This is a genomic window from Aeromonas sp. D3 (genome assembly GCF_027705025.1).
GTDB lineage: Bacteria > Pseudomonadota > Gammaproteobacteria > Enterobacterales > Aeromonadaceae > Aeromonas > Aeromonas salmonicida.
Genome location: NZ_JAPDBE010000039.1, coordinates 1 through 46,079, shown reverse-complemented (window position 1 = coordinate 46,079; position 46,079 = coordinate 1). Strand labels below are relative to the sequence as shown.

Below are 46,079 nucleotides of genomic sequence, written 5' to 3'. Positions count from 1 at the left end.
GAAACCAAATCAACAGGTTTCGGATTTTTACACATCAGCAGGATCGGTCAATGGATCCTTAACTGATCGGCATTAGCCCCGCGGGCCCGTTTTTATTATTCGTTTTCCAGCAACCAGCGTTTGAGCAGGGCAGCCAACTGAGCCTGTTCAGCCTCGGTCAGTGGCGCCAGCAAACGCCGCTCGTTCGCCACATGCCGCTCGACGGCCCGATCGACCAGTTCGCGCCCAGACGCAGTCAGGCAGACCAGCAGGCTGCGCCTGTCGCTCGGCGCCGCCTGTCGCTCGATCAGGCCACGCTCTGCCAGCTTGTCGAGCCGTGCCGTCATGGCCCCGGAGCTCAACATGGCAGCCTGATAGAGCGCGGTCGGCGTCAGCGGTTCACCGGCCCGGCGCAGGGTCGCCAGAATATCGAAGTCGCTGCCCAGCAGGCCGCACGTCTTGAGCTCTTCGCTCACCTCGCGGCCGGCGATCGCCGCCATCCGCGCCACCCGACCCAGCACCCCCATGGGAGAGCAGTCGAGATCCGGTCTTTGCCGGGCCCACTGGGCCAGCAGCATATCTACATGATCGCTGTCCATCTTGGTCACTTATCTTTTTATCGAGATACTTGATAGTAAACCAATTTGAGACTAAGTTATCTTCACAAAAAGATACTTTATAAAGAGATAAGCCATGCCACTGCTGATTGCCTTGCTGGCCCCCCTGCTATGGGGCAGTACCTATGCCGTCGTCAGCCTCTACCTGACTGACTACTCCCCCTACTGGGTGGCCGTGTGGCGGGCGCTGCCGGCCGGGCTGCTCCTGTTGTTGCTGCATCCGCGTCTACCGCCCCTGCCCTGGGGCAAGCAGTTCCTGCTGGCGTTTTGCAACATAGCCGCCTTCTTTGCCCTGCTGTTTGTAGCCGCCTTCCGGCTACCGGGGGCAGTGGCAGGCACGCTCGGGGCCACACTGCCGCTGGTTCTCATGCTGCTGGCCTGGTTGCAGGATGGCACGCGGCCAACCCTGAAGTGGTTGCTGCTGGGGCTGATGGGGCTCGCCGGTGTCTTGCTGCTGCTCAATCCCTCCGCCAATCTGGATCCCATAGGCGTGACATGCGCCCTGCTGGCAACCCTGCTGATCGGCCAATCCAGCCGCTGGATGCAGCGCTGGCCGGTGAGCGATCTGCTGGCCCTCACCGCCTGGCAACTGCTGCTCGGCGGCCTGATGCTGATCCCGCTCGCCTGGTGGCTGGCCGGTCCCATACCACTGCCCCAATCAGCTGCAGCACCCGGGCTTGTCTGGCTCATTTTGCTCAACACGGCACTGGCCTACTGGGCCTGGTTGTGGGGGCTCAAGCGTCATGGCCCCGAGGTAATGGGCATGCTGGCCCTCACAAACCCCATGGTGGCGGTCTCCCTGGGTGTGCTGATGGTCGGTGAAACCCTGGATGGCCGGCAGTGGCTCGGCATAGGGGTGATCCTGCTCTCCCTGTTTCTGATGAAGCTGCCGGCGCGCTCCTTCTTCAAGCGCTGGCAAGCCCGCAGGGCGGCGATCACAGATGACAAGGCCTGAGTCCGAGCAGGGAAACCCTGAACCGAGAAAAAGAACCATAAAAAAGAGGAGCCGCTGTGGCTCCTCTTGCTATCTATCCGATGTTCAATTCAGCCCGCCAACGGTATGGGTCAGACGCCTGCCTTGGCCAGCGCAGCAGAGACAATCTGCTGGGCTTCTTGCTGGATCAGATCCAGGTGTGCCTCGCCCTTGAAGCTCTCCATGTAGATCTTGTAGATGGACTCGGTACCGGAGGGACGCGCCGCGAACCAGCCGTTCTCGGTCACCACCTTGAGGCCACCGATGGCGGCATCGTTGCCCGGCGCGCGGGTCAGCTTGGCAATGATGGGCTCACCGGCCAGGGTAGAGGCTTCGACCAGTGCAGGATCCAGCTTGGAGAGCACCGCTTTCTGGGCGCTGTTGGCAGGGGCGTCGATACGGCGGTAGCTGGAGCGGCCAAACTTGGCTTCCAGCGCATCATAGTGGGCCTGAGGATCCTTGCCGGTGACAGCCAGAATTTCGGCCGCCAGCAGCGCCAGAATGAAGCCATCCTTGTCGGTGGTCCAGACGGTGCCGTCTTTACGCAGGAAGGAGGCGCCTGCGCTCTCCTCACCACCAAAACCAAACTCGCCGCTGTAGAGGCCATCCACGAACCACTTGAAGCCGACCGGCACCTCTTTCAGGGTACGGCCAATCTCGCCGGCAACCCGGTCGATCATCGAAGAGGAGACGAGCGTCTTGCCGACGGCAGCCGCTTTGGGCCAGCCGGTGCGATGGGTAAACAGATACTGGATCGCCACCGCCAGATAGTGGTTCGGGTTCATCAGACCCACCTTGGTGACGATGCCGTGACGGTCGTAGTCAGGGTCGTTGCCAAGGGCGATGTCGAACTTGTCCTTGAGGGCAATCAGGCCCGCCATGGCAAACGGGCTGGAGCAATCCATCCGGATCTTGCCGTCTTTATCCAGGGTCATGAAGGAGAAGGTTGGGTCGACACGATAGTTGACCACCTCGATGTTCAGACCATAGGTCTTGGCGATGACGTCCCAGTAGGCGACGCCTGAGCCGCCCAGCGGATCCACACCAATCTTGATACCGGCCTCTCTGATGGCATCCAGATCCAGCACGTTTTTCAGGTCGTCCACATAGGGGGCGACATAGTCGTGCTCAACCACGAAGGGGCTCTTGAGGGCATCGCTAAACGGCATCCGTTTCACGCCGGCCAGACCCGCTTCCAGAATGGCGTTGGCCCTGTCTTCCACCCACTTGGTGATCTCCCCTTCGGCGGGGCCACCGTGGGGCGGGTTGTACTTGAAGCCGCCATCTTCCGGCGGATTGTGGGACGGGGTGATCACCACACCGTCAGCGCGCGCAGCGGGTTTACAAGCGTTGTGGCGCAGGATGGCGTGAGAGATGACCGGCGTCGGCGTGAAGCCCATACCAGCCTGAATGCGAGTCTCGACGCCGTTGGCCGCCAGCACTTCGACTGCGCTGGCAAAGGCGGATTCAGACAGGGCATGGGTATCTATGCCGACAAACAGCGGGCCCGTGATGCCGGCCTGCTGGCGATACTCCACCAGCGCCTGGGTTACCGCCAGGATGTGAGATTCGGTAAAGGCATTGTGCAAGGCACTGCCACGGTGGCCAGAGGTGCCGAAGGCCACCCGCTGCTCGGGGCGGCTCATGTCAGGCTTGTTGAGGTAGTAGGCACTGACTAGACGGGGAATGTTGGTCAGGTCACTTAAACGAGCCGGCTGACCGGCGTGGGAATGCTGAGCCATGGCGTTATCCTTGCTTGATGGCGGCCTTGCCGGGCAAGGCCTGAACTTGATGAACCGTTAAATCGCGCTGCTTACCTGGGCAATCAGCGCCTCGTCGTAGCCCATGCTGGCCATCATCTGGGCCACCATGTTCTGCTTGCGACTGGTATTGGTATTGCTGATCACCCAGAACGGGGTATCCGGCACAGGCTTGGGCTTGGTGGTGCTGCCGCTGGCACGCAGTGCCTCGGGATCCCGCGAGAAATAGACGCGCTTGCGCCCCTTGATTTCGGTGGCCTGGGTAAACCCGACCGGATTATCCCGATAGAGGGTACTGAGCACCTGCATGAAGCGGTTGATGGACTTCTCTTCTTTTTGCAGCTCGCCAGAGTCGAGCAGGGCCTGCAGCCCCATGGCATCGGTGGCGACGCTCGGCTGGGGGAGGTCCACAGGCTCGGCAACCGGCACTGTTATGTCCGTGGGCTGTTCCAGCAGACGGCGCAGGATATCGGAGGCACTCTCACCAATGTGCCGGGTCTGGCTGGCGATATAGAAGTAGAGATCGTCATCAAGCTCGATGGTTTTCATAGGGATGCGCTGGACTCGTCGAAATTCGGATGCGGCGATTATACATAGGCAAACCCGGCAGCCCAAGCCAAGGGCTGGCAGATGTGCATGAATCTCATCGAGAATACGGCATAATACGGGGCCAAGTGTGTGATCCTCCGCACTGATAGCGCATCCGGCGTCATTTTTTTGAAAAAAAACCACAAAAAAATGACCCTCAAGGAATGAAATCCTTTTCTTTCAGTGTGTTAAAAATCAGGCAAAAAAGCCCACGACCGACAAGGTGTCATTTTGCAACAAAACCCATTATTGAACTTCAAGGAACAGGGCCAGGGCCCGGCCGTTGTGCTGATCCACGGCCTGTTCGGCAGCCTGGACAACCTGGGGCTGCTGGCACGCGCCCTGAGCGAACACTATCGCGTCATCAGCGTGGATCTGCGCAACCACGGCGCCTCGTTCCACAGCGACGAGATGAGCTATCCCCAGCAGGCTGCCGACGTGCTCGCCCTGCTCGATGCCCTGGCACTGGATCAGGTATCTCTGGTCGGTCACTCCATGGGCGGCAAGGTCGCCATGCAACTGGCCAAGCAGGCTCCCGCCCGGGTTGCCAGGCTGGTGGTGGCCGACATAGCCCCTGTCGCCTATCCCCACTCCCGCCATCAGAATGTGTTCGCCGGTCTCAACGCCACCCTGAACCAGCCAGTGCAGAGCCGCAGCGAGGCAGAGGCCATTTTGGCCGAGCACATCGAGATCGCCGGCGTACGCCAGTTCCTGCTCAAATCCTTCGCCAAGGGAGAGTCCGGTTGGGGCTGGCGCTTCAACGTACCGGCCCTTGAGCACAATTACGCCAACATCATGGGCTGGCCCGACAACCAGCATCGATTCGAAGGGCCGACACTCTTTATCAAGGGCGGCGATTCGGACTATATGCAGCCCCAATATACCGACACTGTGATGGCACAATTTCCGGCAGCAAAGGCGCGCGTCATCGCCGGAACAGGCCACTGGCTGCACGCCGAAAAGCCGGTTTTGTTCAACAAATTGGTTGTGGATTTCCTGTCGACAGGCGGTTAACAGTTTCAAATCCTTTGTGATATAGTGCGCCCGTCATAAGGAGTGTGCGCAATCCATGCTAAGTGAACATATCGATCTGATTGAGAGTCTGGGCCTGAAGTTATTCTTGCTGGCCATTTTCATATTGATTGGCCTGGCCATTCACGACGTACTCAAACGCGGCAACGTGCCCCGTTTTGGTCGAGTCATCGTCTGGTTGGTACTCTGTCTGGGTTGCGCGGGTTTTGTCGCCAAGGGGCTGATCGAATTGGGCTGGGAAGGCTCAGGGATCGGCTAACTTATTTTCATCTGTGATGTATGGCCAAACAGCAAACTGATCGAACAACACTGGATCTGTTCGCAAATGAGAAGCGCCCCGGCAGGCCAAAGACCAATCCACTCCCCCGTGAGACCCAACTCAAGATCAACAAGCGCAACCAGCTTAAGCGCGATCGCGAGAACGGCCTGAAACGGGTCGAGTTAAAGGTGGAGGCCGAGTTGCTGGAGCGCCTGAACCAACTTGCGTTACAACAGAACGTCAGCCGAGCCGAGCTGATCCAATCTATCCTGAAGCAACAGATTGAGTCTGCTTTCGCAGCAGGCATCGCAATCTGACCGTTAAGCATTAACACCAGATACGGGTAACTAAACACTATGGCTAGTGTAGGTCTGTTTTTCGGCAGCGATACCGGTAATACCGAAGCTGTCGCCAAGATGATCCAGAAAGAACTGGGCAAACAACTGATTGAAGTCCGTGACATTGCCAAGAGCAGCAAGGCCGACATCGACAGCTTCGATCTGCTGATGTTCGGTATCCCGACTTGGTATTACGGCGAAGCCCAAGCCGATTGGGATGACTTCTTCCCCGAGCTGGAAGAGATCGACTTCACCAACAAGCTGGTTGCCATCTTCGGATGCGGCGATCAGGAAGACTATGCCGAGTACTTCCTCGACGCCATGGGCACACTGCGTGACATCGTCGAAGCCAAAGGCGCCATCATCATCGGCAACTGGCCAACCGCCGGTTACGAGTTTGAAGCCTCCAAGGCTGTGGTGGATGACAAGCACTTCGTGGGTCTGGGTATCGACGAAGATCGCCAGCCGGAACTGACCGCCGAGCGCGTCAAGGGCTGGTGCAAGCAGCTGCATGAAGAGATGTGCCTGGCCGAGCTGGAGTGATCCGGCAAGCCAGCTACCTCTGACAACAAGGGCCCCGACGGGGCCCTTGTTGTTTTTGCGATCCGATCTTTTCAGCCACCTCTGTGCTCGGGTTTGGCACGCACATAGAGGGTGCGTTTGACCTGTGCCACCAGCTCGCCACTCTTGTCCTGCACCGTGACCTCGAACTCGGGGAAGTGCTTGTTGCCCCCCTCGGTCGCGGCCACTATGGACGCCAGCTTGCCGTCGGTCAGGTTGAACTCGGCCACCAGCTTACCTTTGCCCGGCTTGATGTAGTTGATGCTGCCCGCCTTGTCCCAGACGTAATAGCGGTTCTTGAAGTACCCCATCAGCATCAGCGGATAGATGGGATCCGTCATCGCAAACATGCTGCCGCCAAACTGGGTCCGGTTGGCGTTCTTGTTCCACCAGCGTGACTTCAACGTCACCCGGCAAAAACGGAAGTCATCACTCAGGGTTTCTATCTTGATGCCGGCGCCCCAGAAGGGAGGCCAGGCGTTGAGGGCGCGCCGCACCCAGGCCGCGTTGTCAAAAAGCCAATCCATGGATCTCATCCGACCAGACAATGAAGAAGGTTACATCTTATCAACATTCGTCCGCTGAGCAAGCCGGCGACAGGATTTGATCAATTCGGCCAGATGGCGGACTTTGCGCTAAAGCCCTTGAATTACTGGGTTTATTTTTAGGTTGGCTACGACCTATAATGACAGGCCAAGCGAGTTCGTGGTTGCCATTCCAGCGGCAGTCAATCAGAATAACCACACCTTCGAGAATGCGAATAAGTAGAATATGGCAGACAACAACCAAGCGTTAAAAAAGGCCGGGCTCAAGATCACCTTGCCCCGCGTCAAAATTCTGGAAATCCTGCAACAGCCGGATTGCCAGCACACCAGTGCGGAAGATCTGTACAAACGACTGATCGACCAGGGTGAAGAGATTGGTCTCGCTACCGTATATCGCGTTCTCAACCAGTTTGATGATGCCGGTATTGTTACCCGTCACCACTTCGAAGGTGGCAAGTCGGTATTCGAGCTGGCCACCCAGGAACACCACGACCACCTGGTCTGCCTCGATTGTGGCAAGGTGATCGAGTTTTCCGATGAGGTGATCGAGCAGCGCCAACGCGATATCGCCAAGCATCACAACATTCGCCTGACCAATCACAGCCTCTATCTGTACGGCCACTGCGCCAATGGCGACTGCAAGCACGAAGATTCATAGACGCTTGCACCGGTCAATAAAAAAGCCAGCATAACGCTGGCTTTTTTGCATCCGTAATCTGGACAAGAGCGGCAGGGTCTCCCCTGCCCTCTGCTTGTCAGACTTTGGTCATCAGGCCTCGGCCTTGCCCCAGACGTCGCGCAGGGCCACGGTGCGGTTGAACACCAGGTGCTCGGCGCTGGAGAGCTTGTTGTCGGCGCAGAAGTAGCCTTCGCGCTCGAACTGGTAGGCAAACTCCGGCTTGGCGTCCTTGAGGGAAGCCTCGACGCGGGCGCCTTCGATGATCACCAGCGAATCCGGATTGAGTGCCCCTTCGAAGTCATCCTCGGCACCCGGGTTCGGCATCTTGAACAGACGATCGTAGAGACGGATCTCGGCCGGCAGGGAGTGAGTGGCGCTGACCCAGTGGATCACCCCCTTCACCTTGCGACCATCCGCCGGATCCTTGCCCAGGGTCTCGGGATCGTAGGAGCAGTAGATGCAGGTCACCTTGCCATCCGCATCCTTCTCGACCCGCTCGGCCTTGATCACATAGGCGTTGCGCAGGCGCACTTCCTTGCCCAGCACCAGTCGCTTGAACTGCTTGTTCGCTTCTTCTTTGAAGTCCGCTTCGTCGATGAAGATCTCGCGGGTAAAGTTCAGTTCACGGGTACCCATCTCGGTGTTGTTCGGGTGCGCCGGTGCGGTCAACACCTCGTCGGCAGCCAGGTTCTCGATGACCACCTTCACCGGATGCAGCACGGCCATGGCGCGCGGTGCGTTCTCGTTGAGATCGTCACGGATGCAGGCTTCCAGCATGCTCATCTCGACTATGTTGTCCTGCTTGGTCACGCCAATGCGTTTGCAGAACTCGCGGATGGAGGCAGAGGTGTAGCCACGACGACGCAGACCGGAGACGGTCAGCATGCGCGGATCGTCCCAGCCATCCACGTGCTTCTCGGTCACCAGCAGGTTCAGCTTGCGCTTGGACATGACGGTGTATTCGAGGTTCAGACGAGAGAACTCGTACTGACGCGGGTGGCAGTCGATGGTGATGTTGTCCAGCACCCAGTCATACAGACGACGGTTGTCCTGGAACTCCAAGGTACAGATGGAGTGGGTGATCCCTTCCAGCGCGTCCGAGATGCAGTGGGTGAAGTCATACATCGGATAGATGCACCACTTGTCACCTGTCTGGTGATGGTGGGCAAACTTGATGCGATAGATAACCGGATCGCGCATCACCATGAAGGGGGACGCCATGTCGATCTTGGCACGCAGGCAAGCGGTGCCTTCGGCAAACTCGCCGTTCTTCATCTTGGCAAACAGCGCCAGGTTCTCGGCCACTGGACGATCGCGGAACGGGCTGTTCTTGCCGGCCTCGGTCAGGGTGCCACGGTACTCGCGCATCTGCTCCGCAGAAAGCTCGTCCACATAGGCCAGACCTTTTTCGATAAGCTCGATGGCGTAGCCGTGCAGCTTGTCGAAATAGTCGGAGGAGTAGCAGATCTCGCCGCTCCACTGGAAGCCGAGCCACTGCACGTCCTGCTTGATGGACTCCACGTACTCGATGTCTTCTTTCACCGGGTTGGTGTCATCGAAACGCAGGTTGCACTGGCCCTGGTAGTCACGGGCGATGCCAAAGTTCAGACAGATTGACTTGGCGTGGCCGATATGGAGATAACCGTTCGGCTCGGGCGGAAAACGGGTATGCACGTGGTTGTGCTTACCGCTGGCCAGATCTTCATCAATGATCTGACGAATAAAGTTAGTTGGGCTGTTCGCCTGACTCATGGCTCACCTCAAAAATGCGTCACTGGCGGAAGTTGTGCCGGCTGGCACCCTCATCCCCCCGCCATCAAGCCGGTTATGATCCCTCATTACGCGCCTTGCCTCAACCTGAATTTGGCCAATCCGGCCCCTTGGCACGCCAAAACGAAGTGATCCAGCCGCCATCATCTGCTCGCGGATAAAAAAAGACCCCGCACTAGGCGGGGTTCAAGGTGATGAAAAACAAAAACAGACAATACACACACACAACAAAGGCTCACACGCACAGTCAACCTTTCCCAAACCCGATGCAGTCTCGGCCTTGGGAAAGGCGGGTCTTGCGACCCACCTTGCGTTATGGATTGAGGACTATCAGTTCAGCTCGGTGACGCGACTGGTGCGCTGGCCATCGAAACTGGTGGTACGCAGGTAGACCTTGCCGGTCACGCTTGGCTTGGCCGCGGCGTCATAGGCAGTCCAGGTGGTGCCGTCCAGGCTGTACTGGATGGGCAAGCCCGGCAGATCCACGTTCGCTTCCAGTTTGCCATTGATGACCTTGGCGCCCGGTACTGAGAGGCGGTATTCAACACCGGCCTGATCCAGCTTCGGCAGCACGCGCTGACCCAGCAGGTTGGCGAACTGGTTCCACTCTTTATTGAGGGTGGCCTTGTTGACATGCTTGGTCTCACCGGAGAACTCGCGGCCCTTCACATAGTTCAGCTCGAAGCCACCTTTGTGCCAGGCACGCTCGGCCACGGAGAAGATACGCGGATAGACCATGTATTCGTACTGGGCATCGGTCCGCACGGTTTCACTCCACTGCTGACCGGAGATACCGCGGAACTTGACCGGATCCTGGTCACCCTTGGCCACGAAGGCGTTGCCGTCGCGGTCAACCGAGGTCTCGGCGTTCTGCGGCAGGTTTTCCGGAGCAAAGGCAAACACCTTGCGGGTGTCATTGAAACGGGTTGCCCAGTAGTAGCCACGCTCGGCCGGGTGTACCTCGTTCGGGAAGTCGAAGTAGAGGTAATCCGGGTTCGAGAGCACAACGTCATAACCCTTGTGCGCCCACTTCATCGCTTCGTTGAAGCCACCCCAGTAGAGGGTTTCCCAGAAGTTGACCACTGTCTTGTCGGTGGCGAAATCCTTGGCGCTATTGGCGTACTTGAGGCCATCTTCCCATGCCTGCAGGGTGGAGAAGCCACGCTCTTTCGCCAGCTCGCTCACTTCCTTGGCGAAGTAAACCGGCAGCTCGGCCACGTCCTTGATCTTGCCATCATCGATCATCTTCTGGCAGACCGGCGATTTGCCGAACGGCTTGTCCTGCTTGCTGGAATCGACATTGCCTTTCCAGGCGACCAGATCGGCTTTCTGGGTGACGGCCGGATCCTGATAGCCGCCGCCCTGCATGATGTTCTTCGCCTCGTCACCACCGTAGTGCCAGGCGGTCAACGGCTGACCGGCGGCCTGGTGCATCTGGGCCACTTCATCCATCACCTTGCTCACGAAGGTGGCAGCACCCGGCTGGCAAGGGTTGATGAAGGACATCTTGTCGTAGAACTGCACCGAGGTGACGTTGGATGTATCCGCCGGGTCAGTCAGACGGAACTGGTTGGCTTCGGCCTCTTTGCCCTCGTTCATCAGACGCTGGTAACGCGCTTCCATGGAGACCACTGCAGCACGGGCGTGGGCCGGCATGTTGATCTCGGGGATGACGGTGACACCACGGGCCTTGGCATAACGCACCAAATCGATGTAGTCGGACTTGCTGTAGAAACCGGAACCCTGGTTGTCGCTGGTAGGGCCGGAACCCAGCTGCGGCATCAGGCACTTGGTTTCAGACAGATCGTGGCAACGCTGGCTGCCTACGTCCGTCAGCTCCGGCAAACCCGGGATCTCCAGACGCCAGCCTTCATCGTTGGTCAAACCCAGATGCAACTTGTTGAGCTTCATGGCTGACATCTGGTCAACCAGCTTCTTCATGGTTTCGAGGCTACGGAAGTGACGGGCCACGTCGGTCTGCATGCCGCGGTATTCAAAACGCGGCGCATCCTCGACGCTCATCTGGCTCACCAGCTTGTCGTTCACCCCCAGCAGGGAGAGCAGGGATTGCGCGCCCCAGAAGGCACCCTCGATGTCGTGCCCCTGGATCACAGTGCCCTGCTTGCCTATGGTCATATCATAACCTTCGGCCTGCTTGAGCTTGCTGCCGAGCTTGACGGTCACTGGATAGCCGGTGTCGGAGAGGGTAACACCCAGCTTGGTCAGTTGAGCCTTCAGGGCTTCGGCGCGATCGCTTGGTAAATCCAGCGCGTTGAGCTTGATGGTGGAGAAGTCCACTTGCGGACCCGATTTGATCACTTGCTTGAGCGGGGTCGGCAGTATCTGATCATCAATCTTGCTGGCTGGCAGCAGGCTGCTGGTCAGGTTGGCATCGAAGCGGGTCTCGCTGTTCATCAGGATGTTGTTGTCATCCTTGGTACGCTTCCAGCCATCGGCCGGCATCGGCTTCTCGTAGGTGCTGGCGTCGTCGATGTTGCTCATGCTGGCAATCACCTTGGGCTCGGCGCCGTCGGCAGCCACATACCAGCTAGGCATGATGTCAGATTCGAACAATACCCAGTATTCCACCACCAGCGGCACTTCGACCGTGGCATCCTTGGCAAATCCCTTAAACTGCTCGGTTGGCGTCAAACGATAGAGGTCGCCGGTCAGATGGGTGATGGTGAACTGGTCGTTGTCGACCCGCTGGATGCGACGGATGGAGGAGACATAAATACCCCAATCCTTGGAGGTCACGTCAGCACCGGTATTGGTCAGGTGCAGCTTGGCCACGCCACAGCTCGCCCACTCGGAACCCAGCGCCTGGCAATCGAGGCCGGCACCGGCACCGTCGTTGGTGACGACTTCGTACTTGACCACCAGGTTGCTGGCGAGGGAGTCGACCACGGCTTGCTTGGCGGCATCGGCTGCCTGTACCTGGCTGACAAAAATAGTAGACATGGCAATGGCTAACAGAGAATGTTTCAAGTTCATAACTGCTGCTCTCATTTGAAGTAAAGGTTGGATTTTCTTGGCGTTTTTTATATTGGGCCCCGTGGCGGGGCCCTAGTTATGTCAACAATGGACTTAGACTTGAGGCGAGCTTGGCGCCCGATTAACGCAGGGCCTTCATCTCACCGGCAATGATCTCGGCCAAGGGGCCCAGAATCACCTGCAGGTTCTGTTCACCGAGCTTGACCACACCGGCTGCGCCCAGGGCTTTCAGCTTGCGCTCATCCACTATGCTGCGGTCTTTCAGGGTCAGACGCAGACGGGTGATGCAGGCATCGATGGTAACCAGGTTGTCTTGGCCACCCAGCACTTCCAGATACTGACGAGCCAGTTCGGTGCGGTCAGTGGTCTGAGCCTGTGCCGGTACGGCTTCATCATCTTCACGACCCGGAGTTTTCAGGTTGAACTTGACGATGACGGCACGGAATACCAGGTAGTAGAGACCGAAGAACACCAGACCCTGTACCAGCAACATGTACCACTGGGTCGCCAGCGGGTTGCGGCTGGAGAGCACCATATCCACCAGACCGGCACTGAAACCGAAACCGGCCATCCACTGCATGGAGGCAGCGATGAACACGGAGATACCGGTCAGTACGGCGTGGATGACATACAGTACCGGCGCCACGAACATGAAGGAGAACTCGAGCGGCTCGGTCACACCGGTGAAGAAAGAAGCGAAGGCGGCGGCGATCATGATGGATGCAACCTTGTCCTTGTTCTCTTTCTTGGCGGAGTGATAGATGGCCAAGGCTGCGCCCGGCAGACCGAACATCATGATGGGGAAGAAGCCAGCCTGATACATACCGACAACGCCTTTCACCTGATCCAGGCTCTTGCCGGCAGCCAGTGCGGCATCAATGGTACCCTGACCACCCAGGAAGTTCGGGATGTCGTTGATACCGGCCACGTTGAACCAGAACACTGAGTTCAGGGCGTGGTGCAGACCAATCGGGATCAGCAGACGGTTGAAGAAGGCGTAGATGCCGGCACCGGTAGAGCCCAGGCTGACGATGGATTCACCAAAGCCCACCAGACCACCGTAAATGACAGGCCAAACGGCCATCAGGATGAAGGAGACGATGATCATCACCACTGAGGTCACGATCGGCACCAGACGACGGCCGGAGAAGAAAGCCAGCGCCTTGTGCAGTTCGACACTGCTGAAGCGGTTATAGAGCTCGGCGGCAATCACACCGGTCAAGATGCCGATAAACTGGTTGTTGATCTTGCCAAAAGCCGCGGGTACATCTTCAATCGCGATACTCTTGATCTGGGCAACGGCACCCGGGCTCAACAGAGTGGTCACGACCAGGAAACCGACCAGACCGGCCAGTGCGGCAGAGCCGTCTTTGTCTTTGGACATGCCGTAGGCAACACCGACAGCAAACAGCACTGACATGTTGTCAATGATGGCGGCACCGGCCTTGATCAGGAAGGCAGCCAGCGCGCTGTCACCACCCCAACCGTTAGGGTCAATCCAGTAGCCAACCCCCATCAGGATCGCGGCGGCAGGCAATACCGCTACCGGCACCATCAGGGCACGGCCGATCTTTTGCAAATAACCGAGAATGTTCACGGTTCCTCTCCTTAGTTAATGTTTTTCTAGAAATTAAGTGCTTATCACGTTTGACGCATAAGCCATCAAGGCTTGATTGGCAGTCTAGGGCTTTTATTTCGCTGCGCAAATTAATAAACCTGTAATCGTGATCATTATCACCCAAACGAGATAAAGGTAGCGGATACATGTGGCTTAGTTCGCAATCTTTATTTACGCTATAAAACAACTTGAATCCGTCCTAGCATATTTGCCGCCGACACCCCGGCAGCAACCCGTACAGAGGTATCTACAATGCGCCTGATCCCGTTGAAATCTGCCAGCCAAGTGGGTCTGTGGTCTGCCCGTTACATCGTTGACCGTATCAATGGGTTCAAACCCACGGCCGATCGCCCCTTCGTACTGGGCCTGCCCACCGGCGGCACCCCGCTCAACACCTACAAGCGCCTGATCGAGCTGCATAAAGCCGGTGAAGTAAGTTTCGAGCACGTGGTCACCTTCAACATGGACGAATATGTCGGCCTGCCGGAAGATCACCCGGAGAGCTACCACAGCTTCATGCACAACAACTTCTTCTGTCACATCGACATCCGCCCGGAAAACATCAACATCCTCAACGGCAACGCCGAGGATCTGGTGGCCGAGTGCAAGCGCTATGAGGACAAGATCAAGTCCTATGGCAAGATCAACCTCTTCATGGGTGGCGTCGGCAATGACGGTCACATCGCCTTCAACGAACCGGCCTCCTCCCTCTCCTCCCGCACCCGGGTCAAGACCCTGACCGAGGACACCCGCATCGCCAACTCCCGCTTCTTCGGCGGTGACATGGAGCAGGTGCCCAAGCTGGCGCTGACCGTGGGTGTCGGCACCCTGATGGACGCCGAAGAGATCATGATCCTGGTCACTGGCCACGGCAAGGCCCAGGCCCTGCAAGCAGCAGTGGAAGGCAGCGTCAACCACATGTGGACCATCTCCACCCTGCAACTGCATCCGAAGGGAATGATGGTGTGCGACGAGCCCTCCACCATGGAGCTCAAGGTCAAGACGGTGCGTTACTTCCAGCAGCTCGAAGCCGCCAACATCGGCCGTCTGTAAGGAGCCACCATGTACGCATTGACCAATTGCACCCTCTACACCGGCAGCTGTGTGCTGACTGGTTACGGGGTCGTGATCGAGGGCGACAAGATTGTCGCCATCCAGCGTCAGGCCGAACTGCCTGCCGGCATAGAGCGACATGATCTGCACGGCGCCAACCTGAGCGCCGGTTTTATCGACGTGCAGCTCAACGGCTGTGGCGGCGTCATGTTCAACACCGACATCTCCATAGAGACACTGGCGATCATGCAGGCCGCCAACCTCAAATCCGGTACCACCAGCTTCCTGCCGACCCTGATCACCAGCCCGGATGCGGACATGAAGCGGGCCGTCGCCGTGACCCGCGATTACATGGCCGCGCACCCGAATGAAGTGCTGGGCGTGCATCTGGAAGGCCCCTACACCAACCTCAAGCGCAAAGGCATACACCCGGCCGCCCAGATCCGCCAGCCCGCCGACGAGATGATCGACTTCTTCTGCGCCAACAGCGATGCCATCGCCAAGATCACCCTGGCACCGGAGCGCAACAAGCCCGAGCACATCCGTCAGCTGGTGGAGGCAGGCATACTGGTCTCCGCTGGCCATACCGCCGCCAACTACGATCAGGCCATGGCCGGCTTTGATGACGGCATCCGCTTTGCCACCCACCTCTACAACGCCATGACCCCGACCGTGAACGGCCGCGAGCCGGGCGTGGTGGGTGCCATCTATGATCGCAAGGATGTCTATGCCGGCGTCATTGTCGATGGGCATCACGTGCACTGGGCCAACGTACGACTGGCCCACAAGATGCTGGGGGAGAGACTGGTGCTGGTCACCGACGCGACCGCCCCCGCCGGTGCGCCGGAAGGCTTTGAGAAGTTTGATTTTTGTGGCGCAACCGTCTATTTCCGCGATGGTCAGTGCGTCGACGAGAATGGTACACTCGGCGGCTCTGCCCTCACCATGATTGAGGGGGTGGAGAATCTGGTCAAACAGGTCGGATTACCGCTCGATGAAGCACTGAGAATGGCCACTCTTTATCCCGCTCGCGCCATTGGATGGGACTCACGTCTCGGTAGTATCCAGGTCGGAAAAATAGCCAACCTGACTGTCTTTGATCAGACCTTCACGGTCTGCGGGACCGTGGTTAACGGACACTACACAACACAGTGACACTATGACTGGCGGACAAATAGCAAACGTAGATCTTATCAAGCAGGTCAACAGTGCAGCCGTATATCGGCTCATCGACCTGCAAGGCCCCATCTCGCGGGTCAAAATTGCCGAGTTGAGTCAGCTGGCCCCGGCCAGCGTGACCAAAATAACCCGGCAACTGATCGAGCATGGCCTGATCAAGGAGACCTCACCGCAAGCCTCTACCGGCGGGCGGCGCGCCATCTCCCTGACCACCATCAAGCATCGCTTTCAGTTTGTGTCCGCCAAGCTCGGCCGCGGCTATCTGCAGCTGAGCCTGTACGATCTCGATGGCAAGGAGCTCGATCAACACGTCACCCAGGTGACCGAGATCGATCAACAGCCCGTGGTCGACATGCTGCTGCGGGAAATTGGTGCCTTCATGGACTCCCAGCAGGAGCGCAACCGCAACCTGATCAGCATAGCGCTGACCATGCCGGGTCTGGTCAATCCGGAATCGGGTATGGTCATCTATACCCCCAAGTACCAGATCCGCAATCTGGCCCTGGCCAAGCTGCTGGAAAACCACTTCAACCTCCCCTGCTACGTGGGCAATGACACCCGCTCGCTGGCGCTGGCCGAGCACTTCTTCGGTGAATCCCGCGACTGCATGGACTCCATTCTGGTGAGCGTGCACCAGGGTGCCGGCTCCGGCATCATCACCAAGGGCAAGGTGTTCCTCGGTCAGAACCGCAACGTTGGCGAGATCGGCCACATCCAGGTCGAACCGCTGGGCAAGCGCTGCCACTGCGGCAACTTTGGCTGCCTGGAGACAATCGCCTCCAACGAGGCCATTGTCGACAAGGTAAAAGAGCTGATCAGTCGCGGTCACCTGAGCTCGCTGCAGGAGAAGCACATCACCATACAGGAGGTGTGCAAGGCGGCCATGGCAGGGGATGAGCTGGCACGCAGCGTGATCGAGAACGTGGGTGAACACCTGGGGCGGGCGGTGGCCATCACGGTCAACCTGTTCAACCCGCAGAAGGTGCTGATCGCAGGCGAAATCACCGCCGCCGAAGAGATCCTCTTCCCGGCCATCCGCCGCTGTGTCGAACACCAGTCACTGCCGAGCTTCCACCGTGGCCTGCCCATAGTGAAGGCCCGCTTCCAGAACCAGCCTACCATAGGCGGCTTCGCCCTGGTGAAACGGGCCCTGCTGGAGGGTGATCTGTTGCAGATCATCATGGAGCAGAAGTAAGGCGCTGGCCTTGCGAGACAAAAAACGGCAGCCACTGGCTGCCGTTTTTTATTGTGCGCTTTTCGCCGGTTTATCCCGCCCGGCAGGGCTTGAACAAGTCCAACGCACCGTCATAAACGCTGGTCTGCACATCCATGATCCCCAGCATGGTGCGGGGCAACAAGTTGTCGCATTCGCTCAGCCTGGCTCACCCCGCCCTACACGGTTTGAACAAGTCCAGCGCACCGTCATAGACGCTGGTCTGCACATCCATGATCCCCAGCATGGTGTGGGGCAACAAGTTGTCGCGTTCGCTCAGTCTGGCTCACCCCGCCCTGCAGGGCTTGAACAGATCCAGCGCACCGTCATAGACGCTGGTCTGCACATCCATGATCCCCAGCATGGAGTGGAACAAGTTGTCATGGGAGAAGCGCTTGCTGCTCGCCTCCTGTTGCAGACACCCCATGTTCAGCTGGCGATCCGCCTGCAACTGCGGAGAAAACCAGGTCAGCAGCGGCACCCGGGTCTGATCATCCGGCGCAAACTGGTAGGGAGTGCCGTGCAGATAGAGCCCCATGGCACCGAGGGATTCGCCATGGTCGGAGAGATAGACCAACCCCACGTTGTAATCCGTTTGCAGTGACTTGAGCTTCTCTATCAGTTGCGCCACCACCTTGTCGGTATAGCGAATGGTGTTGTCATAGGTATTGACCAGCTCTTCGTTGCTGCAATTCTCGATGTCACTGCGCGGGCAGTCCGGCACGAAGAAACGCTCGGACGCAGGATAACGGCGATAGTAGGTCGGACCATGGCTGCCCATCAGATGAAAAGCCACCAGCTTGTTGCCCTGCGTGCCCTTCATGTCGGCAATCTGTCGATCCAGCCCTTCCAGCATCACCTCGTCGTAGCATGAACCCTGCTGGCAATACTGCGGGAAGGCCTTGGCCTCGATATCTATGGTGGGCACGTTCTTGCACACCCCCTTGCAGCCGCCATCGTTCTCCTTCCAGAGCACAGAGACACCTGCGTGTTGCAGCACATCCAGCATGCCGTCCCGGGACTGGGCCAGGGTGTCGTCATACCCGCGCCGGGTGAGATTGGAGAACATGCAGGGCACGGAGACAGCCGTGGCCGTACCGCAGGAGCGCACGTCCTTGAAGGATATGACTCCCGCTTCCTGCTCGGTGAAACTGTTGGTCTGCTTGCGATAGCCGTTGAGGGAGTAATTCTGGCTACGCGCCGTCTCCCCCACCACCAGGAACATCAGGGTCGGCTTGTTCCCCTGCCCCACCACCCTGGCGTCCGTCCCCAGCGGCTGATAAGGAATGGGGGTGGCAAACAGTATATCTCTGGCATAGCGATAGAAGCCGTGTACATAGTTGGCTGGCACTATCTCCTTGCCAAGAGACTTGTTGTTGCGCCCGACCGAGGCGTAATCCTGATAATAGAGCGCAGCCACCCCCACCAGAAACAGCAGTGACAGGGCGATGGAGCCAAGTCGCAGGCCAAGGCCTCTATACCAGGAGCTGGGATATTCAATCTTCACCCACAACAAGGCCAGCGCCGGCAGCACGCCGGTCAGCAGGAACCAGAGCGCGACCGACCCATTGAGGTAGGCGCTCACCTCCCCCGTATTGGTCGCAACCATGTTCTGTACCATGTCCCTGTCGAAGATGACGCCATATTTGAGCATGGCGTAGCTGACCACAGAGCCCAGCAGGATCAGCAGCACGAAGAAGGGCTTGAGCAGATAGCGGAAGGTAAAGGGCAGAAACACCGCATTGAGTGCAGCCAGCAATACCAGGGGGATAGAGAGGACAAAGCCCGCCTTGACGTGATCCAGCTGAGTGAGAATGGTGTAAAAGTGCAGGAAGATGGGCCAGTTGAACACCAGTGCAAACAGCAGCACCAGCAACAGATTCACCTTCATCACGCCCAGGGTGATGCGCATAACGATACTCCGACAAATCAGGCAGGACTGGGGGCCCGGCATGGGCACTCCCGTTGTTGGCATCTCGCTTACCGCGCGACGCTGTTTGAAGGCGATAGCGATAATGGGCTGGGGGCCCGGATACTGCAGGCAGCTTAAAAAGCCAAACTTAAGGGAGAGTTAAGGGGAGCAACTACCTTGGCGGGAAGAGAACAAGAGACAAAAACGGCAGCCTGAAGGCTGCCGTTTTTAATATGTGCTCAGCGTACGATCCAAAGCTTCGTCGGAGGAATATGGCGCCGTTGTGATGCCATCTCCTCGAGTGTGCACTCTGGCGATCAGAGGGTCGCGGCGACTTCGTCGGAGGAAGATGGCGCCGTTGTGATGCCATCTCCTCGCGTGTGCACTCTGGCGATCAGAGGGTAGCGGCGACTTCGTCAGAGATGGAACCGTTGTGGTACACCTCCTGCACGTCGTCCAGATCTTCCAGCATGTCGATGAGACGCATCAGCTTGGGGGCGGTTTCCGCATCCAGCTCGGCTTCGGTGGAAGGGATCATGGTTACTTCGGCGTTTTGGGCCTTGAAGCCGGCGGCTTCCAGCGCATCCAGCACGGTACCGAAGTCGTTCGGGGTGGTGTACACCTCGATGGAACCATCTTCCTCGGTCACAACGTCATCGGCGCCCGCTTCCAGTGCCGCATCCATCAGGGCATCTTCATCGACACCGACGAAGGTCAGCAGCCCTTTCTTGCTGAACAGGTAGGCAACCGAGCCATCGGTCCCCAGGTTGCCGCCGCTCTTGCTGAAGGCATGACGCACTTCGGCAACGGTACGGTTACGGTTGTCGGTCAGACACTCCACCATGACGGCGGAGCCTGCCGGGCCGTAGCCTTCATACACTATGGTCTCGAGCTGCTCGCCGTCGCCACCACCGGCCCCACGCGCGATGGCGCGGTTGATGGTTTCGCGGGTCATGTTGCTGGTCAGGGCTGCCGTCACAGCCGCACGCAGGCGCGGGTTATTGGCAGGATCCGGATCGCCGATACGAGCCGAGGTAGTGATTTCACGGATCAGCTTGGTGAAGATCTTGCCGCGCTTGGCATCCTGAGCTGCCTTGCGGTGTTTGATGTTGGCCCATTTACTGTGACCTGCCATAGAGACTCTCCGTTATATTTTTTAGATTTCAATAACACAAAGTGACCGGGTAGGCCGCGCCGGGCGCGGCCGGGACTGTGCCGGATGCCGGCTTATTCATCACCCTTGACGGTCGTCGCAATCGCCAGTTCGCTCATCTGCGCCTGGTTGGCAAAGCTGGGGGCGTCTGTCATCAGACAAGCGGCCGCCGTGGTTTTCGGGAAGGCAATCACGTCCCGGATGTTGTCGGTGCCGGTCAGCAGCATGCTCAGACGATCCAGACCGAAGGCCAGACCGGCGTGCGGCGGGGTACCGTATTTCAACGCATCCAGCAGGAAGCCGAACTTCAGACGCTGCTCGGCAGGGGTGATGCCGAGGATGTCGAATACAGTGGACTGCATTTCGCTGTTGTGGATACGCACAGAACCGCCACCCACTTCGTAGCCGTTGATGACCATGTCGTAGGCGTTGGCATAAGCGCTGAGCGGGTTGGCTTTCAGCTCGCTCGGGCCCAGGTTGCTCGGGGCGGTGAAGGGATGGTGCATGGCCGCCAGGCCGCCTTCGCTGTCTTCCTCGAACATGGGGAAGTCGATGACCCACAGCGGCTTCCAGCTGTTTTCCATCAGACCCAGATCGCGGCCCACTTTCAGACGCAGGGCACCGATGGCATCGGCCACCACTTTCTTGCTGTCGGCGCCGAAGAAGATGATGTCGCCGTCGGCAGCGCCGGTACGGGCCAGGATCTCGCGCACTATCTCATCGGAGAGGAACTTGGCAACCGGAGACTGAACCCCTTCGAGGCCGTTGGCGGCGTCGTTGACCTTCATCCAGGCCAGGCCCTTGGCACCGTAGATGCCGACAAACTTGGTGTACTCGTCGATCTGCTTGCGGGACAGCTCGGCGCCGCCCGGTACTTTCAGGGCCGCCACACGGCCTTTCGGGTCGTTGGCGGGGCCGACGAACACGGCGAACTCGACGGCGGTCAGCAGATCTGCCACATCGACCAGCTCCATCGGCAGACGCAGGTCCGGCTTGTCGGAGCCGAAGCGGCGCATGGCCTCGTCAAAGGTCATGACAGGGAAGTCGCCCAGATCCACGGCCAGCACGTGTTGCCACAGGTTGCGGATCATCTCTTCCATCAGCTCGCGCACTTGCGGCGCCGTCATGAAGGAGGTCTCCACGTCTATCTGGGTGAATTCCGGCTGGCGGTCGGCACGCAGGTCTTCGTCACGGAAGCACTTGACGATCTGGTAGTAGCGATCGAAGCCGGACATCATCAGCAACTGCTTGAACAGCTGCGGGGACTGCGGCAGGGCGTAGAACTTGCCCTTGTGCACGCGGCTCGGCACCAGATAGTCACGGGCACCTTCCGGGGTGGCCTTGGTCAGCATGGGGGTTTCGATGTCGAGGAAGCCGTGCTCGTCCATGAAGCGACGTACGAAAGCGCTGGCCTTGGCACGGGTCTTCAGGTACTTGGCCATCTCGGGGCGACGCAGATCCAGATAACGGAACTTGAGGCGCTGCTCTTCACTGTTGACCTGATTGAAGTCCAGCGGCAACGGCTCGGCGCGGTTGATGATGGTGAGCTCATGGGCGAACACTTCGATGGCACCTGTAGCCATGTCGCTGTTGCGCTGGGAGTCAGGACGGGTACGTACCACACCTGAAACCTGAATGCAGAACTCGCCGCGCAGTTCGGAGGCCAGGGCGAAGGCGTCCGGCTTGTCCGGATCGAAGAACACCTGCACGATCCCTTCCCGGTCACGCATGTCGATAAAGATCAGACCGCCGAGGTCGCGACGACGATGGACCCAACCGCACAATGTAATGGTCTGCCCGGCATGGGCCTCATTGACCTGTCCGCAATAGATAGAGCGCATGGACTTCTTCCTTCGAAATTGTAGAGAGACGGTTAACCTGAGCCGCCGGGCACGACTGGCAGCACAGTCCGTCTCACAGCTGGCCAGAGTCTTGTTCTTGCCCGGTTTGAAATCTGTCTCGTACCGTCCGACCCCCTGGATCGGACACCTGCCACCGATATCGGCTCGACCAGAGGCGGCTGGCAAGCGGCCGGGCAGTCGGTCAGAGGGCATCGGAAAGCATCGTTGTTTGGCCAATTCATGGCCGCTACCGTCGCCACAATATGCGCACAGCGGGGCGAGTCACAACAAATTGGCAAACAAAAGGGCTGGCATTATAGAGGAAAACCCCCATTTGGGTAAAATGGCCAGCAGCCTCCTTTGCCCTGTTTTTTGCGTCTCAAGGCAAAAAATGGGCATAAACCGAGATAAACCCGCAGACAGGATCCGCCATGAGCCTCTTTTTGGGCCTGCCACAATGGTCGCACTCGGCCTGGCCCGGTCAATTATTGGGTGTGGGCGCCAAACCCGCCGAACATCTCGCCCACTACGCCCGGGTGTTCAACACAGTCGAAGGCAACACCACCTTTTACGCCTCGCCCACCCCTGACACAGTGCAGCGCTGGGCCGATGCGGTGCCTGCCCACTTTCGTTTCAGCTTCAAGTTTCCGAAAGAAATCAGTCACCAGAGCGATCTGGTGAGCGTAGACAAGCAGGTGACCGAGTTCATTCGCCTGCTCACCCCGCTGCACGACAAGCTGGGGCTGCTCAAGCTGCAGCTGCCCGCGCGCTTCGGCCCGAGCGGCCTTCCCCGCCTCGCCGAATTCTTCAATCGGCTGCCGACAGCGTTTCGCTATGCCCTCGAGGTACGTCATCCCGATTTCTTCGCCAAAGGGGAAGCAGAGCGCAGCCTCAACCGCATGCTGATGGAAAAAGGCATCAACCGCATCATGCTCGACAGCCGGCCACTGTTTTCTGTGCCGGCAACCACGGCAGCCATGATAGATGCACAGGGCAAGAAGCCCAGACTGCCGGTGCACCTACTGGCCACCGCCAGCGCCCCCGTGGTGCGGCTCATCGGTCTGCCGGAACCGGCGGCCAATCACCCCTTCCTGCCAAGCTGGTTGCCCCACTGGCGTCAGTGGCTGGCGGAGGGAAAGGATCTCTACCTCTTTATACATACCGCCGACAATGCCCAGTCACCCGAACTGGCCCGTCAGATAACACACCTGTTGGGACAGGAGATGGCCCCCTGGCCGGGGGAAAACGATCGCGCGCGCCAGGGCGTGCTGCGCTTTTAGCCAGCCACTGCACCAGCCATTCATCAGGCGCAAAAAAAGCCACTTTTTTGTGGCTGGACAGGGCTCGGCGTCAAGACAAATGCCCATCAATCCTCTACACTAGCGCCCCAAGCAAGGGTCCGGAACATGGCCCATACGAACTGGGACGGCCCGAAGGAACTCAAGGCCAGTCACCCCGTTCGTAAACAGGTGATATATCTACTCTTATGGGTATCACCCAACGACTCAATTGAACAATACAGCCGGATTACACCCCGGCTGTCAGGTTGCGCAAGCATGCATACCAAAGACCAAATTTTTGCTGCCCCTATCGCCCGATTGGGAGACTTTTGCTTTGACGAACAGGTCGTCGACGTCTTCCCCGACATGATCCAGCGGTCTGTACCGGGCTACAGCAACATCATCTCCGCCATCGGCATGATGGCTGCCCGTTATGCCCAGCCACAGAGCCGTCTGTACGATCTTGGCTGCTCCCTCGGCGCAGCCACCCAGGCCATGCGTCGCCACCTGACTCAACCGGGTTGCCACATCACGGCGGTGGATCTCTCTCACCCCATGATAGAACGCGCCCGTGCCCACCTTTCGGGTTTCAAATCCGAGGTGCCGGTGGAGCTGGTCGAGGCGGATATCTGCGACATAGCGATCGAAAACGCCTCTGTGGTGGTGCTCAACTTCACCCTGCAGTTCGTAGACCCCGAAAAGCGGATGGCCCTTATCCAGCGCATTTTTGATGGTCTGCGTCCGGGCGGCATCCTGATCCTGAGCGAGAAGTTCCGCTTCGAGGATGAACCGGTCAACGATCTGCTCATCGAGCTGCACCTGGACTTCAAACGCGCCAATGGCTACAGCGAGCTGGAGATCAGCCAGAAACGCAACGCCCTCGAGAACGTGATGCGTACCGACAGCCTGGAGACCCACAGATCCCGCCTGCAAAGCGCCGGCTTCGTTCATCAGGATCTCTGGTTCCAGTGCTTCAACTTCGGTTCCATGATTGCCATCAAATCCAGCGACGCCAACTAAGCCATGATCGACTTTGCCAATTTTTATCAACTGATCGCCAAGAACCGGCTGAGCCACTGGTTGCATACCCTGCCCGCTCAGCTGCATGCCTGGCAGCACGACAACCTGCATGGGGACCTGCCGCGCTGGAATCGCGCCCTCAACAAGCTGCCCACCACAGCGCCCGGCCATATCGAGCTGCAACGGGGCGTCGAGATCGGCAATAGCCAGAGCTTGAGTGAAGGGGAGCGCAAAAAAGTCGAGAGTCTGCTGCGCCAATTCATGCCCTGGCGCAAGGGGCCCTTCAGGGTCCACGGCATCCACATCGATACCGAGTGGCGCTCCGACTGGAAGTGGGATCGGGTATTGCCCCACATCAGCCCGCTGGCTGGCCGCTATGTGCTGGATGTGGGCTGCGGCAGCGGCTATCACCTCTGGCGTATGGTCGGCGAAGGAGCCAAACTGGCCGTCGGCATAGACCCGAGCCCGCTGTTTTTGTGCCAGTTCGAGGCCATTCGTCACTTCACCGGCGGCGATCAGCGCGCTCACCTGTTGCCGCTGGGCATTCAGGAGCTGCCTGACCTGCGCGCCTTTGACACCGTCTTCTCCATGGGGGTGCTCTATCACCGCAAGTCCCCCATAGAGCACATAGAGCAGCTGCGCAACCAGCTCAAAGACGACGGCGAGCTGGTGCTGGAGACGCTGGTGATCGATGGTGGCGTCAATGAGGTGCTGGTGCCCACCGACCGTTACGGCAAGATGCGCAACGTCTGGTTCATCCCCTCAAGCGCGGCGCTCAAACTCTGGGTGGAGCGCTGCGGATTTACCGATGTGCGGATCGTAGACGAGAATATGACCAGCACCGACGAACAGCGTCGTACCGACTGGATGATCAATGAATCCCTGAGCGACTATCTGGATCCTGCGGATCCCGCGCTCACGGTAGAAGGACACCCGGCGCCGAAACGTGCCGTACTGATTGCCAGAAAGGCCAAAGACTAGCCGATGGCGCCAGCGGAAGTTACACTGACCCAATTCCAGGAAGCACAGTTAAATGAATGACATGAAAAGCAAATTAAAAGGAATGACCCTGCTCTCCCTGCTCAGTCTCGGCGGGTGTGTCAGTGTGGATAAAGCGCCTCCGGTACCAACCTTGACGCTGGCAGAGCTTCGCGGCGAGATAAGCTTGAGCGAGCAACGCCTGCAAACATCCATGGAACAGCAACAGAAGCAGTATGTACAGCAACAGCACCTGCTGGTTCAGCTCAACACCGATGTCAACAACATGAAAGAGTCCGTGAAAAAAGTCGACAGCAAGCTCGAAAACCTGGCTCCCGAGCCACCCAAACCCATGGCGATCCCGACCGAGAAGTGTCAGGCCCCGAGCCAGGGCCATACCGTCGACGGCAAACTGCTGGTGGGTGAAGCCGAGTGGATCTGGGTTGATGCCGCCAATGACGCCTTCCAGGCGCGGGTCGATACCGGCGCGACCACCTCTTCCATCAGCGCCCAGGACATCACCATCTTCGAGCGCAACGGCAAGAACTGGGTGCGCTTCTTCCTGAGCCACCAGGAGATGGATGACAAGATCCAGATCGAAGCGCCCCTGGTACGCCACGTGCGTGTGCGTCAGGCCTCTGCCGACGATCTCGACCGTCGTCCCGTGGTGCGTCTGGCGGTGCGGATCGGTGACATGACCGAAAAGGCTGAATTTACCCTGAAAGATCGCAGCGACATGACCTTCCCCGTGCTGCTGGGTCGTGAATTTTTGAAAGACATCGCTGTGGTTGATGTGGCCCGCGAATATATCCAACCAAAACCCACGCTCAAGGATGTGAAATAATCCATGGTTTCCCGTAAGCCGTTCTATTTGCTGGTCGCCCTGCTGTTCATTGTCGGCCTGGGGATGACGTTTTATCACCACATAGCGTTGGATGTACCGCTGACGCCGGGTGAGAAACGCCAGATCTGGTCCATCGAGGCCAAGCTCGAATTTGAAGCCACCGGTGAGCCGGTGATCGCCTCCCTGGCCATTCCGGGCACCCAGCCCGGTTTCACCCTGATGAACGAGAACGCCGCTAGCCCGGGCTACGGCCTGTCATTTGTCGAGAAGGACGGGGATGCCCGCGCCGAGTGGTCGATCCGTTCCGCCTCCGGCCGCCAGGAGCTCTACTACCGCGTCGACATGATGGCTGACGACCATGCCAAGCCGGCTGCCCTGGCAAAGCCTCCCGTCATCGAGAAGCAGATAGAGAGCGAGCCTTACGCCACTGCCATGAAGCAGATCTCCGAACGGGCCCAGGAACGCTCTGCCGACGGTTACACCCTGACCCGCGAGATCATCAAGGAAATAGAGAAGCAGGAGCAGAACGCCGAGCTGCTGAAATCTCACAAGAGCCGGGCCAGCCTGATTGCAGAGCTGCTGAGCAACGCTGATGTCCCGGCGCGCGTGGTCCATGCACTGAGTCTGGAAGACGGCCGTCGTCGCCAGGAGCTGGTGGATTACCTGCAGGTATTCAACAGCCCGACCGACTACAAGCTGTTCAACCCGCAAACCGGTGAGCAGGGTCGCCCTGCCAACCTGCTGCTGTGGGAATACAACTCGGGCGCCCTGCTGGATGTCACCGGCGGCCACAACTCCCGGGTAACCTTCTCGATGATCGAGCAGGAACAACCGGTCAACGTGGCGCTGGCGCAGAAGTTCGAAAAGTCCGAGATGCAGAACTTCTCCATCCACAGTCTGCCGCTGGAAGAGCAGGCGCTGTTCAAAGGCTTGCTGCTGATCCCCATCGGCGTGCTGATGGTGGTGTTCCTGCGGGTTATCGTCGGTATCAAGACCTCGGGCACCTTCATGCCTGTGTTGATCGCGGTCGCCTTCATCCAGACCTCGCTGGTTACCGGCCTGGTCGGCTTCCTGCTGATCGTCGGCACGGGTCTGGTCATCCGCTCCTATCTGTCGCGGCTCAACCTGCTGCTGGTGGCCCGAATATCGGCGATCATCATAATGGTGATCTCGATGATCGGTATCTTCTCAGCGTTCGCTTTCAAGCTGGGACTGACCGACGGCATGAAGATCACCTTCTTCCCGATGATCATCCTCTCCTGGACCATAGAGCGGATGTCCATTCTGTGGGAAGAAGAGGGTCCGAAAGAGGTGGTGCGTCAGGGCGGTGGTTCCCTGCTGGTGGCGGTTATCGCCTACCTGGCCATGGATAACGAGCTGATCCGTCATCTGACCTTCAACTTCCTCGGCCTGCAGCTGGTGCTGATGGCGACCGTGCTGCTGCTGGGCAACTACACCGGCTACAAGCTGAGCGAGCTCAAGCGTTTCAAGCCGCTGGTGAACGAGATCAAGTCTGGCGCCACCCCGGGTAAGGACAAGTAACAGATGTGGTTCTGGGAAAAATACACCAGCCCGTGGAGCCTGTCTCAGGCAGGCATCCTCGGCATGAACAAGCGCAACCACTCCTACATCAGCCGCTACAACCCGCGTCGACTCTACCCGCTGGTGGATGACAAGCTGCAGACCAAGCGCATCGCGCTGGATGCAGGTGTGACAGTGCCCGAGCTTATCGGCACCATCCGCGAGCAGCATGACGTTGGCCGCATTACCGAACTGGTAAAAGATTGGCCTGGCTTTTGTATCAAGCCGGCCCGTGGCTCCGGCGGCAAGGGGATCCTGGTGATCCTCCGTCAGGAAGAGGGTCTCTTCTTCAAACCGAATGGCAGCGCGTCTACCGGTCAGGATCTGGAGCGCCATGTCTCCAACATTCTGGCGGGGCTCTATTCCCTCGGCGGCAAGCCTGACGTGGCACTGGTAGAAGGCCTCATCAACTTTGATGATGTGTTCGACGGTTACTCGTTCGAAGGGGTGCCCGATGCAAGGGTGATCATCTTCAAGGGCTTTCCGGTGATGGCCATGATGCGCCTCTCCACCGCCGCCTCCGACGGCAAGGCAAACCTGCACCAGGGCGCCGTGGGTGTGGGTCTGTGCCTGCGCACCGGCCGGGCGCTGCGAGCGGTGCAGTTTGGCAATCCGCTGCGTCATCACCCGGATACCGGCCTCGATCTGTACGATCTCAAGGTGCCTCACTGGGATACCTTGCTGACGCTGGCAGCCTCCTGCTACGAGATGTCGGGGCTGGGTTACATAGGTACCGACATGGTGCTGGACAAGTTCCGCGGCCCCATGTTGCTGGAGCTCAACGCCCGTCCCGGCCTTGCCATCCAGATCGCCAACGGTCGCGGCCTGGTGCCCAATCTCAAAACCATCGAGAAGCTGGGTCAGGTCAAGATGAACGTGGAGCAGCGGGTCAGCTTCGCCAAGGATCACTTCGGTATCTTCGACGAGTAGCCCCACCACCCGGATAGCAAAAGCGCGCCTTGAGGCGCGCTTTTTTATGGCTGGCATTCGGCCTGTTACATGATTTGGCAGGCGGCAGGCAGAAAAAAACCGATGCCATGGCATCGGTTTTTCAGTATCCGGTACGCAGACCCGATTACAGGGAGGCAGCGTTCTCGGACAGGTACTTGGCAACGCCATCAGCAGAAGCTGTCATGCCTTTTTTACCCTTCTCCCACTGGGCAGGGCACACTTCGCCATGCTCTTCGTGGAATTGCAGGGCATCGACCATGCGCAGCATCTCGTCGATGTTGCGGCCAAGGGGCAGATCGTTGACCACCTGATGACGCACCATGCCGTTGCTGTCGATCAGGAAGGAGCCACGGAAGGCCACACCGGCTTCCGGGTGCTCAACGTCATAGGCTTTGCAGATTTCGTGCTTCACGTCGGCGATCAGCGGGTATTTCACCTGGCCGATACCGCCATCTTCCACCTTGGTGTTACGCCAGGCGTTGTGGGAGAACTGGGAATCGATGGAAACACCGATCACTTCCACACCGCGCTTCTGGAACTCTTCATAGCGGTGATCGAAGGCAATCAGCTCGGACGGACAGACGAAGGTGAAATCGAGGGGATAGAAGAACAGGACGGCTGCTTTGCCTTTGATGTGGGACGCCAGGTTGAAGGAGTCAACAATCTGGCCATTGCCCAGAACGGCAGCAGCGGTGAAATCAGGTGCGGGACGGCCTACCAATACCATATTCAATTCCTCATTATGTGAAGTGAACAATCCTGTCAGGATTGGGCTACCTAGAGCCAAGTCCGTCTAATTCAAGCGACAAACCCTATACCCAGTGGTAGATTAGTTAAATCAAATTAAATAGATAGCATTCATCGGGTTTTCCTATGCAACGTTGGCCCAGCCTGAAACAGCTGCAATATCTGGTCGCTCTCGACGAGCACAAGAACTTCAATCGCGCCGCCAAGGCCTGTCATGTCAGCCAGTCCACCCTGAGTACCGGGATCCAGACGCTGGAAGACATGATGAACCTGCAACTGGTGGAGCGGGACCACAAGAGCTTCATTATGACCCCGGTCGGCATGGAAATCGTCGAGCGAGCTCGCAATTTGCTCTCGGATGCGCGAGATCTGATGGAGCTGGGGCAACATCAGGGCGGCGTCATGCACGGCACAGTCCGGCTCGGCTGCATCCCCACCATAGCCCCCTTCCTGCTCAGCAAGCTGCTGCAGGAGTGCGGCAAGGCTTATCCTGAACTGGAATTGTTGCTGCGTGAAGACACCACCACCAACCTGCTCAAGCAGCTGGAACAGGGTCAACTCGATTTGCTGATCCTGGCGTTGCCGGTGGAGATCGGCGGCTTCCACTGCAAGATGGTTGGCCAGGATCCCTTCCACATGGTGATGCCCGCCAGCATGGCGGCCGGTCTGCATACGCCGTTCGACTACAAGGAGCTGCCCAACCAGAGCATCTTCCTGCTGGAACGGGAGCACTGCCTCACCGAACATGCGGTCAGCGCCTGTCGGCTGCGGGACAAGAGCAAGATAAACCCCTTTGCCGCCACCAGCCTGCACACCCTGGTGCAGATGGTCGGTGCCGGGCTTGGCACCACCTTCCTGCCCCAGATGGCAATAGATTCCGGCATTCTCGACAACACCGACCTGGTGGCCATTCCCCTGCCGGGTGAAAAGCCGTATCGCGAGATAGGCCTGGTGTGGCGCCCCAGCACCACCCGGGTACAGACCTTCTACAAGCTGGCCGAGCTGCTCACTCCGCTCATCGAGCCCAAGACCTGAGTCACGTTCTGAGCCACAAAAACGCCGGCAGCTTGCCGGCGTTTTCATTGGTTCAGACACATCGGCAGATCAGTTGCCGGCCGGTGGCCCAAAGATGCGGGTATAGGAGGTCAGGGTCCGTACGCTCACATCCGCCGGATTGCCGTTCTCGTCATAGAGCGCCAGCTCACCGGTCTGCTTGTTGTGGCCGAGCAGCTGATGAGCACTCAGGTTGCTCAGCGCATCGCTGTCCGCCTTCCACTCCCAGCGCTGGCCCAGACTCAGACTGCAGCTCTGCAACTGGCCGAGGTTGTTGCCATCGAGGCAGCGACGGGTATCCAGCGCACTGACATAACGGCCGTACTGGTCATAGATAAAGGACTGGGCAGCCGAAGTCTCGTCACAGGTCACGGCGCTCAGGCCATGCTCGGCGCCGGCGCTCAGGCAACGGTTGTCAAAGCCCCCCAGCTGCAGGTTGACCGGGCGTCCGCCGGTGAATACCGGATGGTTCCAATCCACCTTGAAGCTGGTTGAGGCGGTCACCCGTCTGCGCTTGTCGACATCCTCGAACCCCTGGAAGGAGACATGCCCTCCCACCACGTAATAGTGCTTGTAGATACCGGTGTAGATGGGGCGGATGTTGACCGAAGAGTCGATCTTGAACTCGGTACTGCCCTTCTCGTCGGGCGCCGCCTTGTAGATGACATCCAGATTCGGCACGAAGCCCTTGTAACTCAGCGGCTGGATGCGGTTGTGATCCACATCGTACCCCATGCCCCAGACGGTGGCGGTCTTGGAGGAGAGCAGTGACTCCGCCGTCGCGTATTGATCCCGCACCCAGCTGAAACTCACCTTCTGGGCGCTCGGCGCCGAGCGTTCGACCCGATAATCCTGGGTGTTGTAGGCAAGCTGACGCTGCTGGCTGAACTTGGCTGACGCCTCCAGCTTGGCCTTGGGCCCATCCTTATTCACTTCAACCCCGCCGGTCACCCCTACCTCGAAACCCGAGATCTCGCGATGCTCATACTTGCTGTTGAGGTTGGTCGGCAGACTCTTGAGCACAGCCGCCTTGGTGTTGGACGCGTCTATGGTGAAGCGATAATCCTGGGCGATGGCATCGGTGGCATAGTCCCGCGCCCAGCCATCGAGCAGCAGATAATCTGCGATGTTCTCGCTCCAGGTGAGGTCCTCATTGAGCTGAATACCGGCACCTACCGACTCGTCATCCAGCGAGATCCGCACTATCTTGGCATCCGGCGTAGCTGACCCCGTGTTGCCAAATTGCAGGGAGCGCTCCAGATTCACCCGATAGACCAGCGAGATGTTTGGCGAGTCACAAAAGAGGCGATCCCCCCGATCCCAGGTGCGTGAGCGCGGGAAGGTACACTCGCCATCGCTGATCTTGCGATTGACGTTGAGATAAAAAGCCACGTGAGGCAGGCCCGCTTCCGCCGTCGCGGTTTGCGTCAGGGAGCGCTTGTGGCGTTTTCCCTGCCCTGCCAGGGTGTCGATTCGCTCCATCACCTGATAGAAGGCAGGATCATCCGCGCCCCCCAGCGGGGTAAACAGCAGCTCCCCCTTGTAGGCGGAGACCAGCACCCAATTGGCATCAAACGAGATGCCTGCCAGCTGCTCCATGGCTTTTCTGGCCTGTTGCCGCTCGACCTTGTCAGTGATGCCGCTGAAATCGATGAAGATACGCTCCCCCTGCCCCAGCACACGCTCGCGCAACTGGTCACGGGTCAACGCCTTGGCGGCCTGTTGTTCATCCAGCCAGCTGCTGGCGTTGAGGTAGACGAGTCCCTGCTCCGATTGCAGGCTGGCCAGCATGGCGGTGCCCTGATCTGTGCGTTCACCTATGTCTTCGGCATGAACGCTGCCAGCCAGCAAGGCCAGCGCGAGCAGACTGAGGGCGGGAATATGAGTGACTAATTTGCGTGGTTTATTGTTTTTCATTGTTATCTCCTGATCGAATCCCGCCAGACTATTTCCCCATGCAGTGAAATAGCATAACCCTGTTATCAATGGTTATATGGAGGCGTTATTCTCTTTGCCAGCCAAGCTGTATCTTCCATTTTTTTCGCTGTGAATTAACAACGGATTGATGGGTGATATTTCATATGGCAGAGCAAGGACCGCAATGCAGTCCAGGGTGGACGACTCGGCGTTCGCCGATGCTATTACACGGTTGTCGCGCTCTGGTGTGCGCCCCATTTATGATGCGGGTGACATCGGTCATGAATCTCGCCATCACAGGTATGACATACTGGCCTGACTCATATGTCTATCGTGTCTGCCTTGCCTGTAACCCCGATTGCACGGGCGACAGGGTGCGAGGAAACACTGACTGCTATGGGCTGGCGATCATGATGCTGCCCTCCTCTTTGCTGGTGGAATTATTCCTCTGGCGCCATAATTAATCAATGCCAGTCAGGGGTTAATATTATTTACAGCCTGTTACAAAATAATTCCCTATATATCCAGCTTGATACTGTCATTTCTTCATTCAGGTAATCCGCATGACTATATATATTACGCAGGAGCATCATAACGAATTAACCTGAAATCAGAACGTGACACAGATCACGCAGTGACGTCAACAAGGATAATAATAAACTTATTTAAATCGCATTAGAATAAACGCGCTAATATTGAAATGCTCATTCAAGTAAGCCGGATGACATTATTCAATTAGTGGTACTTGATGGTATAAATGATATCCATACGACCCCTTTATACTCGACATACCTTGTTAAAATGGGTTTTATCACGGCCAAGGCTATGTTCGAGCCCCAAACCCCGTTTATGATGAGCGGGTCGTCGAGTCGAGGGAGCCCCTATGGATTGCAAGTTACTGCTGCCCCTGCTGGCCCTGTTGCTGGCCGCCTGTTCCAGCACGCCCGAACCGCCGCCACCTCGTCAGAGCAGTGCCTTCGACAGCTTTTATCAGCAGTGGCGTGGTGTGCCCTATCGCATGGGCGGATCCAGCCGGGCGGGCCTCGACTGCTCCGCCTTCACCCAGCTTGCCTACAGCCAGGTACTGGGCTTCAACCTGCCCAGAACCACAGAATCCCAGGCCAGTCTCGGCACGCCGGTCGATCGCTACCGGCTGCAACACGGGGATCTGGTCTTCTTCAAGACCGGCTGGCAGCAATACCATGTCGGTGTCTATACCGGTGCCGGTGAGTTTATCCACGCCTCCACCAGCAAGGGCGTGATCCGCTCGCGCCTCGACAATGTCTACTGGAACAGTCGCTACTGGCAGGCTCGCCGCCTGACGCAGTGAGCCCCGCTCACCATGAGAAATGAGAAAGGCCCGTGACGGGCCTTTCTCATTGTCTGTTTGCAGACTCAGTGCTTGCGATGCCAGCGCGGCGAGGTGGCTTTCTCACCCCAGGGGGTCACGCATGGCAAGAGTGCCCCCTCGATCACCACATCGCTGCTGGCCAGCGCCTCGGCAATCTTCTGGTGCAGCACCCGCAACAGGCGTCCCTCCTGCTCGGCCAGGGAGTGGCCCGCGGCAAAGAACTCGCGCTGATGTTGCAGTGCCAGCTTCTGGGCAAACTCATAGGTATTGAAGCAATCCGGCATCCGCTCGACCACATCATCAAGCCGGGCCAACAAGCTGTTCAGTTCCCTGGTCATATCGCTCACTCCTTGTAGGTTGATAACCAAAAACTACCCCTTATTGGATAAACCACCAACCCTCAAACCCTGAAAGTGTGGTGGGTCGCACAGTTAACAGGTGAGTCATCCGCGACCTTGTACCAAGCCAGATGAGATAACTTTACAGCCGGTTAACAAGCCGCTAGATTTAGACCGACCAATCAGTCGGTCAATTAACAAGCGGGGTAGGCCATGGACCTGGTTCAGTTGCAAGAGAGCACCACAGACAAGTTGTCGCTACCAAACAAGCTGGCCAGGCTCAAACAGGCCTGCCAGGCCAATCCCATGCCTGGCCTGAGTGAACGTAGAGCCCATCTGAATCAGCTCAAGCGCGCCCTGCTCGACCACAAGCAGCAACTGTGCGACGCCCTGGCCCGGGATTATGGCCAGCGCAGCGACTACGACAGCCTGATCGCCGATATCCTGCCCTGTGTCATGCAGATCAACTACACCCAGAAGCGGATCAAACGCTGGATGCGCCCTCACCGCCGCCATACCGGTCTGCTGCTGGCACCGGCCAGAGTCGAGGTGTTCTACCAACCCCTTGGCGTAGTCGGCATCATAGTGCCTTGGAACTTCCCCGTGATGCTGAGCCTGGGACCTCTCATCAGCGCCATCGCCGCCGGCAACCGGGCCATGCTCAAGCTCTCCGAATTCACTCCTCACACCAATGCCGTACTGCGCGAGCTGCTGGACGGCGTGTTTAACGAAGAGGAGGTGACGGTCGTCGAGGGGGATGCGCAAGTGGCCGCGGCGTTCAGCGCCCTCCCCTTCGATCACCTGCTGTTTACCGGCTCGACCGCGGTGGGCAAGCTGGTGATGGCCGCGGCCGCCCCCCAGCTCACCCCGCTCACCCTGGAGCTTGGCGGCAAGAGTCCCTGCCTTGTCGCTCCCGACATGCCCATCGCACTCGCGGTGGAACGGATGATCTTCGGCAAGAGCCTCAACGCCGGCCAGATCTGCGTGGCCCCCGACTATGTGTTGCTGCCACGGGGCCAGGAGCAGGCCTTCATCGAGGCCTATCGCAACCACTTTGCCCGCATTTATCCCAGGGGACTGGCCAGCCCGGATTACGGCTCCATCATCAATGGGCGCCAATATGAACGGATCACCGGCTGGCTGGCCGAGGCCGAACAGGCGGGTGCCCAGGTGCACCCTTGCGGCAGCCCGGCCCGGGACGACATAGCCCACCGGCTGGTGCCCCATCTATTGACCGAGGTACCCAACCACTGTCAGGTGATGCAACAGGAGATCTTCGGCCCCCTGCTGCCGCTGGTGCCCTACGACAGCATCGACGAGGCGCTCGCCTACATAGGTGCCCGCCCCCGCCCCCTCGCCTTCTATTTGATGAGCCTGGATCCGGCCCTGCAAGCCAGAGTGACCCGGGAGACCCACTCCGGCGGCATGGCCATCAACGAGAGCCTGTTCCAGGTGGCGGCCGATGATGTGCCCTTTGGCGGCATAGGTGCCTCCGGCATGGGCCACTACCACGGCCATGAAGGCTTTCTCACCTTCTCCAAGGCCAAAACCGTGCTCAGCCGTGGCAAATTCAGTACCGGCTCCCTGGTTCATCCCCCTTATCGGCGCTGGCACCAGCGGCTGATGATGGCGCTGTTTTTACGCTAACCGCCCGTGACGAGGCCAGCATGAACAAACCCATGACCGACAAACGCCGCCAGATCCTGGATGCTGCCCTTGCCCTGTGTGCAGAGGATGGGCTGCAAGGCGCCGCCACCGCCCGCATCGCCAAGGCAGCAGGGGTGGCTAATGGCACCCTGTTTCACCACTTCCCCAGCAAGGGGGTGCTGATCCAGTGCCTCTATCAGGACATCAAACTGCGCCTCGGCGCCGCCATCACGGAGGCGGACGCCGCCCTGCCCCTGTGCGAGCAGGCCCGTCATTACTGGCAGCAAGCCATGCAGTGGATGCAGGCCCATCCCAACGAGCTCAAGTTCGTGCTGGGCTTCTTCCACTCTCCCCTCCTGGCGCGCTCCCTGCGCAGCCAGATCCTGAGCGAGACCTTGCGTTTTCTGCCGCAACTGCTGACCCAGGGCCAGGCCAGCGGGGTGCTGATGCAAGCCCCGCCGGCCCTGATGCTGGAGGTATGCCAGAGCCAGTTTCTGGCGTGCGCCTCCCTGTTTGTCGATCAACCTGAACTGGGGCAGGACGCCCACTGGCAAGCCAGTGCCTTCGCCCTCTTCTGGTCTGCCATCTCGGGAGTGAATCCTCATGCAAAACCGGACGCTTGAATCCCTGGTGGCCCTTGGCCGCCGTCTCTGGATAGCCACCCTGCTCTGGGTCATAGGGCGTACCCTGTGCCGCGCCGCCCGGGTCGATGAGGCGGTGCGGCGTGAACTCGCCCCCCTGCCCGACGGCCTCACCATACGGCTGGAGGTAGCGGGCCTCACCCAGGCGCTGATCATCCATAAAGCAGCGGGTCGCTGGCAGTGCGGCGTACCGGCACATGCCAGCAGCGATCTGCACCCGCTGCGGGTGCGCTTCAAACATCCGGGTATCGCCTTTCGCGCCCTCAGCTTTCGGCTCGGTGTCAATCAGGCGTTCAGTGAAAACCGCCTGCTGGTGGAAGGGGATCTCACCGTCGCCATGCACCTGGTGCGGGCACTGGAGCAATTGCAGGCCCTGATCCTGCCCGCCTTCATAGCGCGGCCGCTGCTGCGCCACTATCCGAGCCCGCGCAACAAGCTGACGCGTGCCTGCCACATCTACCTGGGTCTGCTGACCGGCTGAATAAAAGGATGAACAACATGAGTCGCTATTACGATTTCTTCTGTCCGGTCAAACTGATGGCGGGCGAGCAGGCGCTGGAACAGCTGGCTGGCGAATTGGCGGGTCTGGGGGCACGCCGTCCGCTGCTGCTCACCGACAAGGGGGTCAGCGGCACAGGGCTCGCCACCCTGCTGGCCAATGTGCTGGCCGAGGGGGAGCTGCCGGTCGCCGACATCTGGGACGAGATCCCGGCCGACTCCTCCACCGCCGTGGTGGAGCGGATCGCGGCCCGCTATCGGGAGCTCGAATGCGACAGCCTGGTGGCGCTGGGCGGCGGCTCCGTCATCGACACCGCCAAGGCGGTCAACATCCTCGCCTCCATGGGCGGGGATCGGCTGCTGGATTACGCCGGTGCAGGCTGTCTGACCCGGCCCCTGCAGCCACTGGCGGTGGTGCCCACCACGGCAGGTACGGGATCCGAGGTGACGCTGGTGGCGGTGATCAAGGATGAGGCGAGCGGGCGCAAGGTGCCCTTCACCTCCCCCTTCCTGCTGCCCCAGCTGGCGGTGCTGGATCCGCGCCTCACCCAGGGCTTGCCCTTCAACATCACGGCCGCCACCGCCATGGATGCCATGACCCACGCCATTGAGGCCTTCATCGGCAATGCCAAGAATCCGGTCAGTGACGCCCTGGCCCTGATGGCGATAGAGAAAATCGCCAACGCCTTGCCCAAGGTGCTGCAAAGCCCGCAAGACAAGCAGCTGCGGCTGCAACTGGCGGAAGGATCCACCCTGGCGGGCATGGCGTTTTCCAACTCCATGGTGGGGTTGGTGCATGCCCTCGGCCACAGCCTGGGGGCACGCTGTCACCTGCCCCATGGTCTGTGCATGAACCTCTTCCTGCCGACCGTGCTCGACTACAACCGGCCGGGCATAGACCCTGAGCTGGCCCGCCTGCTGCTGCCCCTGGTCGGCGCCGAGCGCTTTGCGGCAACCCCGGCCACAGAACGGGCACAAGCCAGCATTCAGGCCCTGTGCGCCCTGCGTGATAGCCTGTGGCAGGCGGTGAAGCTGCCGCGCACCTTGCGTGAGGCAGGCGTCACCGACAAGGGGTTGCTGCCCGAGATCCGGGATCTCGCCATCAATGACGGCGCCCTGCTCTATAACCGCAAGGATGCCGACCGGGCTCAACTGCTCGACCTGCTGGAACGGGCATGGGAGTAATCAGGCTGAGGGCCCCGCATCGCGGGGCCCTCAGTTACCAGCGGATGGTGGCACCAGCGCCGTAGTTGCCGTTATCTTCAGGCGTTTTTTCGCGCCAGATGGACTCCTTGTTGCGGCGGATGGCCTCTTCCCGCTCCTGGTTGCGCTCCCAGACGGGTTTCATCTCATCCTGCGGCCACTCATGTTTCTCCCCCTTGTGATCGATGACGGAGCAGTGCTTTTCGCCGCACTGGTAGGCGTAGGGTTCGACGGCGCAGCCTGTCAGGGCCAGACTCAGGCCAATAAGAGAAATACTCAGAGAGGAAGGCAAGATCATGTGACGCTCCTGTTTGCATCGGTGACGAGAGGGCGCCGAGTGTCAAACAGGAGAGAGAGGGATTCAACCTTGCGAACAGGATGGATTGTTACAAGTTGTACATGAAGAAAATTATCAGCAAGGTACTGATTAATAACATCTTGGTGTCAGGCAGCACCGAGCGCCACGCTAGGTGGCCACCTGCTCTGGCGGCGTGAAGACCCCGGTGGAGAGATAGCGGTCCCCCCGATCACAGATGATGGCCACCACCACCCCCTGCTTGATCTCTGCCGCCACCCGCAGGGCTCCGGCCACGGCACCACCTGAGCTGACCCCGCAGCAGATCCCCTCCTCCCGCGCCAGTCGGCGCATCATGACCAGCGCCTCCTCTTGCGTCACATCCAGCACCCGATCGACTCGTTGTGGCTCGAAAATGGCGGGCAGATAGGCTGCAGGCCAGCGGCGAATGCCCGGGATCTGGCTCCCCTCTGCCGGTTGCAGGCCTATCACCTGCACCGCCGGGTTCTGCTCCTTCAGATAACGGGAGACCCCCATTATGGTGCCAGTGGTGCCCATGGCGGAGACGAAGTGAGTGACCGCCCCCTCGCTCTGGCGCCAAATTTCGGGGCCGGTCGACTGATAGTGGGCATCCGGGTTGGCCGGGTTGTTGAACTGATCGAGCACCAGCCCCTCGCCGCGGGCCTCCATGGCCAACGCCAGATCCCGCGCCTCTTCCATGCCGTTCTCCACCAGCACCAGCTCGGCACCATAGGCCTGCATGGCATCTCGCCGCTCCTGGCTCATGGTACGCGGCATGATGAGCCGCATCCGGTAACTTCGCGCCGCCGCCACCATGGCAAGGGCGATGCCTGTGTTGCCGGAGGTGGCCTCGATGAGCCGGGCTCCCGGCAGCAAGCGACCGCTCGCTTCGGCGCTCTTGATGAGGTTCAGCGCCGGCCTGTCCTTGACCGAACCGGCGGGATTGTTGCCCTCCAGCTTCACCAGCAGGGTGACGTCGGGCCAGGGATTGATGCGGCGCAGGGCCAGCAAGGGGGTATTGCCAATCAGATCTTCCAGCGTGGCGAAGGCCATAATGGGATCCATCCTCTGTTAACTGTTCTATACCTTGGCTAGCGGGTATGCACCCGATGGGGTTCGCAGTGTAAGCGAGCCCGCACAGTTGGCAAAGGGTTGCCAACATGGTCAGATAGCCCCATCCCCCGTATCGAGGAGCAAGCATGAGCGAGATCATTCATCAGGCCAACCAGCAACAATTCATCTGTGTGGTGGATGGCAAGGAGTCCAGGCTGCGTTACCGCCGGCTCGATGCCAAGACCATAGATGCCTACAGCACCTTCGTCCCGCCAGAGCTCAGGATACAGGGCATAGCCGATCAGCTGGCGCGCACCTTCTACGACTGGACCCAGGCCGAGGGGCTCACCATAGTGCCCAGCTGCAGCTACATAGACGTCTGGCTGCGCCGCAATGCAGGTTGAGGTGCTGGCCCCGTTGGCACTAGACGACGCTGACTTGAGAGCGCAGACAGACGCCTGCTGCGGGCCGATCGCCAGCGGATGGCCTGTTTGCAGGCCGCCGCCGAGCTGGCCCTGCCCGACTGGGCGCTGGGGGCCGGTTTTATCCGCAACCTCGTCTGGGATCACCTGCACGGCAAAGCTGTACCTACCCCGCTCAACGATATCGATCTCATCTACCTAGACCCCCTTGACCCGCAAGGGTTGGCAGAGTCTGAACATGAGCAGTGGCTGACGGCCCGCCTGCCCGGCCAGCACTGGGAAGTGCGCAATCAGGCCCGCATGCACCAGCGCCAGCGGGTTTCCCCCTTTGCCAGCAGTCTGGAAGCTCTCAGCCACTGGGTGGAGGTACCTACCTGCATCGGGGTCAGGCTGCTGCCGGACGAGGAGTTCGAGTGGCTGGCCCCCTACGGTTTTGCCCACAACTGGTCCCTGCAGGTGAGTGCCAATCCGCGCTGTCGTCAGGAGAGCCAGGTGTTTGTGCAGCGCATCCAGGAAAAACGTTGGCTGAGCATCTGGCCTGACCTTGTGGTGAACTGGCCATAACCGCATTGCAATGTTTCGGCAACCTTGGGCACACTAGGGAAAAGCTGTTTGTAACTCAATGGGTTAAATAATGCGCGACTTCTTCTCTCTCGAACGCTGGCTACCGGGCCTCGCCGCCCTGCTGCAATACCAGCGGGCCTGGCTGATGCCGGATGTGCGCGCTGGACTGTCGGTGGCGGCCGTGGCGCTGCCCGTGGCCATCGCCTATGCCGAGCTCGCCGGCGTGGGGCCCCTGGTCGGCCTCTACTCCTGCATACTGCCCATGCTGGTCTATGCCCTGTTTGGCACCTCCCGCCAGCTCATCGTCGGCCCGGATGCCGCCACCTGCGCCGTCATCGCCGCCGTGGTGACCCCGCTCGCCGCCGGTGATGCTACCCGCCACTGGCAACTGGTGATGACAATGACCGCCATGACGGGTTTCTGGTGCCTCATCGCCAGCCGCTTCAAGCTGGGGGTGCTGGCGGACTTTCTCTCCCGCCCCATACTGATGGGGCTGCTCAACGGGGTGGCCATCACCATCATGGTGGGCCAGCTCTCCAAGATCTTCGGATTTACCTTCGATGAGCGTTACCTCATAGAGCGGATCGCCAGCGGGGCCTACTACATCACTCAAACCCATCTGCCAACCCTGGCCATGAGCCTGACGGCCTTGCTCACCCTGCTGCTGGCCAAACGTTACAAGCCTGCCTGGCCCTCCTCCATGGTGGCCATGGTGGTGACGGGGGCGCTGGTATGGGGTTTCAGCCTTGGGGATCACGAAATCGCCACCCTCGGTCTGGTGGGCTCGGGCCTGCCCGCGTTTCAGCTCCCCCAGTTTCCTCCCGGCCTGATGCGCGAACTGGTGCTGCCCGCCTTGAACCTCGCCATGGTGAGCTTCGTCTCCATGATGCTCACCGCCCGCAGCTTCGCCGCCAAAAACGGCTACGAGATAGATGCGGACAAGGAGTTTCGGGCCCTTGGCATGGCCAATCTGGCAGCAGCCGCCTCCCAGGGCTTTGCCATCAGCGGGGCGGATTCGCGCACCGCGGTCAACGATGCCAACGGCGGCAAGAGCCAGCTGGTCTCCATCATAGCCGCCGCCGTGATCGCCATCATCACCTTCTACCTGACGGCGCCGCTGCAATACATACCCACGGCCGCCCTCGGTGTTGTGCTGGTGATGGCGGCGCTGTCGCTCACCGACTTTCGCAGCCTCTGGGCCCTGCGCCACTCCGACAGATCCGCCTTCTGGCTGGCGCTCATCACCTTCATCAGCGTGCTGGCCATGGGGGTGATCCCTGGGATCACCCTCGCAGTGCTACTGGGTCTGTTCCAGTTCCTGCGCAACGTGATGCGTCCCACAGATCAACTGCTCGGCATGGATGACGAGGGGGTGGTACGCACCCTGGGGGACAACGAACAGGCCAAGGCCATTCCCGGCATCCTGGTCTATCGCTTCAACTCGCCGCTCACCTACTTCAACGCCCCCTACTTCAAACGGCGGGTATTGGCGCTGCTGGTGCAGGATCCCCACAATCCCAAATGCCTGGTGGTGGATGCGGTAGCCTGTTTCACCCATCAGGACATCAGCGTGATGAGCATGGTGGGGGAGCTGCACAGGGATCTGAAACGGCGCGGCATTCACATGGTGATGGCGGGTCGCCACGGCCAGATGAGCCAGTGGCTCAAGCAGGCGGGGATCCGGGTGGGCGACGAGGGTGTCATCCTCTGCCCCGACATGTATCAGGCGCTGCGCATGACCCGCTGCTACCGCGAGCCGGTGTTCAAGGATGACGCCGTGGTGGAGAGCACCACGGACGCCATCCTCTCCCACTGGCCTCAGGATGATGCGCTGCCGGACTCGGCGCGGCTCACCCTGCCCTCCGAGCAGGAGGCGGGCGCCACCCTGGCCTGATCGGTTGCCAGACCATGCCCAGGGCTGGTCTGGCACACTCTCCTCCCAAGGCAAGATTGCACCCCGCAGGCTCTTGGTGTTAAATGCCCGTCCAGATGGCGCTGACGAGGGCCATCCCCAGTATTTGGACATCCCATGCAAACTCAACCCCACGCGGGCCCGGGCACACTTTTCTCCCTGACCTGGCCGCTGTTTATCGATCTCGCCCTGCACTTTCTGACCGGGGCCCTCAACACCTTCATGGTGGGCCACGTCTCCTATCAGGGCGTCGCCGCACTGGCGGTCGGCAACCAGGTGTTTGATCTGGCCATCACCTTGTTCAGCTTCGTCAGCATAGGCACCAGCGTGGTGATCACCCAGTATCTGGGGGCTGGCGATCGGGAAAAAGCCCGCATCGTCATCCACACCGCCATCGGCTTCAACCTGCTGGTGGGGCTGGTGGCTGCGGTCGGCGTGCTCGCCGGTGCCAGCACCATGCTCTCCCTGATGAACCTGCCTGCCCACCTGATGGGCGATGCCACTCTTTATCTGCAGATTATCGGCCTGTGCCTGCTGCCGGAGGCGGCAGCCCTCTGTCTGGCCGCCACCCTGCGCGCCCACGGTCATACCCGTCAGGCCATGTACGTGACCCTGACCGTCAACCTCATCACCTTCGTCGGCAACCTGCTGTTGCTCTACGGCTGGTTCGGCCTGCCACAGCTTGGGGTAGCCGGGGTTGCCATCAGCACTGTAGCGGGTCGCATCGTTGGCGTAGTGCTGCTGGTGTGGCTGGTGACGCGCAAGACAGGAATCCGCTTGCGTCTGCCCGAGATTGTCCGTCCCAGCAAGGTCATGCTAGACAAGGTGCTGCACATAGGCCTGCCGGCGGCGGGGGAGAACCTCTCCTGGATGCTGCAGTTCATGGTGGTCACCGCCTTCGTCGGCCTGCTCGGTGACAAGGCGCTGGCGACCCAGTCCTACTTCTTCCAGATCTGCCTGTTCATTCTGCTGTTCGGCCTCTCCATCGGCCTTGGCAACGAGATCATCATCGGCCATCTGGCGGGGGCGCGCCGCTTCGAGCAGGCCTATAACCAGCTGATGAAGAGCCTCAAGTTAGGCCTCATCGTCACGACCCTGATCGCCATCGCCGCCGCCCTGAACGGCCGCGCCATCATCAGCCTGTTCACCGACGATCCGGACATCATCACCCAGGTGGCACAGCTGTTTCTCATCAGCCTCATCCTCGAACCCGGCCGCACCTTCAATCTGGTGGTGATCAACGCCCTGCGTGCCACCGGGGATGCCCGTTTCCCGCTCTACATGGCGCTCGTCTCCATGTGGGGGATTGCCGTTCCGCTCGCCTATTTCCTTGGTATCATGCAGGGTTATGGACTGGTCGGCATCTGGTTGGCGCTCGCCTGCGATGAGTGGGTACGCGGTCTGGCCATGTTCTGGCGCTGGCGCAGTCGTCGCTGGCAAAACAAAATTCTTGTTGAAACATAAGCGGAATCACAATGAAGAAAATCGGACTCTTGTTGGCTGCCATCCTGCTCAGCCCGCTGGCCATGGCGCAAACCGCGCCCGCAGCCCCCAAGGCGCAGGCCTCCAAAATCTGGTATGTGGCGCCCATCGCCATCGACGAGACGAGCGAAGCCCAGAAGGCGCTGACCAAAGATTTTATGGCCCAGATGATCAAGACCATCAAGATCAACGAATACCAGACCGGCAAAGCACTCGGCAAGACCAAGGATCCCAAATGGCTGATCCGCACCAAGCTGATGCCAGCCAGCACTGAGCCGCTGGTCGGCAAGAAGCACCCGCAGGGTCTCACCTACGGCAAGGGCATCCCCACCCAGGAAATCGTCGGCGAGCTCATCATGAACGGCACGCTCGTCGCTCATGTGGGGCAGGGCTGGCGTGAGCCCATAGTGCCGGGCACCCCGGTGGCCGAGAAGATCACCATAGCCAACTACCAGTACGCCATCGGCAACGAAGCCAAGGCGCCGGATCTGGAAGAGCTGGCAGCGCAGATAGGCTTCGAAGTGGGCAAGGTCATCGCCCGCGATGGCAAGCCGCTGCCCGAGAAGAAAAAGAAAAAAGAGTAAACGCCATACCCGTTACGAAAAGGGGCCTTGCGCCCCTTTTTGCTGCCCGCTCGCCAGCCCGCCGCCGTCATCAAACCGTCACAACTGTGATCGAGATTCCAGTTTGAAGCTCAAAACCTTACTTACAAATGACTTATCAGCTTGTAATTCAACGAGTTAAAAATCATCTTCCCCATGTAGCAAATCATTGGTTCCGAATTCGATCGGGATCACATTTATCTCTGGGGGGAAGGGGTACTTTTGTTTTGAAGGCACAATCAAACGAAACCAAGGAGGCTTCATTACATGTTCCCAGAGTACAGAGATCTCATCTCGAAACTGAAGAGCAGTGATGTCCATTTCCAGAAGAAGTTTGACTTGCACAACGACCTGGATGCGGAGATTAGAAAGTTGGAAAAGCATCATGCCAGCGATTACAGCTCCGAGGTGAAGGATCTGAAAAAACAGAAACTCAAACTGAAAGAGGAGATATACGACATCCTCAAACAACATCCACATTAGACGCCTCGACGAATACCCGGATAAGCAACTTATCCCCCAGCCCGGCTCAAGCCGGGCTTTTTATTGGCCGCTCACGACGGCGCTAAGTAGACCCTATCAGGCCGCCAACGGCAGCCCAAGCCACCCCGCTCCCAGAATGCCGATCGTCCCAGCTATATATTGCTCTGTCATCATCCCCTTCTCCTGCTTGACGCTGTTTGCCCCGCAGCTACCTACCTTGGAATGAAAAGAAAGCATTAGTCTGCACCATAGGTGCGATATCATCCCATACTTAGTTTTTTATATTGGCGTGTGAAACTTTAGTTCGTATAGCAGTTTCAAAACCGAAACGATTACCGTCAATTTGATCGCTTGGACGGATCCTGAACAATTCAATATTAGCAATTGAGAAAATACCATTCTTTAATTCATCATTTAGTTTTGCTTTATCAGTATCATGATAAGCACTATCTACTTCAAAAAAATATTTGGGAGTATGATTATCTGTCGGATCATAAACAACAAAGTCAATGATTGCCTTGAAGAAGTAATTCTTTGAGTTTACCCCAAGATGCTCTTGTATTTTATCAAATTCAAAAATATTGCTTAAAGCAACATTTGGATAAATGAAATAGGTAGGGAAAACATTTTTTAATGCTTGGTAAAACTCAGATTCCAATTTACTTTTAAACAACGGTTGTAGCCAATCAACCCGCATAGCTTTAGGTTTTCCCGTCGGAGTTGATTGCAACCTTTGACTTGTAGCCACTTCCTTTTCTTTAGTCTTTTCAATAAATTCTTTGGCATTTGTTGAATGGATACACAACTTGGAAAATGCTATCAATGATGATGGCTCACTCTTTTCCAAAGCTGAAAACCCTATATCCTCGATAGTATTGCGCGCTGATTCACTTATGTAGATATATTTAGCCAGTTCCAACCTTAGATATTCAAAACACAACTTACCCACCAATATATATTTCTCATTTGAAATATAACTAATAAACTCACTTTCTAAAAATCTGCAAATGCTCTGCCATTCAGCTTGATTTCGCATTAAGGCATTATGTTTTGTTTTAGGGAAGGTGCGAACAAGTCCCTGATATGAGATCATGTTTGTCATCTGGAGCCATGGAACAGGGTTCATCATGAG

General features: G+C 58.8%; 42 protein-coding genes and 1 pseudogene. 27 read left to right on the top strand and 16 right to left on the bottom strand.

Features of this window, described 5'->3' with window-relative positions; all coding sequences use genetic code 11:
- Nucleotides 1-95: 95 nt before the first annotated feature.
- A complete protein-coding gene (locus OKC28_RS18565; protein WP_058395023.1) occupies nt 96-578 on the bottom strand; it encodes a MarR family winged helix-turn-helix transcriptional regulator in 483 nt (160 codons plus the stop codon).
- Between the two features lie 94 nt (nt 579-672).
- Between OKC28_RS18565 and OKC28_RS18560 the strand changes: the two genes are divergently transcribed.
- Nucleotides 673-1,551: a DMT family transporter gene (locus OKC28_RS18560; protein ID WP_270690803.1), complete on the top strand. Its 879-nt coding sequence runs from the start codon at nt 673-675 to the stop codon at nt 1,549-1,551.
- Between the two features lie 110 nt (nt 1,552-1,661).
- On the opposite strand, the gene pgm is transcribed toward OKC28_RS18560, so the two are convergent.
- Entirely contained in the window at nt 1,662-3,311 is a 1,650-nt protein-coding gene (gene pgm, locus OKC28_RS18555; RefSeq protein ID WP_270690787.1) for a phosphoglucomutase (alpha-D-glucose-1,6-bisphosphate-dependent), read from the bottom strand.
- Nucleotides 3,312-3,368: 57 nt separating this feature from the next.
- Nucleotides 3,369-3,878 (bottom strand): replication initiation negative regulator SeqA, encoded by a 510-nt coding sequence (gene seqA, locus OKC28_RS18550; RefSeq protein ID WP_270690786.1) that lies wholly within the window; start codon nt 3,876-3,878, stop codon nt 3,369-3,371.
- A 288-nt stretch (nt 3,879-4,166) separates the two neighbouring features.
- On the opposite strand from seqA, the gene OKC28_RS18545 reads away from it, so the two are divergent.
- From OKC28_RS18545 to fldA, 4 genes are read left to right on the top strand one after another with little or no spacing between them, the layout of a single operon-like run.
- Entirely contained in the window at nt 4,167-4,931 is a 765-nt protein-coding gene (locus tag OKC28_RS18545; RefSeq protein ID WP_270690809.1) for an alpha/beta fold hydrolase, read from the top strand.
- A gap of 55 nt (nt 4,932-4,986) precedes the next feature.
- Nucleotides 4,987-5,208: a DUF2788 domain-containing protein gene (locus OKC28_RS18540; protein ID WP_005309702.1), complete on the top strand. Its 222-nt coding sequence runs from the start codon at nt 4,987-4,989 to the stop codon at nt 5,206-5,208.
- 20 nt (nt 5,209-5,228) lie between these two features.
- Nucleotides 5,229-5,525, top strand: coding sequence for a LexA regulated protein (gene ybfE / locus OKC28_RS18535; protein WP_005309699.1), 297 nt, complete (start codon nt 5,229-5,231; stop codon nt 5,523-5,525).
- A 39-nt stretch (nt 5,526-5,564) separates the two neighbouring features.
- Complete coding sequence (fldA, locus tag OKC28_RS18530; protein ID WP_017412672.1) at nt 5,565-6,089, top strand: flavodoxin FldA; 525 nt, start codon at nt 5,565-5,567, stop codon at nt 6,087-6,089.
- A gap of 71 nt (nt 6,090-6,160) precedes the next feature.
- Here the strand turns inward: fldA and OKC28_RS18525 are convergent, their stop codons facing one another.
- On the bottom strand, nt 6,161-6,634 hold the full coding sequence (locus tag OKC28_RS18525) for a DUF4442 domain-containing protein (RefSeq protein ID WP_005309695.1): 474 nt from the start codon (nt 6,632-6,634) through the stop codon (nt 6,161-6,163).
- A gap of 244 nt (nt 6,635-6,878) precedes the next feature.
- Between OKC28_RS18525 and fur the strand changes: the two genes are divergently transcribed.
- Nucleotides 6,879-7,310 carry a ferric iron uptake transcriptional regulator gene (fur, locus tag OKC28_RS18520; protein WP_021137910.1) on the top strand — a complete coding sequence of 144 codons (432 nt, stop codon included), beginning with the start codon at nt 6,879-6,881 and terminating at the stop codon, nt 7,308-7,310.
- A gap of 111 nt (nt 7,311-7,421) precedes the next feature.
- Here fur and glnS read toward each other — a convergent pair whose 3' ends face one another.
- From glnS to nagE, 3 genes are all read right to left on the bottom strand, one after another.
- The gene (gene glnS / locus OKC28_RS18515; RefSeq protein ID WP_265434691.1) at nt 7,422-9,083 is read right to left on the bottom strand and encodes a glutamine--tRNA ligase; all 1,662 of its coding nucleotides are present in this window, start codon (nt 9,081-9,083) and stop codon (nt 7,422-7,424) included.
- A 348-nt stretch (nt 9,084-9,431) separates the two neighbouring features.
- Nucleotides 9,432-12,095: a beta-N-acetylhexosaminidase gene (locus OKC28_RS18510; protein WP_270690785.1), complete on the bottom strand. Its 2,664-nt coding sequence runs from the start codon at nt 12,093-12,095 to the stop codon at nt 9,432-9,434.
- Nucleotides 12,096-12,216: 121 nt separating this feature from the next.
- Nucleotides 12,217-13,692: an N-acetylglucosamine-specific PTS transporter subunit IIBC gene (gene nagE, locus OKC28_RS18505; RefSeq protein WP_270690784.1), complete on the bottom strand. Its 1,476-nt coding sequence runs from the start codon at nt 13,690-13,692 to the stop codon at nt 12,217-12,219.
- 273 nt (nt 13,693-13,965) lie between these two features.
- Here nagE and nagB point away from each other — a divergent pair, with 273 nt between their 5' ends.
- The 3 genes from nagB to nagC are packed head-to-tail and all read left to right on the top strand — an operon-like array spanning nt 13,966 to nt 17,140.
- Nucleotides 13,966-14,766, top strand: a complete 801-nt coding sequence (gene nagB, locus OKC28_RS18500; protein ID WP_021137914.1) for a glucosamine-6-phosphate deaminase — start codon at nt 13,966-13,968, stop codon at nt 14,764-14,766.
- A 9-nt stretch (nt 14,767-14,775) separates the two neighbouring features.
- A complete protein-coding gene (gene nagA, locus OKC28_RS18495) occupies nt 14,776-15,921 on the top strand; it encodes an N-acetylglucosamine-6-phosphate deacetylase (RefSeq protein ID WP_270690783.1) in 1,146 nt (381 codons plus the stop codon).
- Nucleotides 15,922-15,925: 4 nt separating this feature from the next.
- The gene (gene nagC / locus OKC28_RS18490; protein WP_005309674.1) at nt 15,926-17,140 is read left to right on the top strand and encodes a DNA-binding transcriptional regulator NagC; all 1,215 of its coding nucleotides are present in this window, start codon (nt 15,926-15,928) and stop codon (nt 17,138-17,140) included.
- A gap of 304 nt (nt 17,141-17,444) precedes the next feature.
- On the opposite strand, the gene OKC28_RS18485 is transcribed toward nagC, so the two are convergent.
- The 3 genes from OKC28_RS18485 to aspS form a co-directional block, all read right to left on the bottom strand.
- Nucleotides 17,445-19,070 carry a phosphoethanolamine transferase gene (locus OKC28_RS18485; protein WP_270690782.1) on the bottom strand — a complete coding sequence of 542 codons (1,626 nt, stop codon included), beginning with the start codon at nt 19,068-19,070 and terminating at the stop codon, nt 17,445-17,447.
- Nucleotides 19,071-19,464: 394 nt separating this feature from the next.
- Entirely contained in the window at nt 19,465-20,205 is a 741-nt protein-coding gene (locus OKC28_RS18480; RefSeq protein ID WP_005313105.1) for a YebC/PmpR family DNA-binding transcriptional regulator, read from the bottom strand.
- A 92-nt stretch (nt 20,206-20,297) separates the two neighbouring features.
- Nucleotides 20,298-22,064, bottom strand: a complete 1,767-nt coding sequence (gene aspS, locus OKC28_RS18475) for an aspartate--tRNA ligase (protein ID WP_270690781.1) — start codon at nt 22,062-22,064, stop codon at nt 20,298-20,300.
- A 431-nt stretch (nt 22,065-22,495) separates the two neighbouring features.
- Between aspS and OKC28_RS18470 the strand changes: the two genes are divergently transcribed.
- From OKC28_RS18470 to OKC28_RS18445, 6 genes are all read left to right on the top strand, one after another.
- Nucleotides 22,496-23,344 (top strand): DUF72 domain-containing protein, encoded by an 849-nt coding sequence (locus OKC28_RS18470; protein WP_270690780.1) that lies wholly within the window; start codon nt 22,496-22,498, stop codon nt 23,342-23,344.
- A gap of 276 nt (nt 23,345-23,620) precedes the next feature.
- Nucleotides 23,621-24,364 (top strand): carboxy-S-adenosyl-L-methionine synthase CmoA, encoded by a 744-nt coding sequence (gene cmoA / locus OKC28_RS18465; protein WP_059112564.1) that lies wholly within the window; start codon nt 23,621-23,623, stop codon nt 24,362-24,364.
- 3 nt (nt 24,365-24,367) lie between these two features.
- Nucleotides 24,368-25,345, top strand: coding sequence for a tRNA 5-methoxyuridine(34)/uridine 5-oxyacetic acid(34) synthase CmoB (gene cmoB, locus OKC28_RS18460; protein ID WP_219593641.1), 978 nt, complete (start codon nt 24,368-24,370; stop codon nt 25,343-25,345).
- A 52-nt stretch (nt 25,346-25,397) separates the two neighbouring features.
- On the top strand, nt 25,398-26,186 hold the full coding sequence (locus OKC28_RS18455) for an ATP-dependent zinc protease family protein (RefSeq protein WP_034523284.1): 789 nt from the start codon (nt 25,398-25,400) through the stop codon (nt 26,184-26,186).
- Between the two features lie 3 nt (nt 26,187-26,189).
- Complete coding sequence (locus OKC28_RS18450; protein ID WP_059112566.1) at nt 26,190-27,728, top strand: inactive transglutaminase family protein; 1,539 nt, start codon at nt 26,190-26,192, stop codon at nt 27,726-27,728.
- 3 nt (nt 27,729-27,731) lie between these two features.
- Complete coding sequence (locus OKC28_RS18445) at nt 27,732-28,697, top strand: alpha-L-glutamate ligase-like protein (protein ID WP_021137922.1); 966 nt, start codon at nt 27,732-27,734, stop codon at nt 28,695-28,697.
- 145 nt (nt 28,698-28,842) lie between these two features.
- On the opposite strand, the gene OKC28_RS18440 is transcribed toward OKC28_RS18445, so the two are convergent.
- A complete protein-coding gene (locus OKC28_RS18440) occupies nt 28,843-29,445 on the bottom strand; it encodes a peroxiredoxin C (protein WP_059112567.1) in 603 nt (200 codons plus the stop codon).
- 146 nt (nt 29,446-29,591) lie between these two features.
- Here OKC28_RS18440 and OKC28_RS18435 point away from each other — a divergent pair, with 146 nt between their 5' ends.
- Nucleotides 29,592-30,500, top strand: coding sequence for a hydrogen peroxide-inducible genes activator (locus OKC28_RS18435; RefSeq protein ID WP_005313062.1), 909 nt, complete (start codon nt 29,592-29,594; stop codon nt 30,498-30,500).
- 69 nt (nt 30,501-30,569) lie between these two features.
- Here the strand turns inward: OKC28_RS18435 and ahh1 are convergent, their stop codons facing one another.
- Complete coding sequence (gene ahh1 / locus OKC28_RS18430) at nt 30,570-32,435, bottom strand: hemolysin Ahh1 (RefSeq protein ID WP_270690777.1); 1,866 nt, start codon at nt 32,433-32,435, stop codon at nt 30,570-30,572.
- Nucleotides 32,436-33,318: 883 nt separating this feature from the next.
- Here ahh1 and OKC28_RS18425 point away from each other — a divergent pair.
- Nucleotides 33,319-33,765: a C40 family peptidase gene (locus OKC28_RS18425; protein WP_021137925.1), complete on the top strand. Its 447-nt coding sequence runs from the start codon at nt 33,319-33,321 to the stop codon at nt 33,763-33,765.
- 65 nt (nt 33,766-33,830) lie between these two features.
- Here OKC28_RS18425 and OKC28_RS18420 read toward each other — a convergent pair whose 3' ends face one another.
- The gene (locus OKC28_RS18420) at nt 33,831-34,124 is read right to left on the bottom strand and encodes a hypothetical protein (protein ID WP_005313055.1); all 294 of its coding nucleotides are present in this window, start codon (nt 34,122-34,124) and stop codon (nt 33,831-33,833) included.
- Nucleotides 34,125-34,337: 213 nt separating this feature from the next.
- Between OKC28_RS18420 and OKC28_RS18415 the strand changes: the two genes are divergently transcribed.
- The 4 genes from OKC28_RS18415 to OKC28_RS18400 are packed head-to-tail and all read left to right on the top strand — an operon-like array spanning nt 34,338 to nt 38,095.
- A complete protein-coding gene (locus OKC28_RS18415) occupies nt 34,338-35,771 on the top strand; it encodes a coniferyl aldehyde dehydrogenase (protein WP_256688042.1) in 1,434 nt (477 codons plus the stop codon).
- Between the two features lie 20 nt (nt 35,772-35,791).
- Nucleotides 35,792-36,394 (top strand): TetR/AcrR family transcriptional regulator, encoded by a 603-nt coding sequence (locus OKC28_RS18410; protein ID WP_256688041.1) that lies wholly within the window; start codon nt 35,792-35,794, stop codon nt 36,392-36,394.
- A complete protein-coding gene (locus OKC28_RS18405) occupies nt 36,375-36,893 on the top strand; it encodes an SCP2 sterol-binding domain-containing protein (protein WP_087756047.1) in 519 nt (172 codons plus the stop codon). The genes OKC28_RS18410 and OKC28_RS18405 overlap by 20 nt, the downstream gene beginning before the upstream one ends.
- Nucleotides 36,894-36,910: 17 nt before the next feature.
- Nucleotides 36,911-38,095, top strand: a complete 1,185-nt coding sequence (locus OKC28_RS18400; protein ID WP_234576360.1) for an iron-containing alcohol dehydrogenase — start codon at nt 36,911-36,913, stop codon at nt 38,093-38,095.
- Nucleotides 38,096-38,129: 34 nt separating this feature from the next.
- On the opposite strand, the gene OKC28_RS18395 is transcribed toward OKC28_RS18400, so the two are convergent.
- Nucleotides 38,130-38,411 (bottom strand): hypothetical protein, encoded by a 282-nt coding sequence (locus OKC28_RS18395; protein WP_256688040.1) that lies wholly within the window; start codon nt 38,409-38,411, stop codon nt 38,130-38,132.
- Between the two features lie 168 nt (nt 38,412-38,579).
- A complete protein-coding gene (gene cysM / locus OKC28_RS18390) occupies nt 38,580-39,494 on the bottom strand; it encodes a cysteine synthase CysM (protein WP_270690771.1) in 915 nt (304 codons plus the stop codon).
- A gap of 134 nt (nt 39,495-39,628) precedes the next feature.
- Here cysM and OKC28_RS18385 point away from each other — a divergent pair, with 134 nt between their 5' ends.
- The 6 genes and pseudogenes from OKC28_RS18385 (at nt 39,629) to OKC28_RS18360 (ending at nt 44,947) form a co-directional block, all read left to right on the top strand.
- Nucleotides 39,629-39,886 (top strand): GNAT family N-acetyltransferase, encoded by a 258-nt coding sequence (locus OKC28_RS18385; RefSeq protein WP_005313036.1) that lies wholly within the window; start codon nt 39,629-39,631, stop codon nt 39,884-39,886.
- Nucleotides 39,876-40,468, top strand: a pseudogene (locus OKC28_RS18380) (nucleotidyltransferase family protein). Before OKC28_RS18385 ends, OKC28_RS18380 begins: the two are co-directional and overlap by 11 nt.
- 70 nt (nt 40,469-40,538) lie before the next feature.
- Nucleotides 40,539-42,362 carry a SulP family inorganic anion transporter gene (locus OKC28_RS18375; protein WP_017411715.1) on the top strand — a complete coding sequence of 608 codons (1,824 nt, stop codon included), beginning with the start codon at nt 40,539-40,541 and terminating at the stop codon, nt 42,360-42,362.
- 135 nt (nt 42,363-42,497) lie between these two features.
- Complete coding sequence (locus OKC28_RS18370) at nt 42,498-43,844, top strand: MATE family efflux transporter (protein WP_021137933.1); 1,347 nt, start codon at nt 42,498-42,500, stop codon at nt 43,842-43,844.
- Nucleotides 43,845-43,855: 11 nt separating this feature from the next.
- Nucleotides 43,856-44,446, top strand: a complete 591-nt coding sequence (locus OKC28_RS18365) for a hypothetical protein (protein WP_005313022.1) — start codon at nt 43,856-43,858, stop codon at nt 44,444-44,446.
- A gap of 285 nt (nt 44,447-44,731) precedes the next feature.
- Nucleotides 44,732-44,947, top strand: a complete 216-nt coding sequence (locus tag OKC28_RS18360; protein WP_005313020.1) for a YdcH family protein — start codon at nt 44,732-44,734, stop codon at nt 44,945-44,947.
- A 271-nt stretch (nt 44,948-45,218) separates the two neighbouring features.
- On the opposite strand, the gene OKC28_RS18355 is transcribed toward OKC28_RS18360, so the two are convergent.
- Complete coding sequence (locus tag OKC28_RS18355; RefSeq protein ID WP_270690806.1) at nt 45,219-45,644, bottom strand: DUF2726 domain-containing protein; 426 nt, start codon at nt 45,642-45,644, stop codon at nt 45,219-45,221.
- Nucleotides 45,645-46,079: the final 435 nt, after the last annotated feature.

Bases quoted from the DNA above. Each gene is read 5' to 3' on its own strand.
- OKC28_RS18395 (WP_256688040.1), bottom strand. From the start codon at position 38,411: ATGATCTTGCCTTCCTCTCTGAGTATTTCTCTTATTGGCCTGAGTCTG.
- pgm (WP_270690787.1), bottom strand. From the start codon at position 3,311: ATGGCTCAGCATTCCCACGCCGGTCAGCCGGCTCGTTTAAGTGACCTG.
- OKC28_RS18470 (WP_270690780.1), top strand. From the start codon at position 22,496: ATGAGCCTCTTTTTGGGCCTGCCACAATGGTCGCACTCGGCCTGGCCC.
- fldA (WP_017412672.1), top strand. From the start codon at position 5,565: ATGGCTAGTGTAGGTCTGTTTTTCGGCAGCGATACCGGTAATACCGAA.
- OKC28_RS18415 (WP_256688042.1), top strand. From the start codon at position 34,338: ATGGACCTGGTTCAGTTGCAAGAGAGCACCACAGACAAGTTGTCGCTA.
- cmoB (WP_219593641.1), top strand. From the start codon at position 24,368: ATGATCGACTTTGCCAATTTTTATCAACTGATCGCCAAGAACCGGCTG.
- OKC28_RS18355 (WP_270690806.1), bottom strand. From the start codon at position 45,644: ATGCGGGTTGATTGGCTACAACCGTTGTTTAAAAGTAAATTGGAATCT.
- OKC28_RS18525 (WP_005309695.1), bottom strand. From the start codon at position 6,634: ATGGATTGGCTTTTTGACAACGCGGCCTGGGTGCGGCGCGCCCTCAAC.
- OKC28_RS18480 (WP_005313105.1), bottom strand. From the start codon at position 20,205: ATGGCAGGTCACAGTAAATGGGCCAACATCAAACACCGCAAGGCAGCT.
- OKC28_RS18370 (WP_021137933.1), top strand. From the start codon at position 42,498: ATGCAAACTCAACCCCACGCGGGCCCGGGCACACTTTTCTCCCTGACC.
- OKC28_RS18455 (WP_034523284.1), top strand. From the start codon at position 25,398: ATGAATGACATGAAAAGCAAATTAAAAGGAATGACCCTGCTCTCCCTG.
- OKC28_RS18405 (WP_087756047.1), top strand. From the start codon at position 36,375: ATGCAAAACCGGACGCTTGAATCCCTGGTGGCCCTTGGCCGCCGTCTC.
- OKC28_RS18360 (WP_005313020.1), top strand. From the start codon at position 44,732: ATGTTCCCAGAGTACAGAGATCTCATCTCGAAACTGAAGAGCAGTGAT.
- OKC28_RS18485 (WP_270690782.1), bottom strand. From the start codon at position 19,070: ATGCGCATCACCCTGGGCGTGATGAAGGTGAATCTGTTGCTGGTGCTG.
- OKC28_RS18375 (WP_017411715.1), top strand. From the start codon at position 40,539: ATGCGCGACTTCTTCTCTCTCGAACGCTGGCTACCGGGCCTCGCCGCC.
- OKC28_RS18565 (WP_058395023.1), bottom strand. From the start codon at position 578: ATGGACAGCGATCATGTAGATATGCTGCTGGCCCAGTGGGCCCGGCAA.
- OKC28_RS18560 (WP_270690803.1), top strand. From the start codon at position 673: ATGCCACTGCTGATTGCCTTGCTGGCCCCCCTGCTATGGGGCAGTACC.
- OKC28_RS18420 (WP_005313055.1), bottom strand. From the start codon at position 34,124: ATGACCAGGGAACTGAACAGCTTGTTGGCCCGGCTTGATGATGTGGTC.
- OKC28_RS18445 (WP_021137922.1), top strand. From the start codon at position 27,732: ATGTGGTTCTGGGAAAAATACACCAGCCCGTGGAGCCTGTCTCAGGCA.
- nagC (WP_005309674.1), top strand. From the start codon at position 15,926: ATGACTGGCGGACAAATAGCAAACGTAGATCTTATCAAGCAGGTCAAC.
- fur (WP_021137910.1), top strand. From the start codon at position 6,879: ATGGCAGACAACAACCAAGCGTTAAAAAAGGCCGGGCTCAAGATCACC.
- OKC28_RS18510 (WP_270690785.1), bottom strand. From the start codon at position 12,095: ATGAACTTGAAACATTCTCTGTTAGCCATTGCCATGTCTACTATTTTT.
- OKC28_RS18365 (WP_005313022.1), top strand. From the start codon at position 43,856: ATGAAGAAAATCGGACTCTTGTTGGCTGCCATCCTGCTCAGCCCGCTG.
- cysM (WP_270690771.1), bottom strand. From the start codon at position 39,494: ATGGATCCCATTATGGCCTTCGCCACGCTGGAAGATCTGATTGGCAAT.
- ahh1 (WP_270690777.1), bottom strand. From the start codon at position 32,435: ATGAAAAACAATAAACCACGCAAATTAGTCACTCATATTCCCGCCCTC.
- OKC28_RS18400 (WP_234576360.1), top strand. From the start codon at position 36,911: ATGAGTCGCTATTACGATTTCTTCTGTCCGGTCAAACTGATGGCGGGC.
- seqA (WP_270690786.1), bottom strand. From the start codon at position 3,878: ATGAAAACCATCGAGCTTGATGACGATCTCTACTTCTATATCGCCAGC.
- nagB (WP_021137914.1), top strand. From the start codon at position 13,966: ATGCGCCTGATCCCGTTGAAATCTGCCAGCCAAGTGGGTCTGTGGTCT.
- cmoA (WP_059112564.1), top strand. From the start codon at position 23,621: ATGCATACCAAAGACCAAATTTTTGCTGCCCCTATCGCCCGATTGGGA.
- OKC28_RS18425 (WP_021137925.1), top strand. From the start codon at position 33,319: ATGGATTGCAAGTTACTGCTGCCCCTGCTGGCCCTGTTGCTGGCCGCC.
- OKC28_RS18540 (WP_005309702.1), top strand. From the start codon at position 4,987: ATGCTAAGTGAACATATCGATCTGATTGAGAGTCTGGGCCTGAAGTTA.
- OKC28_RS18435 (WP_005313062.1), top strand. From the start codon at position 29,592: ATGCAACGTTGGCCCAGCCTGAAACAGCTGCAATATCTGGTCGCTCTC.
- OKC28_RS18410 (WP_256688041.1), top strand. From the start codon at position 35,792: ATGAACAAACCCATGACCGACAAACGCCGCCAGATCCTGGATGCTGCC.
- glnS (WP_265434691.1), bottom strand. From the start codon at position 9,083: ATGAGTCAGGCGAACAGCCCAACTAACTTTATTCGTCAGATCATTGAT.
- OKC28_RS18450 (WP_059112566.1), top strand. From the start codon at position 26,190: ATGGTTTCCCGTAAGCCGTTCTATTTGCTGGTCGCCCTGCTGTTCATT.
- nagA (WP_270690783.1), top strand. From the start codon at position 14,776: ATGTACGCATTGACCAATTGCACCCTCTACACCGGCAGCTGTGTGCTG.
- OKC28_RS18385 (WP_005313036.1), top strand. From the start codon at position 39,629: ATGAGCGAGATCATTCATCAGGCCAACCAGCAACAATTCATCTGTGTG.
- aspS (WP_270690781.1), bottom strand. From the start codon at position 22,064: ATGCGCTCTATCTATTGCGGACAGGTCAATGAGGCCCATGCCGGGCAG.
- OKC28_RS18440 (WP_059112567.1), bottom strand. From the start codon at position 29,445: ATGGTATTGGTAGGCCGTCCCGCACCTGATTTCACCGCTGCTGCCGTT.
- ybfE (WP_005309699.1), top strand. From the start codon at position 5,229: ATGGCCAAACAGCAAACTGATCGAACAACACTGGATCTGTTCGCAAAT.